The organism is Nostoc sp. (genome assembly GCF_036917935.1).
Classification (GTDB): Bacteria; Cyanobacteriota; Cyanobacteriia; order Cyanobacteriales; family Nostocaceae; genus Nostoc.
The window spans coordinates 1-57671 of the sequence record NZ_JBALEL010000001.1; the positions used below are offsets into that span (position 1 = coordinate 1).

The 57671-nt window shown below is 41.7% G+C and carries 41 protein-coding genes and 2 pseudogenes (1 of these 43 running past the window's edge); 17 read left to right on the plus strand and 26 right to left on the minus strand.

Annotated elements, in window-relative coordinates:
- The 9 genes and pseudogenes from V7K62_RS00005 to pilM all read right to left on the minus strand — a co-directional run.
- A pseudogene (locus tag V7K62_RS00005) lies at window positions 1-222 on the minus strand (hypothetical protein); the annotation flags it as partial.
- 28 nt (window positions 223-250) lie between these two features.
- Complete coding sequence (locus tag V7K62_RS00010; protein WP_334860481.1) at window positions 251-1705, minus strand: dihydrolipoyl dehydrogenase family protein; 1455 nt, start codon at window positions 1703-1705, stop codon at window positions 251-253.
- Window positions 1706-1813: 108 nt separating this feature from the next.
- Entirely contained in the window at window positions 1814-2935 is a 1122-nt protein-coding gene (cobD, locus tag V7K62_RS00015) for a threonine-phosphate decarboxylase CobD (RefSeq protein WP_334860484.1), read from the minus strand.
- Window positions 2936-2961: 26 nt separating this feature from the next.
- Window positions 2962-3246: an HU family DNA-binding protein gene (locus V7K62_RS00020; RefSeq protein WP_010998076.1), complete on the minus strand. Its 285-nt coding sequence runs from the start codon at window positions 3244-3246 to the stop codon at window positions 2962-2964.
- Between the two features lie 769 nt (window positions 3247-4015).
- Window positions 4016-4591: a Uma2 family endonuclease gene (locus V7K62_RS00025; protein ID WP_334860486.1), complete on the minus strand. Its 576-nt coding sequence runs from the start codon at window positions 4589-4591 to the stop codon at window positions 4016-4018.
- 228 nt (window positions 4592-4819) lie between these two features.
- Window positions 4820-6970, minus strand: coding sequence for an AMIN domain-containing protein (locus V7K62_RS00030; RefSeq protein ID WP_334860488.1), 2151 nt, complete (start codon window positions 6968-6970; stop codon window positions 4820-4822).
- 220 nt (window positions 6971-7190) lie between these two features.
- Entirely contained in the window at window positions 7191-7958 is a 768-nt protein-coding gene (locus V7K62_RS00035) for a pilus assembly protein PilO (RefSeq protein ID WP_334860490.1), read from the minus strand.
- Complete coding sequence (locus tag V7K62_RS00040) at window positions 7955-8731, minus strand: PilN domain-containing protein (protein ID WP_334860492.1); 777 nt, start codon at window positions 8729-8731, stop codon at window positions 7955-7957. Before V7K62_RS00040 ends, V7K62_RS00035 begins: the two co-directional genes overlap by 4 nt.
- 4 nt (window positions 8732-8735) lie before the next feature.
- A complete protein-coding gene (gene pilM / locus V7K62_RS00045; protein ID WP_334860493.1) occupies window positions 8736-9842 on the minus strand; it encodes a type IV pilus biogenesis protein PilM in 1107 nt (368 codons plus the stop codon).
- Window positions 9843-9994: 152 nt separating this feature from the next.
- Here pilM and V7K62_RS00050 point away from each other — a divergent pair, with 152 nt between their 5' ends.
- A complete protein-coding gene (locus V7K62_RS00050; RefSeq protein ID WP_334860495.1) occupies window positions 9995-11293 on the plus strand; it encodes an ABC transporter substrate-binding protein in 1299 nt (432 codons plus the stop codon).
- Between the two features lie 15 nt (window positions 11294-11308).
- On the opposite strand, the gene V7K62_RS00055 is transcribed toward V7K62_RS00050, so the two are convergent.
- The 3 genes from V7K62_RS00055 to V7K62_RS00065 all read right to left on the minus strand — a co-directional run bounded on the left by V7K62_RS00055 (window position 11309) and on the right by V7K62_RS00065 (window position 13568).
- Window positions 11309-12607, minus strand: a complete 1299-nt coding sequence (locus V7K62_RS00055; RefSeq protein ID WP_334860497.1) for a bifunctional folylpolyglutamate synthase/dihydrofolate synthase — start codon at window positions 12605-12607, stop codon at window positions 11309-11311.
- Between the two features lie 156 nt (window positions 12608-12763).
- Window positions 12764-12889, minus strand: coding sequence for a photosystem II protein Y (locus tag V7K62_RS00060; RefSeq protein WP_292747505.1), 126 nt, complete (start codon window positions 12887-12889; stop codon window positions 12764-12766).
- A gap of 151 nt (window positions 12890-13040) precedes the next feature.
- Window positions 13041-13568, minus strand: coding sequence for a gamma carbonic anhydrase family protein (locus V7K62_RS00065; protein WP_334860499.1), 528 nt, complete (start codon window positions 13566-13568; stop codon window positions 13041-13043).
- A gap of 242 nt (window positions 13569-13810) precedes the next feature.
- Between V7K62_RS00065 and V7K62_RS00070 the strand changes: the two genes are divergently transcribed.
- The 3 genes from V7K62_RS00070 to V7K62_RS00080 all read left to right on the plus strand — a co-directional run bounded on the left by V7K62_RS00070 (window position 13811) and on the right by V7K62_RS00080 (window position 17842).
- Complete coding sequence (locus tag V7K62_RS00070) at window positions 13811-14320, plus strand: TIGR02652 family protein (RefSeq protein ID WP_442937196.1); 510 nt, start codon at window positions 13811-13813, stop codon at window positions 14318-14320.
- Between the two features lie 78 nt (window positions 14321-14398).
- Entirely contained in the window at window positions 14399-14842 is a 444-nt protein-coding gene (locus tag V7K62_RS00075; protein ID WP_334860503.1) for a VOC family protein, read from the plus strand.
- 141 nt (window positions 14843-14983) lie between these two features.
- Complete coding sequence (locus V7K62_RS00080) at window positions 14984-17842, plus strand: M16 family metallopeptidase (protein WP_334860505.1); 2859 nt, start codon at window positions 14984-14986, stop codon at window positions 17840-17842.
- 27 nt (window positions 17843-17869) lie between these two features.
- Here V7K62_RS00080 and V7K62_RS00085 read toward each other — a convergent pair whose 3' ends face one another.
- The gene (locus V7K62_RS00085) at window positions 17870-18733 is read right to left on the minus strand and encodes a Uma2 family endonuclease (RefSeq protein ID WP_334860507.1); all 864 of its coding nucleotides are present in this window, start codon (window positions 18731-18733) and stop codon (window positions 17870-17872) included.
- Window positions 18734-18794: 61 nt separating this feature from the next.
- Between V7K62_RS00085 and V7K62_RS00090 the strand changes: the two are divergent.
- Both V7K62_RS00090 and map read left to right on the plus strand, forming a co-directional pair.
- A pseudogene (locus tag V7K62_RS00090) lies at window positions 18795-18979 on the plus strand (copper-binding protein); the annotation flags it as partial.
- Window positions 18980-19313: 334 nt separating this feature from the next.
- On the plus strand, window positions 19314-20141 hold the full coding sequence (gene map / locus V7K62_RS00095; protein ID WP_334860509.1) for a type I methionyl aminopeptidase: 828 nt from the start codon (window positions 19314-19316) through the stop codon (window positions 20139-20141).
- 112 nt (window positions 20142-20253) lie between these two features.
- On the opposite strand, the gene V7K62_RS00100 is transcribed toward map, so the two are convergent.
- Window positions 20254-21726: a hypothetical protein gene (locus V7K62_RS00100; RefSeq protein ID WP_334860511.1), complete on the minus strand. Its 1473-nt coding sequence runs from the start codon at window positions 21724-21726 to the stop codon at window positions 20254-20256.
- Between the two features lie 310 nt (window positions 21727-22036).
- On the opposite strand from V7K62_RS00100, the gene V7K62_RS00105 reads away from it, so the two are divergent.
- Complete coding sequence (locus V7K62_RS00105) at window positions 22037-23434, plus strand: amidase (protein ID WP_334860513.1); 1398 nt, start codon at window positions 22037-22039, stop codon at window positions 23432-23434.
- 16 nt (window positions 23435-23450) lie between these two features.
- On the opposite strand, the gene V7K62_RS00110 is transcribed toward V7K62_RS00105, so the two are convergent.
- Entirely contained in the window at window positions 23451-24317 is an 867-nt protein-coding gene (locus V7K62_RS00110; RefSeq protein ID WP_334860515.1) for an aldo/keto reductase, read from the minus strand.
- Window positions 24318-24740: 423 nt separating this feature from the next.
- Window positions 24741-24941, minus strand: a complete 201-nt coding sequence (locus tag V7K62_RS00115; RefSeq protein ID WP_334860516.1) for a heavy-metal-associated domain-containing protein — start codon at window positions 24939-24941, stop codon at window positions 24741-24743.
- An 815-nt stretch (window positions 24942-25756) separates the two neighbouring features.
- Between V7K62_RS00115 and V7K62_RS00120 the strand changes: the two genes are divergently transcribed.
- A complete protein-coding gene (locus tag V7K62_RS00120; protein WP_118171445.1) occupies window positions 25757-26020 on the plus strand; it encodes a DUF3146 family protein in 264 nt (87 codons plus the stop codon).
- Between the two features lie 66 nt (window positions 26021-26086).
- Here V7K62_RS00120 and V7K62_RS00125 read toward each other — a convergent pair whose 3' ends face one another.
- The 3 genes from V7K62_RS00125 to ntcA all read right to left on the minus strand — a co-directional run bounded on the left by V7K62_RS00125 (window position 26087) and on the right by ntcA (window position 29003).
- Entirely contained in the window at window positions 26087-26539 is a 453-nt protein-coding gene (locus tag V7K62_RS00125; RefSeq protein ID WP_334860518.1) for a resolvase, read from the minus strand.
- A 133-nt stretch (window positions 26540-26672) separates the two neighbouring features.
- A complete protein-coding gene (locus V7K62_RS00130) occupies window positions 26673-28163 on the minus strand; it encodes a DUF3084 domain-containing protein (RefSeq protein WP_334860520.1) in 1491 nt (496 codons plus the stop codon).
- A gap of 168 nt (window positions 28164-28331) precedes the next feature.
- Window positions 28332-29003, minus strand: a complete 672-nt coding sequence (ntcA, locus tag V7K62_RS00135) for a global nitrogen regulator NtcA (RefSeq protein ID WP_094347373.1) — start codon at window positions 29001-29003, stop codon at window positions 28332-28334.
- Between the two features lie 379 nt (window positions 29004-29382).
- On the opposite strand from ntcA, the gene fabI reads away from it, so the two are divergent.
- The 5 genes from fabI (at window position 29383) to V7K62_RS00160 (ending at window position 36146) form a co-directional block, all read left to right on the plus strand.
- Window positions 29383-30159: an enoyl-ACP reductase FabI gene (fabI, locus tag V7K62_RS00140; protein ID WP_334860522.1), complete on the plus strand. Its 777-nt coding sequence runs from the start codon at window positions 29383-29385 to the stop codon at window positions 30157-30159.
- Between the two features lie 101 nt (window positions 30160-30260).
- Window positions 30261-30896, plus strand: a complete 636-nt coding sequence (hisB, locus tag V7K62_RS00145) for an imidazoleglycerol-phosphate dehydratase HisB (protein WP_334860524.1) — start codon at window positions 30261-30263, stop codon at window positions 30894-30896.
- Between the two features lie 178 nt (window positions 30897-31074).
- Entirely contained in the window at window positions 31075-32058 is a 984-nt protein-coding gene (locus tag V7K62_RS00150; protein ID WP_334860526.1) for an ABC transporter ATP-binding protein, read from the plus strand.
- A 499-nt stretch (window positions 32059-32557) separates the two neighbouring features.
- The gene (locus V7K62_RS00155; protein ID WP_334860528.1) at window positions 32558-34027 is read left to right on the plus strand and encodes an SLBB domain-containing protein; all 1470 of its coding nucleotides are present in this window, start codon (window positions 32558-32560) and stop codon (window positions 34025-34027) included.
- A gap of 694 nt (window positions 34028-34721) precedes the next feature.
- A complete protein-coding gene (locus tag V7K62_RS00160) occupies window positions 34722-36146 on the plus strand; it encodes a choice-of-anchor Q domain-containing protein (protein ID WP_334860530.1) in 1425 nt (474 codons plus the stop codon).
- A gap of 658 nt (window positions 36147-36804) precedes the next feature.
- On the opposite strand, the gene V7K62_RS00165 is transcribed toward V7K62_RS00160, so the two are convergent.
- The 6 genes from V7K62_RS00165 to V7K62_RS00190 all read right to left on the minus strand — a co-directional run bounded on the left by V7K62_RS00165 (window position 36805) and on the right by V7K62_RS00190 (window position 46728).
- Window positions 36805-39033 (minus strand): GumC family protein, encoded by a 2229-nt coding sequence (locus V7K62_RS00165; protein ID WP_334860532.1) that lies wholly within the window; start codon window positions 39031-39033, stop codon window positions 36805-36807.
- A gap of 513 nt (window positions 39034-39546) precedes the next feature.
- Entirely contained in the window at window positions 39547-40743 is a 1197-nt protein-coding gene (locus V7K62_RS00170) for a glycosyltransferase family 4 protein (RefSeq protein WP_334860534.1), read from the minus strand.
- A gap of 466 nt (window positions 40744-41209) precedes the next feature.
- Complete coding sequence (locus tag V7K62_RS00175; RefSeq protein WP_334860536.1) at window positions 41210-42424, minus strand: O-antigen ligase family protein; 1215 nt, start codon at window positions 42422-42424, stop codon at window positions 41210-41212.
- Between the two features lie 10 nt (window positions 42425-42434).
- Window positions 42435-43538: a glycosyltransferase family 4 protein gene (locus tag V7K62_RS00180; protein ID WP_334860538.1), complete on the minus strand. Its 1104-nt coding sequence runs from the start codon at window positions 43536-43538 to the stop codon at window positions 42435-42437.
- Window positions 43539-43623: 85 nt separating this feature from the next.
- Window positions 43624-45051, minus strand: a complete 1428-nt coding sequence (locus V7K62_RS00185) for an oligosaccharide flippase family protein (RefSeq protein ID WP_334860540.1) — start codon at window positions 45049-45051, stop codon at window positions 43624-43626.
- Window positions 45052-45285: 234 nt separating this feature from the next.
- Entirely contained in the window at window positions 45286-46728 is a 1443-nt protein-coding gene (locus tag V7K62_RS00190) for a sugar transferase (protein ID WP_334860542.1), read from the minus strand.
- A gap of 1040 nt (window positions 46729-47768) precedes the next feature.
- Between V7K62_RS00190 and V7K62_RS00195 the strand changes: the two genes are divergently transcribed.
- From V7K62_RS00195 to V7K62_RS00210, 4 genes are all read left to right on the plus strand, one after another.
- On the plus strand, window positions 47769-48671 hold the full coding sequence (locus V7K62_RS00195) for a class I SAM-dependent methyltransferase (RefSeq protein ID WP_334860544.1): 903 nt from the start codon (window positions 47769-47771) through the stop codon (window positions 48669-48671).
- A gap of 245 nt (window positions 48672-48916) precedes the next feature.
- Complete coding sequence (locus V7K62_RS00200; RefSeq protein WP_334860546.1) at window positions 48917-54895, plus strand: amino acid adenylation domain-containing protein; 5979 nt, start codon at window positions 48917-48919, stop codon at window positions 54893-54895.
- 95 nt (window positions 54896-54990) lie between these two features.
- Window positions 54991-55116, plus strand: a complete 126-nt coding sequence (locus V7K62_RS00205; RefSeq protein ID WP_334860548.1) for a hypothetical protein — start codon at window positions 54991-54993, stop codon at window positions 55114-55116.
- Window positions 55117-55199: 83 nt separating this feature from the next.
- On the plus strand, window positions 55200-56381 hold the full coding sequence (locus V7K62_RS00210) for an aldo/keto reductase (protein WP_334860550.1): 1182 nt from the start codon (window positions 55200-55202) through the stop codon (window positions 56379-56381).
- Between the two features lie 318 nt (window positions 56382-56699).
- Here the strand turns inward: V7K62_RS00210 and V7K62_RS00215 are convergent, their stop codons facing one another.
- A protein-coding gene (locus tag V7K62_RS00215) for a hemolysin family protein (protein ID WP_334860552.1) crosses the window boundary here: on the minus strand, window positions 56700-57671 show its 3' portion. Its footprint extends 357 nt past the window's final position; only the last 972 of its 1329 coding nucleotides appear in the window; its start codon lies off the right edge, out of view — the gene reads right to left on this strand; it ends in the stop codon at window positions 56700-56702.

Below are 57671 nucleotides of genomic sequence, written 5' to 3' on the forward strand. Positions count from 1 at the left end.
AACTTCCGAGTTCAGAGGCTCAACTTCCGAGTTCAAAGGCTCAACTTCCGAGTTCAAAGGCTCAACTTCCGAGTTCAAAGGCTCAACTTCCGAGTTCAAAGGGTCAACTTCCGAGTTCAGAGGCTCAACTTCCGAGTTCAAAGGCTCAACTTCCGAGTTCAAAGGCTCAACTTCCGAGTTCAAAGGCTCAACTTCCGAGTGCAGAACTAGTAATGAATACAAGACTCACCTTGACAGCGCCACTCCCCACTCACAAATTCCAATTGCGGCGGAAATGGAAGAAGCCTTCTAAAAACTCTTGCAAAGCAATATTGCGATTTAACCTCTGCGTACTCCACTCTCTTGCAGTTTGTTCCAAAATTTCTGAGAAACTAGGAGAGACGGGAGATAAATTTGCTAAATGTTTGACTTTAATTTTTTGTGATATTGCCAAGGCAATCAAATTAATTAATTCTCCAGCTTCTGCCCCCAATATCGAAGCTCCCAAAATTTCACCGTTGCGTAGCACAATTAATTTACACATACCAGTGGTTTCGTTGCGAAGTTGGGCTGCTGCCACTGTTTTAAAATACTGTCGCAAAACTAAAACTTCATCTCGACCAAATTGGCGTTTTGCCTGGGCTTCTGTCAAACCCACTTGCGCCACCATCGGCACAGAAAACATCGTCCAAGGAATGGAGCGATAATCTACTCGTAACCTGGGGAAAAATAGTGCATTGTTCAGGGCAATTTTTGCTTCATAATTAGCGATATTGGCAAAGTCGTAACCACCAATTACATCACCACAAGCGTAAATACGGTGGTTAGTGGTTTGCAGTTTATCATTTACCACTAAGCTACGCCGATGCCATTTCACACCTACTGTAGCCAAATTTAGAGATTCAAGATTCGGTTGTTGTCCAGTCGCCACTAAAATTTCATCAGTTTCAATGGCCCTATCTCCTGCTTGAACCCACTTTTTACCCTCAATTATCCTCACCTGAGTTACCGGTTTTTCGGTGAGGACACGCACACCTTCAACTTCCAACTGCGCCTGAAGCAATATGGCTATCTCAGGGTCAAGATGCGGGAGAACATAAGGATGCTTGACTACCAACGTCACACTGCAACCAAACCGCGCTAAAGTTTGAGCAATTTCAATGCTTTGGGGAATTCCGCCGATAATTACCAAATTTTTGGGTAATGTCGCTCCCTGCAAGGATTGCCAAATATTAGAAAGGGTTAGATAGCCAGTGGCTGGCAATCCTTCAATCTCAGGAATTTCTGGACGCGAACCACTGGCCAGCAAATAAGTACGGGCATGTAGTAGGCGATTGTTAACGGCAAAAGCCAGTTGGGGGGAAGATTGAAATTGACCACTGCCAACGATGACATCGACTCCCCGCGCGGCTAGGATGGCTGGAGAATGCTGTTCTTTGAGATTTGAGGCGACGCATTGAGCATACAGCATCGCTTCTTGCCATGCCATCGATATGTGGCATTTTTCTGAGCTATCAGTGTGTGTAGCATGAATACCAAAACCAGCGGCATCATTTAACTTCTGGGCCAGTTTACCAATTTCGGTAAGAGCATGGTGATCAGTAAACCCGTAGTCTACTTTGGGTTCCACCAAGGCAACTGTAGCACGTAGTTGGGTTGCAGCAAGGGCAGCGTAGTATCCAGCAAGACTGCCGCCAATAATTACAACATCGTAGTCAATTGTCATTTGTCATTTGTCATTTGTCATTAGGCAATTCAATTTTGGATTTTGGATTGAGGATTTGGGATTAAATTTCAATCTAAAATCCAAAATCCAAAATCCAAAATCCAAAATCTAAAATTCTTGCTTCCTTACTCTCCACTCAGCACTCAGCACTGAGTTTAACGCTGTTAGTAAGCGTTGGTTATCGGACTCTTCACGTACAGCAACCCGGAAAAAGCGATCGCCTAGTTCTTTAAAGCTAAGGCAATCGCGGATGAAAATCTGGTGATACTTGAGTAATTGGTGTTGTAACTGCGAAGTAGATTCTTGGGACTCAACCAGTAAAAAGTTAGCAGCACTTGCTTGGGGTTGCAATCCTGGGATTTCAGCTAAACCCTGAAACAGTTGGTTTCGTGTCGGTGGTAGCCATGCCCAGGTTTGCTGCTGAAACTTTGTATCCTGGAGTGCCGCAATTGCCGCCGCCGCCGCTAGCGTGTTTACGGGCCAGGGGTCGCGCCACAACTGCCATTTAGCTAGGCAGTCAGGGTGTGCGATCGCATATCCTAATCGCAGTCCTGGGAGACTGTAAAATTTGGTCAGCGATCGCAATACTACTAAATTCGCATATTCCTGCACCACCGGAATTAGGCTTTGTTCCTCATTGGGCGGCACAAAATCCATAAATGCTTCATCCACCACAACCAAAGCAAATTGCTCCAGGTAGGGCAAAATAGAGTCCCGCGAAAATAGCTTTCCGGTTGGGTTGTGGGGGTTATTTAGCAATAGTCCTTTGTCCTTTGTCCTACCCTGCGGGAAGCCGCTGGGGCGTCTATGTCCTTTGTCAATAACCAATGACCTATGACCAGTGACTAATGACAAAGGACACTCCAGCACTTTAGCGTTGTACGCCCTCAAGGTTCGGTAGTAGTCGCCAAAGGCTGGAGTGATTAAAATTGTCGCGGCTAATTGAGCTAATTCCCTACCGATTAAAGTGAGTAATTCTGCGGAGCCGTTACCCGGCAGAATCCACTCAGACGGCACTTGATGGAAGTGACTGAGAGCTAGTCTCAGTTCACTATAATTTGGGTCTGGATAGTGCTTAAGATTACCAATTTGGGACTTAATAGCAGCGATCGCGCTATTTGGAGGCCCCAACGGGCTGATGCTAGCAGAAAAATCCAGAATAGCATCAGGGGGACAGTCAGCCAGTGCTGCTGCCCAGGCTAAATTTCCCCCGTGTGCAGGTTGCCGCATTAAAAAAGGGTTCCCGAAGACAGAACCTATGCTTTTGGGGGTGCTACCTTTTCTCTAAACAGTTTTCCTGCCGAGAAAGCAGGAACCCTTGTCGCTGGGATTTCCATCTTTTCATTTGTTTTCGGGTTGCGACCTTCGCGGGCTTTACGTTCCCGTGATTCAAATGAACCAAATCCTACCAACGTTACCTTATCACCAGAGGAAACTGCTTCAATAATCGTTTCCAGGGCGGCAGTTAAGACTGCATCAGCTTGTTTCTTGGTAACACTAGCCTTTTCAGCTACGGCATCAACTAATTCACCTTTGTTCATGTCAAACTCCTGAAGGTTTACTTGAGATTTCAGTACGGATGCATATTAATACATTGATACTGAAATCTTTGTTCGCGGAAATACAAAAATCATCCTTTAGGAGTACTTTGACTCAAAACGGCTGTACATCCCATCGGCTCGACTTTTCAATGAATCATTCTAAGGTGTTGTAGCCTGATGTGGATAGATGAAACCATTAATTTATATAGATTTCAGGATTTTTTGTAATTTTAGGGTACTTGTTTCACTAAAAACCACCCCAAAAGGAGGAAAAAATACCTAGTAAATACCGCCTAGGCGCAGCCTACCGCAGGCATCGCCAAGAAAACAGGGGAGTGGGGATGGGGAGGTGGGAGATGGTCAGCATTTGTTGGGATTAATTACCGATGTTGAAGAGTTATTGCTGAGATTAACCAATTTTTATAGAAATCGAAGGCTCAGGTTCCCGATCTCTCTAAAAAGTCGGGGATTTTGCTCAATTTTCATGTCATAAAAGAAAATTCAACCTGAAATCTAACCCCCTAGCAATCTTCTTGAGTAGGGAAGGGGGAAAAATTAAAGCCTCTCCCCTACAAAGCTATCCATTAGTCACATCTTTCTTAACATTTGTGGTAGCGATGCCTGCGGCGGTAAACTACGCATCGTCTCACCTACTTTCCCGAAATTGAATTTAACAGCCGAACAGATTTTTCAAGCTGGAGGTCTACCAACATAGCCACAACCCTACTTGCTGTTTTATGTGATAACTAAAATCCACACACCGAACCTTTTACCAAATTCGTTGTATATTGAGTACAAAACCAGCTAAAATACTTTGCCCGGAAATAGTTTGAGGAAATTTTAAAACTTCCACATCTTGTCCTGGACGATAAATTTCTACTTCCTGTTTTTTTCGGTTGATCAACCAACCTAGACGACAACCATTTTCGATATACTCTTGCATCTTCTTCTGAGTTTTTTTCAAGCTGTCATTAGGCGAAAGTATCTCGCTCACAAAATCAGGACAGAGGGGAATAAATTTTTCTTTTTGTTCTTTAGTCAGAGCATCCCAACGAGATTTTTCCACCCAAGAAACATCTGGAGAACGGTCAGCCCCTGAAGGTAAAGTAAATCCAGTTGATGAATCAAAAACTTCGCCCAATTGATTTTGGTCGTTCCAGAACCATATTTGAGCATTAATAGTAGAATTACTTCTTCCTGTTTCTCCTCCCGTAGGTGGGATTATAATCAACTCTCCTTGGGCATTGCGTTCTAATTTTAAATCGGGGTTTTCTTCACACAATTGATAAAACTGCTCTCTTGTCAGTTTAATTACAGAATTGAGGTTTAATGTAAGTGCTGTCATAAGAGTATTTCCCGTTTTTGTTAGCTGACTGGGCTACAAACCTATATCCCTTTTGTTCTACATCACAATAAAAGAGGATAAAAACTAACTTACAGCATTTCGCTGCAACGCCTCAGCCGCTTATCTGCTCTGCGAGGAGAATTCTGTCAACAAGAAGATCCCCGACTTCTTAAAGAAGTCGGGGATCTGAGCCTTTGGCAGAGGTGACTCACCTACTCATTATCTTTATTACCTCCCAGGAACCTTCAACCCCCGACGCTCAAGTATTTGCCGCACTTCTGGGCTGGGGTTGTAGTTATAGCCGTAAGAGGAGTTTTCTGTGTCATCCATAATCTGAGGTGTGAGCAACACAATCACCTCATTGCGCTGATTATTTCTGTTTGTACTCCTAAACAGCGCACCAATAAGGGGAAGATCACCCAAAATAGGAATCTTGGAAATAATTGTCCGGTCTTGGTCTTGAATGATGCCACTCAGGATTAGTGTCTGACCATCTCGTAAGCGAATTAAGCCAGAAGTAAGAGAACGCTCAGACACTAAAATAATACTTCCATTTCCTGTATCTTGTGAGGCTGAAGGAGCGCTGACGGTAGGAGCAACCGATAGAGAAACGAAACCATTATCGTCAATTCGCTCAATTTTCACATTCAAGGTTAGGCCAACTTTTTGTTTTTCAATTGTTCTTTCTGTCCTAGAACCACCAGAAGTATCCGTTGTTAGGAGGGTTATATTTCCCACTACTTCTTGAGTCAGGTTGACCAGAGCCGTCTGGCCTTCTTGCACAATTAATGTTGGGTCGGTCAAAATCTTGGCATTGCCATTTGTAACCTGAGCCTTCAAGCTAGCGAGAAGACTTTTAGTAAATGTTATCGGCGCTGCAACAGTGCTAAGGACATCATTGACGATCGGTGTACTAGTCAAGCTAGTTCTCGCTTCATTACTAGTAGCTGGTCTGGAACCGCCAAAATTCAGAGATGCGACACCACCATCATTGCTAAAGTAGTTGTTACCAACCCCAAAAGAAAAGCTAGTGTTATAGTCCTGAATGTTCGAGAGGTTGACATCAATAATCTTGACGTTAACTACCACTTGACGACGGCGGATATCAAGCTGAGTTATTTGAGCCATCGCCATCTCAACTAGCCTGGGAGTACCAATCAAGGTCAAAGAATTAGTGCGCTCGTCTCCTAATGCCTGTAAACCTCTAAGTAATGGGCTAGAGTCTGTATAACTAACGCGTTGAGTTTCAATTCTGCTTTCTGTTGTCGTCTGAGTTTGGGTGATGGGAGCAGCTACATTCCCAACAGCCACAGCACTAACACTAGTAACTTGTCGTTCGCGGCTGATGGCACTTTCTGCTCCCAAGCCAACCAAAAAGTTGATCGCAACTCCCACTGATACCTGATTGAGTCGCAGGTTACGCATAACCAAATCACGGGTGGAATTAGGTAGTTTCGGCCCGACGAAAACTGTGCGATTACTGCGGTTAGCCTCTAAACCACTCAGGCGCAAGACGTAGTTAAACACATCTTGCACTGGCTCGTTTTCTATATCTAGGGAGATTGTTTGAGAGGTTGCTTGTCCATTAGCACCAGCAGCTTGATCGCCTCCGATATAAGCCAGGTTGAGATTAGCCGCACGAGCCAGCAATGACAAAACCTCACGTACTGGAGCATCTCGCAGTACTAGACGAGGTACACGTTCCTGAGTTGCTAAGTCAACGCTGCTAGGAGAAGCATCTGTAGCGGAAATAGCAATATCTCCCACTGGTGGGGCGACGGCTCGAGGTAAGAAAGGTGGAGCCTGACTCAGAGGTTGACCTGGCCCAGCAGCTTGTGCAGGTTGTCCGTCAATGGTGACTTCCGGGTTGGGAACGAGAACATCTGGCTTTTGACCAGGTTGGACTGGAATAGTAACAGGCGGTGCTGTGGATGTTGGCGCTGTTGGCGTTGGTACTGATGCTGTAGTGCCTGCCGATGGGCTAAAGCTGAGTGTAATTCCATTTGGCGATCGCACCACGGGTTGACTGCTAGGTACATTGTTGCTACCAGTTACCGTCACCCGAATGCTATTAGCATCAAGCTGACTAACCTCGACAGACGCAATTCCTGGTGCTGGGCTATCTTGACGAAAACTATTACCTTGTGGTAATCGTAATTGAGTATTGATAACATCCGCGACTAAAGCCTTGCCTCTTTTTGTAGTGAAAACTTGCGGGCGCGACCCTGAAGAAGTTTTCAAAGCAACGCTAATTCCACCATTAACTGGATTTAACTGCACATCAGTAACTTGACTAATTTGTGCCCAAACTGGTTGAGCTGCCAAAAATACAAAAGCGGTAGCACCTAAAATAAAACTATTACCGTGAAGCTGTTTCACAGTTCATTCCTCACCTTATAAAACCTTGTTTACAAATAATTTTGAGTAGGCGGTTAAAAACCGCTTCTACACAAGCAAAACCCACCTTTGTGGGTTTCAAACCCTGAATTTATCCTTAGTCCCCAGAGGGGGCCTACCCTTCTGCTGGCAAAGACCTACGCGAATGGGAACGCCAAGGGCGAACGTTTGTATAGCCGCGAATGACTTCACCAGGGCTTAATTACTTTTTCGGGGCATCTGGTGCAGCTTTAGCTGCTATTTCCTCTGCACTAACTGGCATCAATACCTGTAACTGGAATGATGTATTAATCGCTTCTGGGCCTACCCGCATGGGCGTTTTATCTAATGGGGATCTTGACTCTGCTGGAGCCAAACTTGCTTGATAATCTTTAACTATTAACAAAGGCTGTAACCGCTCAATGTTACGGATTATCGATTGTGTTTGTTCATAAGTTGCCGTAATTTCGGCATTGATACTACTGCGTTGTAGCTTGCCGTTAACCTGTAGTCCTAGACTTCCATCGGTAACTGCTTCTGGTTTTTGAGAAACTGGCACAAATTTATTCAGTTTGGCTCTCACTGCACTAAAAGAAGTTGAAGTATTACCAGACTCAATTAAACGGTTCAGATCCAACAGCAATGTATCTAAGGTTTTTTCGTTAGCAAATAAACCTAAAACCTGAACTTTTTGCTGCTTTGCCTGTGCTAGTTCGTCTTTAACTTTGTCAATCTGTTTGATATTGGCTTTTTTTTGCTCAATTTGCGCTTGCAGTTCGGAATTTTTGGCTTGCTGTTGCTGATAGCTTTCCCAAGCTGGCATCAGCAGGTTTAACAATATATAACCTGCTCCCGCTAAACCAATTACCCCTACCAATATCCCAATAATTTTTGGTGTGAAGGCAATACCAAATATCACAGGGGAGGCTGGCGTTTCCTGATCGAATTCCCCACCTTGTTCGCCAAAATTTAAATCATCACTCAGCGTCATTTTGGAATGACTCCTATTTGTTGCATACTACGAATTCGAGTCACTAACCCCACTGTGCCTTTTTTTTCCAACTCCCGGATTAATTCCGACGCTGGAACATCGTTCATGCTGGATTGAATAGTGTATTCAACTACTTGTGGCGGCTTAATTGTTACACCATTAAGAGGTTGACCCACACTTGCAGATAAAGGGGCATTTACTAATCCTGCGGTGATAATTCTGGTTTCTGTGGATTTCAAGAACTGAGATTGTTGTAAACTCAATAAGAAATCATTGACATCGTTAAAGGAACGAGCCAATCCGGTAATTTCTAATCCCCCGGCGGGATTGTTTGGTGGCTGACCTGCTGCTACCGCAATGGGTGCGATTTGCTTAATGCTCTTAATTTGCACTGCCTTCGGGATGCGATCGCGCAAATCTTGCAGCATTGCCGACCAAGGACGAATCTGGTCAAATACAGTTACTAAAGCTTGAGTCTCCCCTTTAATAGCGTTCGTCTCGGTTTTGATTTTGTTAAGATTTCCGATTTCTGTATCTAACCTCTTGCTTTCTTGGTCTAGTTGTGCTATCGTCCCCTCTAATTCGACAATCTTCCCTTGCAACAACCACCAAGCAACTCCCAATAAAGCTGGAAGTCCTACACCTAGTGCAACTCCCACATACACTGGTGTGAAATTCCCCGTAGGAAATTTTAGGGCTATTCCTCCTTTTCTCTCTGGCTTTTTCTGGTATGCTGGACGGTCTTTAAGAAAGTTAACATCTAGGCTGTACATTTTGTTACACCTCTCGCATTCCTAGACCAAGTACAATCGCCAAGCCAGAGCGTTGTACCTGTGGATATTTATCAGTGTCCACTTCCAAAGACAAAGACCCGATTGGATCTATTTGGCTAGTTGGCAAGCTCAATCGTTGGGTAAAGAATTCATCTAGCTGTTGGAGTCCACCTCCTGGGCCAGCTAATAAAATCTGCGCTACCTCCAAATTTTCACTTTGATTCAGGTAAAAATCGATGGAACGGCGCAGTTCATCCGTTAGTTCTCCCAAAACTCTCAATATGGCTGCCATACCAGGATTGAGTTCGGTAACGCCAGTTTTCCCGCCGTCTAGGGAAGTTGCGGGAATAACCATTCCATATAACAGTTCCATATCTCGTGATGTAGGTAAGCTCATTGCCCTTGCTAAGGCAGTTTGCATTTGATAAGTCCCGATTGGGACTGTGCGCGAAAATTGCGGTACTCCGTTCACGATGATGGCGATTTCTGTACTGTCGAACTCTATATCAACTAGTACTGCGGCTTCTTGCGGCCCAAATTGTCGCAGTTGTTCGCGAATAGTCCGAATCAGAGCAAAACTATTAATTTCTAAAACATCTATTTGTAATCCTGCCTGCTCGAATGTACTTATATAGGTATCCGTTATTTCCTTGCGGGTGGCAACTAGCAGTACATGTACTTTTTCAATGCCATCTTCATCTACAAAGTACCCAAGTTTCTGATAATCTACATCAGCCTCTTCACGAGCATAGGGTAAATACAAACCTGCTTCATGGTTCAGCACCATTTCTCGCAGTTCTTTATCATCTAACTCTGCTGGCACTGGTATGATCCGAACGATGGAATCTCGTCCTGGTACACCAGTAGCAACGTGAGAAGTTTTGATTTTGCTCTCAGCTAGCGCCTGCTGGATTAATTGCGCCATTGCTGGAGGGTCGTTGATTTGACCATCGGTAACTATGCCTTCTGGAACTGGTACCGATGTAAAGGTTTCTAGTTTCAAGCCTTGACCCTGCTTGCGTAGCTGAACTACATTTACCCGTTCGGGAGCAAGTTCAATGCCTACCCCTTTTTTCGATTTGCCAAACAGACTATTGAAGCTTTTTACCACAGTTGTGCCCGCTGGACTGCTAAATTGAAAATTTAAATTTGTTGTGGTAGAGACGTTATATATTACATCTCTACGGGTAATTTATTTAGCCTATAATCTCAACAATTCTGTCTAAGCTTTTCACACTGATCAAGCGTAAAAATACTGGGAAAATGATTCAATTGCGAAAATTTAAACAACTTGTTGCTTTAGTGCTGCTTGGCTTATTAACCAGTTGGATTGTAAGTTGCAGCACAGGTAATGTTAATACAAGTACAAAACAAGCTACTTCAGGAGCGGCAACTGTTGAGTTTTGGACAATGCAACTCCAACCTCAATTTACCGACTACTTCAAAAGCCTAATTGCAAATTTTGAATCACAAAATCCAGGTATAAAGATTAACTGGGTCGATGTACCTTGGGCGGCAATGGAGAACAAAATATTAACAGCTGTCTCCGCAAAAACGCCACCTGATGTAGTTAACCTCAATCCGGGTTTCGCTTCCCAACTTGCCGGACGAAATGCCTGGTTAGATTTAGATGCAAAAGTTCCAAACGATGTACGTTCCTCCTATCTGCCGAATATCTGGAAAGCAAGCACGCTTAATGGCAAGAGTTTTGGGATTCCCTGGTATCTCACCACACGGTTAACCATTTATAACACTGATTTATTAAAACAGGCAGGTATCAATAAAGTCCCTGTAACCTACGCAGAATTGGCACAAGCAGCCCAACAAATTAAAGATAAGACAGGGAAATATGCCTTTTTTGTGACTTTAGTACCGCAAGATTCTGGTGAAGTACTGGAATCTTTCGTGCAAATGGGAGTAACCCTAATAGATGCTGATGGTAAAGCAGCGTTTAATTCAGCACAAGGAAAGGCAGCGTTTCAGTATTGGGTAGATTTGTATAAAAAAGGGTTGCTTCCTAAAGAGGCTTTAACCCAAGGACATCGCCACGCGATCGATTTATACCAATCTGGAGAGACTGCGTTTTTAGCTTCTGGGCCAGAGTTTCTGAAAACGATCGCTAATAATGCCCCAAAAATTGCTCAAGCTTCGGGAATAGCACCTCAACTCACTGGTGACACAGGCAAGAAAAATGTCGCGGTGATGAACATAGTTATTCCCCGCGATAGCAAACAACCAGATGGCGCTGTGAAATTTGCTTTATTTGTCACCAATGACGAAAATCAGTTAGCCTTTGCAAAAGCTGCAAATGTCCTACCTTCTACAATCAAAGCATTGTCTGATAGTTACTTTAAAGATGTTCCAGCTAATGCTTCAATAATAGAAAAAGCGCGAGTTATGACTGCCAAAGAACTGCAACACGCAGAAATATTAACCCCGACTTTGAAGGATTTCAACAAACTACAAAAGGCAGTTTACGAGAACTTGCAAGCTGCAATGTTAGGTGAGAAGACTGTAGATAAAGCTGTAGAAGATGCGGCGCAAGAGTGGAATCAAAGATAAATTTGTAATTCGTAATTATGATTTACGAATTATATTGGTGGTTGCTAAAAAATCGCCGACTAAATAAAGGGAACCACACAAAACGATTAAATCGTCTGTGGTGGGGGTTGAGGTTGCAGCCTCCAGTGCTGTGAATAAATCTGGATGTATTTGGCGATCGCTTAATTCGGCACAGAGGTTGTAAGCTAGGTTTGATAAGTAGTCTAGATCAGCAGAAGTTCTACCCGGCCAGGGTTCTACTGGTATTGGCACTAAATAAAGGCGATCGCCTGGTCGCAGTAATGCGGTAAAAATATCAGTATGATCCTTATCGGCAAACATTCCCACCACCCAATTGACGGGCTTGTGGTTAACTGCATCTAAGCTATCGACATACTGGCGGAGAACTTGGGCGGCGGCCGTATTATGAGCGCCATCAAGTAATAATTTATGGTTTTTCCAAGTAGTCCATTGCATCCGCCCCGGCCATTTAGTTTTTGCCATGCCGTTAATTATGGCTTCTTCAGAAATCTGCCAACCCTGTTGTTGGAGAATTTCTAAAGCTGCTATTGCCAAAGCTGAATTTGCTAATTGAATTTGTCCCGCTAATGGCAAAGGGTATTTAATTAACTTTAAATTTTGAATATTTTGATATTCTGCCCATCCTGTAGCGATTTCATGGGCGGGTTGAGGCGTAAAAAGCGGACATTGTAATTCTAAAGCACGCGATCGCACCACTTTATCTGCCTCTGGTGGCAATTGCCCAATTACAACGGCACATCCAGGTTTGAGAATACCTGCTTTTTCTCTAGCAATATCAGCGATGGTAGGGCCAAGTTGCTGCCAGTGTTCCCGGCTGATGGAAGTGATAATTGTAACCAAGGGTTCCAAACAGACATTTGTAGCATCTAAGCGCCCTCCTAGTCCGACTTCTATAACAGCCACATCAACTTGCTGCTGGGCAAAATATAACCAAGCAGCTGCGGTAATTACTTCAAACTGAGTTGCCGATTCGTCATCAGGGCGAATCAACCCTTGGACTTTTTCTAATAATTGGCTCAATTCGTCAGAGGAAATTGGCTGTTCATTAAGACAAATACGTTCCGTCCAATCAACTAAATGGGGGGAAGTGTAGCGTCCTGTACGATAACCAGCCTCAGTTAGTACTGAGGAAAGATAGGCACAGACTGAACCTTTGCCATTGGTACCAGCAACGTGAATTACCGGAATTTGGTGATGGGGATTGCCGAGATTTGCCAATAGATTGACAATGCGATCGAGTCCTAGATGGACACCAAAGCGTTGCAGGGGTTGTATTACAGAATCGATATTCAAGGAAGGGAGTGGGGGGGGACAAGGGGGACAAGGGGGACAATGGAGACTACTAAACTCAATGCCCAATCCCCCATGCCTCATTAATCGATTTGAATAAAACCGACTGCCTCTGTCAACAGAAACAGCCGATTGAAGAGTGATGATATTAAGCCTAAATTAGGCTTCCCGATCCAAAAAGCCTTGAATTTGTCTTAAAGCCGCAGCGCCAATATTAAACACTGCCCAGCTAGCGGCAATGGCAACTGGTGCTAAAACGATCGCTATACGGAAATCGATATCCATATCTAGAACCCCTCTTTTAAGTAGAAATTAAAGTTTTGTCAACTGCTCTCATTTTCATTTTTAGCTGAAGTGGGCAATTTTTCCAACTAGATATGTAAAGAATGTTTAAATTATGGGGCATTGGTTATTTCCCCTGATCTCTCCTATCTCCCTAAGCCTTACTAAAACCAACATCAGTACCCTTACCAGCATGAACTAAAGCTAACTTTTGGTAACGTTTAGCGTGTTCAATAAGTTCTGCGGCTTCAACGTCTGTTACTTGGCGTAACACTTTGCCAGGAATACCGACAACTAGGGACAAAGGCGGTATATTTTTAGTTACGACTGCGCCAGCACCGATAATGCTACCAGCGCCTACTCGTACCCCGTCTAAAATCACAGCCCCAATGCCAATCAGACTTCCATGCTCAATGTAAGCGGAATGTACCACAGCGCGATGCCCTACGGTAACATGATCTTCTAATATTGTCGGAAAACCAGCATCACCATGTAAAATTGCACCATCCTGAATATTTGTGCATTCGCCAATTTCAATCCGTTCTACATCTCCCCTAACCACTGCTCCATACCAAATGCTCACTCCTGTTGCTATATTTACCGAACCCATAACAACAGCATTGGCTGCGATGAAGGCAGCTTGAGAAAAATCAGGAGATGTCCAGTAAGAAGCGGTAGACACGATAGAATATGAATATGGTACCCAGGAACACTGGAGAAACTCCAACCTTGGAGGCTGGTTGCACAACCAGGATATCACAGCTTCAAGCCTCTACGCTGAGGAAAACACTAGTGAACAATGTTCTTGCCGCAACACCATGTCTATGCAGCAGTGAGCAAGTAACCCAAAGTGGTTGAGCCGAAGTGTATAATCCAACCCACTAGTGCTGGTGAAGACAAAATTATGTTTGTACGCACTTCATGATGAATCCAGGTTTGCAGTACCCGATGTTTGGGCCGGAAATACAGTGTCCCCATTGTCGCCAGACTATTCCGGCGCTGACACTAACAGATACCTATTTGTGTCCTCGTCATGGCGCCTTTGAAGCTAATCCTAAAAATGGAGAGTTAATCCATTTGCAATCGGGGCGTCATTGGCGGAGGTGGAATAATGAATGGTATAGACAGCATACTCATCCTGATGGTATTCGGTTTGAAATTCACGAAGCATTAGACAAGCTCTATACCCAAGGCTATCGAGCAACACGAGTGATTATTGCTCGGCGCTATCAAGAATTGATGAGTGGCTATTTAGAACGCAGTACGCCTTGGCGTTCTGGACAACCAGAAGCTACTGCTGCGCGTTTGTATGGCTTACCTGTGGAGTTTAGTCCCGATACCTCAGAAGATGCCTGTTGGGAAGTGATTAATTTTGACTTGGAAAAAGAGCCTGGTGTCCCTGTACGCTACCCTTATTTCAGGTTGTTTGAGTAATGGTCATTTGTCATTAGTCATTTGTCATTAGTGAATAACAAAGGACAAATGACTAAGGACTAAGGACTAAGGATTAATATGCACCACGCTTCTATTCGGACTGCGAATATTCATCGAGCGATCGCTTTCTACGAACATTTAGGGTTTACAATCTCAGAACGCTTTACCACAGGCTACACCCTAGCTTGCTGGATGGAAGGATTGGGCGGCAGAATTGAACTGATCCAAATTCCCGAACCAAAACCAGCCCCAGATGCGTTTGCTGACGAACATTATGTAGGGTATTATCATCTCTCGTTCGATTTAACTGAGATTACACCAGATTTACCTAGCTGGTTGACAAGTTTGCAAGAACGTGTATCACTAGCGGCTGAGAGTCCAACCGGAGAATTACAACCGTTGAAAGTACTTTTAGAACCGACACAACAGCAAATAGGCGATCGCATTTACGAAGTGGCTTTCATCGCCGATACCGATGGCTTACCTCTGGAATTCATTCGGGTTTTAGCAAAACTCCCATAATTTAGCTTTTTATAAACTTTGTTGCTAATATATTGTTTTTCTGTATTGTTGCCGAGGTAACAGATTTTTTTGCCAGATTAAACTGTAATCACTCACAAAAATAACTATGTAACTTAATTTACAGATATATCTGCTAGATACATGTATGGATTTTCCAAATTTTATAAATATCCCTTGCCGTTATTACTTTTAAGCTTATGGCTAGTAGCAGTTTTTTTGTTGAGCGATCAACCTGCTCATAGCCAACATCCAGTTATATCTAAGAAAGAAAAATACCACTTAACCTTGCTAGCAAAAAGAATAATGCCCTCAACACTGACAGAAAATGTCCGCAAGACAGTGCTGGAGAATGGTCTAACTGTCCTGACAAAGGAAGTGCATACTGCGCCAGTGGTGACGGTACAGGTGTGGTACAAGGTTGGCTCACGCAACGAAGAACCGGGCGTGAATGGCATTGCCCACCAGTTGGAACACATGATGTTTAAAGGCACTCGAAATCGCCCGATTCAATTTGGACGTTTGTTTAGTGCTTTAGGTAGTGATTCCAATGCTTTCACCAGCTATGACCAAACTGCATATTACGGTACTGTGGAACGAAACAAGCTGAGAGCGCTCTTGGTGCTGGAAGCGGACAGAATGCAAAATTCCCAGATTGAGCCAGAGCAACTGGCGAGTGAAAAGCGGGTAGTAATTTCGGAGTTGCAGGGTTACGAAAATAGTCCAGAATATCGCCTTAACCGCGCCGTCATGCAGGCGGTGTTTCCCAATCATGCTTATGGGTTGCCTGTCGGTGGCACCAAAGCTGATGTCGAAAAATTTGAAGTTGAGCAGGTAGAAAAATATTACTGCAATTTTTACAGTCCCGATAATGCTGTCTTAGTTATTGTTGGAGATTTTCAAACTGCAAACACTCTCGAAACAATTAAAGAAGTATTTGGCAAATTACCGAAGAGGCCAGAGGCAGGAGTTATTTCTCCCTCATCTCTATCATTCAGCACTCAACACGGGCTAAAAACAGCACGGGCTAAACGCCCCGCTACCGCCAACAGCACTCCCATAGTATTGCGAGAACCGGGAGCAGGGCGGCTGTTACAAGTTGTGTATCCGCTACCGGATGAAAATCAACCGGATGTCCCGGCGCTGGATGTGATGGATTACATCTTGACAGAGGGACGGAATTCTAGACTTTATCAGGCATTGGTGGAATCAGGTTTAGCTAGTGAAATTACAGCATCCGTTACTAGTTTGCGAGAAGCTGGCTGGTATGAGGTGTTGGTGACGGCTGGTTCTAAACAAGATTTGAAAAAAATTGACTCAGTGTTGAGTAGTGCGATCGCCAATGTAGCAGAAAAAGGCGTGACATCGGAGGAAGTTGAACAAGCCAAAACCCAATTAATAGCAGATGTAATTTTGAGTAACCGTGATATCACCTCTCAAGCAATGCGATTGGGCAATGATGAGACAACTGTTGGTGATTATCGCTACACAGACCGCTATTTGGCCGCTGTCCGTCTAGTAAAACCGACGGATGTTGTTGCTGTGATTAACAAATACCTCACAAAAGAAGTACGTACAGTAGGCTTTTTTGAACCAACCCAGAAGCGGATAACAGAAGTTAGCGACAAACCAGACTCAGCCCAAACTACAGAAAATTTCTCTCCTCTAGCACCTGTACTTCCTTCTGAGGTGGTGAAGTACTTACCGCCTGTCGATTTGGCTACAGATGCCATCCCCCAAGTCTTACCGGATGAATTTAAATTTACCAACGGACTGCGGATATTACTGTTACCCGACCATAGTACTCCCACCGTTACCCTAAGCGGCCATATTCAAGCGGGGACGGAATTTGATCCAGATAATAAAGCTGGATTGGCTGCTTTTGTAGCAGAGAATTTGCTAAATGGTACTAGTAGCAAGGATGTCTTAAATATTTCCAAAGTCTTGGCAGAACGAGGGGCGAGTTTAGACTTTCAAACCTACCGCGAAGGTGTGCATATTGAGGGCGATAGTTTAGCAGAGGATTTGCCGATACTCCTGGAGATATTGGCAGATGTTGTGAAAAATAGTACCTTTCCAGTCAAAGAGTTGGAACTGCATCGCCAACAAACTTTAACTGATCTGCAACTGGAATTAGATGAGCCATCAGAAGTAGCCAGAAGAATATTTGTTCAGTCAATTTATCCGAAAAAACATCCCTTACACACCTTTCCCACAGAGGAGAGTTTACAGAAGATTCAGCGCCAGGATGTGATTGATTTCAAAGCTAAACATTATCGTCCAGATACGACAGTGTTAGCACTGGTGGGAGATTTTGATCTAGACAAAGTGCGATCGCTAATTAAAAATAAGTTTGGAGACTGGAAAGTTAGCGGCCAAGCACCCACATTAAAATATCCCACGGTGCCAATGCCGGAGAAAATAGTCAGTGTCAACCCAGTTTTACCAGATAAAACCCAAGCTGTTACATATATGGGTTACACAGGCATTAACCGTTATGATCCTCGGTTTCACTCAGCCTTAGTATTGAACCAGATTTTGGGAGGCGATACCCTATCTAGTAGACTGGGTGCAGAAGTGCGCGATCGCCAAGGTTTAAGCTATGGAATTTATAGCTACTTCCAAGCCGGAAAGAATGCCGGGACATTTTTGATTGAGATGCAGACTAGTCCAGAAGATAGCACTAAAGCGATCGCTAGCACGCGCCAAATTCTACAGCAAATCCATCAACAAGGCGTCACCGCCCTGGAAGTAGAAACAGCCAAACGCACTCTCATCAGCAACTACAACGTTTCCCTGGCAAACCCAGAAGAATTAACAGATAGAATTCTGATGAATGAGGTGTACGGACTAGAGAAAGTAGAATTGCACTCCTTCACAGATAAAATCCAGAAAGTCACCCTTGACCAAGTTAATCAAGCCGCTCGTGAGTTACTCCACCCAGATAAAATCGTGGTAGTCACTGCTGGCCCATCTGTTTTAGCTGATAACAGTCTTCGCTAATTGGGGATAAATGACAAATGACAACAATCAATCTAGCTCATCAGGATTCACCCCTAACTGACGCAAACGTTCTGTTAATTGTTCTGCCTTTTGTCTTGCTTGAGCCGCTTCTTGTTTAGCCGCAGCTGCTTCTTGTTTAGCCGCAGCCGTTTCTTGTCTAGCCGTAACTGCTTCTTGTTTAGCCGCAGCCGCTTCTTGTTTAGCCGTAACCGCTTCTTCTGTAGGCAGTGGAATTAATTCTCCTGCTAAAGTAAACCACCTTAACCACAACTTGGAAATGTCTCGAAATGACCCCTGCCATAATCCCAAACTTAAACCCAACTCTGGCATTGGTAAACGTCCCTCAGTCAAATTCATCGGTTCATAGTGACCGCCTATTAGCTGAAAAGCTTGCAGTTCATCGGTGTAGCGACTAAAAACAATATAGTAGGGAATCCGCAGAATTCTTTCATAAACTTCCCATTTGCTGGGAGGTTTATGGGCGGCGTTTTTTTTCATGCCTAAATCTTCCGCTTCTGTACCTGGAGATAATAATTCCACTACCACAAAGGGATTTGCTGGTTCTTGCCAAGTTACATAACTTAAACGCAAGTCCTCCCCTTTGTAGAGTTTTGATACTCCTACCACACCAAACCAATCAGGGCGCTTGTACCATAAAGGATGCTGGAGATCATAGTAGAGATTAAGATCAGCAGCGCTGTAAACTAATTCTGGATTCCAGATAGTGGGTTGAAAAGTTAAGTATAAAAGTAAAGGCTGTAGAAAGTGAAAATCGTCTGGCAAACCTGGTTCCTCTGGGTTGTCACTTGGTAAATCATACATCGTTGGTAGGGTTTCCCAAGGAGGAAGGGGAGGGTCAGATTGAGGAATAAAGGGAGGAGAAAAAGTCATAAGCAGTTTGGGAGGAAATTGATTAATTATATTGGTAAATGCTATCAGTTGTGGTTAACTGAATCCTAGCCAACTGAAGCACTATTTTACTGCTAAAGATTTTGCCGATGGCATCTGGACACAAAAAGTCCAAGCAGGCAAAGTAGAAATCAAAGGAGCCATTCACGAACTGGAACTCAAGCCAGGTAGTGAGGTAAAATACCCATTCTGACTCGGAAATATACTACCTATAGCTTGTATTTTTGAATACCGGGACATACTGGATCAGGTATGAGTGGAGAGATTGCCATGAAGAATTAAAAATTATTCAACTAAGTATTTTGTAGCGATTTAATGTTTCAATTAAAGATAATTGCAATGAGTCGCATAGTGTGCAGTAAAAAATAACGTAGGGCGTTTTTGACTCAAGTCCAACACATTAGGAGTATGCGAATGTGTTATTCTATATACGTTAGCGGCTAAACTGGAAGAATCCATATCAGGGATTAAAATAACTTAAATTATAGATATTATTTCTCAAGTAATCTAGAGAAAGCATTGATACTTCAGCGGCAGAGCCACCAGTAATTATTAATTTCCTATGAACATTTTCAGTAACTTACTTTCTCAAACAACTCAGCCTACAACTGCGAAAAAACAGCGCCGAGGGATTGAAATTAAATCGCCGCGTGAAATTGAAATCATGCGGCAATCAGCGACAATTGTGGCAACTGTCCTAAAAGAAATTTCTGAGCTAGTAAAGCCAGGAATGACAACGGCTGATTTGGATGCTTATGCAGAAAAACGTATCCGCGAAATGGGTGCAACACCGAGTTTTAAAGGATATCACGGTTTTCCCGGTTCTATCTGCTCCAGCATTAATAATGAAGCAGTACATGGGATTCCTAGCCCCAAGAAAGTGATCCGTGTGGGGGATGTATTAAAAGTAGATACGGGCGCTTATTACCAAGGTTTTCATGGTGATTCTTGCATTTCAATTGCTGTCGGTGAAGTGACGCAAGAAGCTGCTAAATTAATTCGCGTCGCAGAAGAAGCGTTATATAAAGGCATTGAACAAGTAAAAGCTGGTGTATACCTGCTTGACTTAGCTGGAGCAATTGAAGACCATGTGAAAGCTAACGGCTTTAGTATAGTCGAAGAGTTCACTGGACACGGTGTCGGTCGTAACCTGCACGAAGAACCTTCAGTATTCAACTACCGTACCCGTGAGATGCCGAATGTTAAACTCCGTGCGGGGATGACGTTGGCAATTGAGCCAATTTTAAATGCAGGTTCTAGACACACGCGGACATTATCTGACCGTTGGACAGCTGTCACTATGGATAATTCTTTGTCGGCTCAATTTGAGCATACAGTTTTGGTAACGGAGACTGGTTATGAGATTTTGACTGACCGTTCTAAGGTGTAATTGTTAGTGTTTGTAGTAAGCACTTCAGTGCTTAGAAAACAAGGACTAAAGTCCTTACTACGAACTTACTTCCCCATCCATTTCAAGTTGACACTCATCTGAGCGATAAACGCTATATTTGACTGATAGCCGCATAGTTAGTTTTATAAATAGGAAGCGTTTCTTTAGCTTGGATAGAGGCAGACGTACTTTCTGGAATCGCTTCTAGTAAATTGATTGCTTGCTGCCATTTATCTTGCGCTTGCTGCCGACTTAGTAGTGAATGAGGCGAATTTTGGACAAATAAATTAGCTTCTGTTGCTAGCTTTTGGGCTGATTCTAAGTTTGCTAAGGCTTGCTTTTCAATTAACACTCTTTGACTGATAGATTTATAGTTAATTTGATAGTAAGCCAATTTCTTTTGTGCCTGATTATAAACTGATGTATCATCAGGAATACTATCTAACAAGTTTATTGCCTGATACCATTTAGTTTCTGCTTTTTGCCAGACTTTTAGAGGATGGGGTGGCTTTTGAACCAGAGAAGCAGCTTCCATGCCGAGTTTTTGAGCAGATTTAAACTTAGCGTTCGCACTTCCTTCTTGAGTTAAACTTAGACTCATCTGCCGCAATTGTGGACTTTGCTCTTTAATTTTCCAACTAGCAAAACTCAAGATTAATAAACTTGCGGTTATGAGCAAAGCTGAACGTACTATTTTTTGTGTCGAAAACTTTGGTATTATTTCTACTTGCGGGCTAATAATTGCTTCTTTACTAATTTCCTGTTCAATTTTTTTTAGGGCTTGTTCTCCCTGTTCCCTTACAGTTTCACCCTGAATAATTAAAGTAGCAAGTTGTTCTTGGAAAAAATCACAATCATTGAGAATATTTGTCAATTCTTGAAATTTTCCCTCACTCGATATGATTAATTCGTGGTCATCATCTAACCACTCTAATGCGAAGCCAGATTTCCCATAGAAAGCAGACACACCTAATAAAATATTTAAGAAGCTACGACTATTTTTAATAGTATTAACAATGTAAGTTAATTGTTGCTGTAATTGTAATAGCTCCTTTTGAGAATTGCTAATCTTTTGAATTTGACGTTTTAAAATATGAGAATTTTCCAAGTTTAACTTAATTTTTAAGTTTTCAGCAATTACCTGAATATTGGCGGTTAGACTTAGATGATTAATATCATAATTTAGTTGATTGACTAACTGAACATCACTGAGAATATCAGCAGCTATTGCTTGTAAAAAGTAACCCCATTCAATCCAGGCATCAATTTTTATTTGTAAATCATTTAATGAAACTCTGGTTTCTGAGTTGCCAAATTTTTCTGCGATCGCTGGATCTACTAATCCCACGCTAGGTATAAATAAACTAGCTACCGTACCTATTCTAGGAAGTGTAGCGATCGCAGAATTTTTGATGCGATCAAATTTCAATTCCTGAGCGATTAATTTTTTAATATTCCGTAGTTGTTCCTGAGCATCATTGATCAGGATAATTTGTTGCATGATTTGATTAGAATCGCCAATAGTCAGTTTTAGACTCGGAATTAGTGTTGGCAATTCACTAACAAGTATTTCTAGGTTAGCCATAAATACCCCTTAGGGATTTGTCGAAAGTTTATGCGAAACAATTAAAATGGCTTGAGTAAGAATATAACCACACCTGTAGCATCTGAGCATCCTATAGGAATCCGATTTGATTTCTGAAAACATAGTGAGACTGAAAAGCCCGTTTTATCAGGGTTTTATCTGAAATATTGTTCAAAAATCAGATATGAATCCTATAGTTGAGTCACAAATCTCAGGATCTATAAAATGTATAGTTCCCGTAAATCCTGCTAAAGTAACAATTTCAGTTTAAAAATCCTAGAGAAAGACAAAATTATCCATTCACTAACCTATGAATGAAGTTGATTTAGCATTTACCCCAGCACTAGAGTTGGCGCAATTAATTCGTCGCCGAGAAGTATCACCGCTGGAGTTGGTGGAAATATATTTAGAACGGATTGGGCAGTTAAATCCCCAATTAGGAAGTTATTTTACGGTGACGGCAGAACTAGCGATCGCAGATGCCAAAGCCAAAACAGAATTATTGACAACTACCTCAGAACTACCGCCATTTTTTGGCGTGCCGATTTCCATTAAAGACCTGAATGCTGTAGCAGGTGTTACCTGTACTTATGGGAATCCAGCATTACTAAATAATATCCCTAACTATGATGATGGTGTAGTAACGCAGATTAAGCAAGCTGGATTTACTATTCTTGGTAAAACAGCCACTTCCGAATTAGGTTCTTTGCCATACAGCGAACCTACGGGTTTTCCCCCAGCCAGAAATCCGTGGAATTTAGAATACACCCCTGGCGGTTCCAGTGGTGGCGCAGCGGCCGCAGTAGCAGCGGGATTGTGTGCGATCGCTCAAGGTTCTGATGGCGGTGGTTCAATTCGTGGCCCTGCGGCTTGTTGTGGTTTGGTAGGACTCAAACCATCCAGGGGCAGAGTCAGTAAAGCACCCGTAGGCGAACGCCTGGCTGGAATTGCCGCCAACGGCCCGATCGCCCGGACTGTCGCTGATGCTGCGGCCTTTTTGGATACCATATCTGGCTATGTCACAGGCGATCCTTACTGGTTGCCAGATCCCGAACCATCATTTCTCGCCGCGACTGGGACAAAACTCGGTGCTTTGCGAATTGCCTTTGACACTAGCATTTCTCCTTTGGGAGAAGCTGACGCCAACTGTCAGCAAGGTGTCCGCCAAACCGTCCAGTTATTAGAAGAACTCGGACACCAAGTTGAACAGAAATCTCCAGATTTTAGCGGTTTAATTGAACCATTTCAAATCGTCTGGCAAGCTGGGGTGGCGGCATCAGGACTTCCTGCTGAAGCTTTGCAAACAATGAATCGCTGGTTATTTGCACGCACAGGTTCCGTTGCCCAGTACCTGCAAGCAGTTTCTCAAATGCAAATAGTAGCACGTCAGATTGTGGCGTTTTTCGATACTGTGGATGTACTGGTATTGCCAGTTTATCTACATTCACCCATCCGCGTTGGGGAATGGGCTTCGCTGAGTCCAGAAGAGACATTCCAAAATATTATGCAATGGGTTGCCCCTTGTCCACCTGCCAATGCAACTGGACAACCTGCGATCGCAATTCCTGTAGGCTTTGATAGTAAGGGTTTACCCATCAGTGTGCAGCTAATTGGTAAACCTGCCGCTGAAGCCACACTCATCAGCCTAGCAGCACAATTAGAAGCGGCTAACCCTTGGATTCATCATCGTCCAGCCTTGGCAACATAGTTAGCCAGTGAAGTAATTAAGTTGCCCGATCAATTTTTTGCACTTCTTCGTCAGATAGTTTCACATTCATAGCTTGTACCGAGTCTTCAATACTGGAAACCTTGCTAGCACCAGGAATTGGCAAAATAGCAGACGACTTGGAACCCAACCACGCTAGAACGATATTATACACCGACACGCCTTTTTCTTTAGCTAACTTAGCGATCGCAGAAATATCTTGCAAGTCCTGATGGCGACGACTACCACCAAAGGGACTCCAAGGTAAAAAGGTCAATCCTTGCTGTTCGCAATACTTCAACACGCCGTCATTTTCTGGCTGTCGTTGCCAAGGGCTGTATTGATTCTGCACTGAGACAATATTCACGATATCCTGCGATCGCTTAATTTGTTCAACAGAAAAGTTAGAAACTCCCACAAACCGAATCAAACCAGCCTCCACTGCTTCTTTCACAGGCGCAAGGGATTCCTCAATAGTGTAATTAGTATCGGGAGAATGGTATTGCCAAACATCGATGGGTTTAACACCACCCAACGCCTCAAAACTGACTCTAATTGTTTGGCGTAAGTGTTCTGGGTTGCCGTTGCTTGTCCAGTTGCCATCGGGACGCATCAACCCGCCCTTAGTTGCCACAATTACTTGGCTAACATCGCCTTTGTAACTAGTAAGCGCCTTGTGAATTAGCTGCTCATTGTGGTGCTTATCTGACTCATCTTTGCAGTAAGAATCGGCAGTGTCAATAAATGTAATACCCAAATCCAAGGCCCGATGAATAACTTGAATTGATTGCGATTCCGGAGGGCGATTAGAAATTGACATGGGCATACCACCCAAACCAATCGCACTCACAAAGATACCTGTTTTTCCTAGCTGTTTGGTTTCCATGCTTCTAGCTATAGCTTTCTGCCCCAATTATCTATCAGTTAGCTATTCATCATAAATCCTCCCTAGTACTTAAACTTGAGAATAAGTGAATGTAATTTTTGTTTCTGCTGGGTGTGAGAATACCAATTTATTTGACAGACAGCCGTTGGTTGCCTCTAACTTCTACCTAATAATCATGATTAACACGAGATTTAACATTTAATTTTATTAAAATCATATTTGATTGTGGTATTGGTAAATTTAACTCTTATTCAGACTTGTCAATATTTAGATCCGTTTGCCCTGCTATCAGAGGAGTAATATTTGCGATCAAGTAGATTAGTCTGTTAATATTTACGCCCATTTTACGGGCGTAAATATCATTAAGCAATTGTGCTGGCTAAATTATTCCATCTAAATTTATGAGGAAATTTAGAAATTTAATTAATAGCCCTCTATAGTATAACCAGCAGCTTGAACCATCTGTTTAATTGACTCTTCAGAAGCCGCAGCGTCTACAGTTACGGTTTTAGTATCAACGTTCACATCTACTTTGGCATCAGATTCCATAGTCAGAATAGATTTAGTTATTTTCTCGGCGCACTCATCACCTTTAATATTCGGAACTTTCAATTTAATCGCCATTACTTACCTCATTACGTAAACTGGAATTGACATTTAATAAATATAATATCGATTTCAATAGTGAGCGCACATCTTACTTGAGTCAGGGAATTGAGGATCACATAAATAGTAATCAATAATAGTTATACTTAAATCATTTTTGACAAATTTTGTAGGCAGTAAAATGAAATAAAATGCTAAAATATATAAAGTTATTTATGAAAATACACTTAGTACTACTAACTTATAAAAAGCCGCTTTTTTAGTTTTTTCTGAAGACTCCACCAGACATTCCCCCTATTCCTATAGGCGTTGCTGTTCGACATAGTTTTTCTTGCAGCACTGCTCGATCATACAAGCGTCTATGCGTAAGTCATGAAGCCTTTTTATCTGTAGTTTTTAATTTATTCTGTGCTTCAGGTACTTTTGTTCAACTTGTTAATCATATATAGATTTAAAAAGCAGCTATCTTGCGACATATATATTGTTGGCTTTGCAGACCTTCAGTGACGCAATTCTAGCAGGAGTGTTGGACGCTGGTAACTTGGGTATTGACGGTAGAGACTGCTTCGCGTTGCGAATGGGAACGATTGCTGAAATGTGCCAGTAGTTGAAGTGCGATCGCGCTAGAAGCTTCTCGTTTAATTTATTTTTCAATCTCTACGACGGGCTACGCCTACGTGCGACTTCAGGATACTGAAGTCGTTTTGCTCATCAACACAACCGACTCAACTACAAATACCCACTTTGTCAGTTTGTCTAATTAAGCTATGTTTGGTAAATAAAATAAGTAGCCTACATGAACGGCTGTTATTCCACACTTGACATAAAGCATTGTGAGTGCAAAACGTCTGCCAGAAACCATTGCCCATGTCAGAATTACCCGCCAATCCTGGCAACACGGCTTCCTTGAGGGCGAAGTGAATGCGGGTGAGTTTGAGTGGCATTTCCAGTGGCATTTTCGCCGGGGAGAACTTGCCGTCAAGCCTTCCCAAGGCCGCGCCTTAATCAAAGAACCCCTCGGTCGATTTTTGGAGCAACAAGATTATCAGCTAGAGCCTGGAGGAGACTATGCTTTTACGATTCGGGCGGAACTTTAAAACTTAGGAGTGATTCAATTTTGGATTTTAGATTTTGGATTTGGGATTGAAGAAAAAATCTAAAATCTAAAATTGGCTGACTGCTGATTCAGTGAGGCGATTTAAGTATCTTTCGATTAAGAGGATGGCAACAATGTCATCTATGGGTCTTGGTGGCTGTCGCAGACCCTGTGGCAATAGCTTTATTAGCCCTTTGGGAGGGAACATTTGCCAATAGCGATCGCGTGCTTCTAAGGTTGTGTAGCGCTCATCCACTAAGATAATACTCAGAGGTTCTGTCAATTCCTGATATAATTGCTGTCTCCACTGCTTGGCTGTAGTTTGGTCGCCCATGACCATCAAAGAGATCGGAAACCTTTGACGCAGTGTCTCAATGGTAGCGATCGCCTCTTTTGCTAGCACGACCTGATGATAATACAGTTGCCGATCCAGTCCCATCACCGCCAAACCACACTTATCTCGACCTGGATCAAACCCTAAGATGACTGGTTGCGTTGGTGAAAATTCACGGAAATTCATAATAAATTAAAAATTAAAAATTAGAAATGTTCGCCTAGCGTCTGCTAGAGAAGAAATGTAGTTACAACAACTATTTTGGCTGCTGTTCAATATTATGTTTAAATCTTACTAATAACAGTGTGCAAATAATTTTTTAAGTACTAAAAATAATTTTTCCGTTGACTATTGCCACTAATCTTACTCTCAATGGCCCGGCTGTATAAGTGTCCTCTGCTGCGATCGCTTTTATTTCCAAGGGTTCATTATACTGTCTTAGTTGGCTGACAAAGCGCAGAAAAGTCCCATCTACCTGGACATTTTCAACAATTCCGGCATTACGGGCACGAAATTGGGAAGCAGAAATCAGTATTTCTAGCCGCTGCTGTAACTGATATGATGTCATGGTTTTGGAATCAGCAGTAGTCGTGGCTAGCACCGCCCCTGCCGAAAAAACCAGTTGATTCCGGGCTGTATCGGCGAAAAATTCTATCTGCTTTTCTCCCCTGACGTAATTACCAGCCGAGAAAATTCGCATCACGTATTCTTGACCATCGCCAATCTGCTTGCTTAATTGATCAATCCTATCCTGGGTCACGCGCAGTAGCTCTACATTTGCAGGATTTGCACCAGGCTCGCTTAATTCCAGGTTGGCGTTGCGATTGGCTTCTTGTAAAAGTTGTACCACAGCCTGACGAGCAGCAGCAGGTTGGGTAACACGAACTACAGCAGCGGACAGAACTTGACCACGAACTAAGGCTAGCTTACCCAGACGCAGGTCGCGGTAGGACTGATAATATTTTTCCAGCCTGGCAACTTCCTGTTCTAGTTCCTCCTGTTGTGCTTCCAATTCTTTGAGGCGCGATTCCCGTTTGACAATCACTTGCTCTCGCGCTGCAACTTCTACATTCCGCTTTTGAATTAGTTGATCCAGTTGGGCAATTTTTTGATCGCGCACTTCTATGGCTTCTTGACGGTTAGCTAGTTCGCGATCGCGTTTTTCAATTGCTGTTTTGGCTTCGTCAATGGCTTTTTTCGCTTCCGCATACAGTCTTTGACGTTCTGTCTTCAATAGTTCAACTGCCGCCTGTAGTGCCTTTCTCTGGTCGTAAACGCTTTGTAATTCAGCTATGGCTTTTTGGTATTGAGTTACCACCCGATCTAGCTGACCTTGAGTGCGTTGGAGTTGAGTTTGGGTTTGGGCTTGTTGACTAATGGTGCGATTCAGCTGGGCTTGTGTTTGCCTCTGTTTAGCATTTGCCGCCTGCAAGGATTGATTAATTGCTTGCAAGTCTTGTTGTGCCTTGGTTTGAGCAATTCTTGCTTGATTTAGCTCACCCTCTACCTGACTTTTCTGAGTTTCTGCGGTTTTTAGCTGTTCCCGCTTCTGTCTAAGGTCTGTTTGAATATCCTCTAACTCAAAGACTCCTTTTCGCAAGCCTTCGTCGGCAGCGAATAAAATCCCTAAAGTTGATGCTGAAATTAAACCACCCGTAAAAATTGTTACCACTACGGCGGTGTTTTTCGGACGAAGCTTAAAAAGTGAGAGGCGGGCTTTGCCAACTCGTGTGCCGATGCGATCGCCCACGGTGGCAATTACGCCTCCCAGAATCAAAATTGCTGCGATGAGGATGTATCCGGTGGTCATCTTTAGCTACCGAAATCCTTCCAGATACAGCCTACTACTTTTAAGCATTGTCTGGAAACAAGTGGAAATTGGCAATAGCTGAAATTACTCAATTTTAGATTTACCTCTAGCTATTAGTGTGATTTTTCAAAATACAACACGTGCCGATTCCCCTTTCTCCAATTGTTTTTATGTGAACTGCCTACTTAAAGTAACAGGTTTATGCACAGTAATCTTCTTTTTGTGGATAGAAATCATCTTTTTCTCACGCAAATCTCCCAGTAGCCTAGTAACGGTAACACGAGTTGAACCAATTGCTTCTGCGATCGCTTGATGAGATAACTTCAAATCAATAGTGATCCCATCTGCACAAGGAACGCCAAAATCCCGACAAAGAATTAACAAAAAACTCACCAACCTAGAACCCATATCTCGGTGAGCAAGAGTTTCAATCATCATCTCTGTCTGTAAAATTCGCGAAGACAGACCTCGCAGCATTAACATTGATAATTCTGGATTTTCCTTGAGTGCTAGCTCTACCTGTTCAATTGGTGCTGACAGTAATTCCACAGGAGTAAATGCAACCGCATGGTAAAACCGATCCGACTTATTTCCTGTCAGCAATGACAATACACCAAAAACACTATTTTCCCGCAGCAACGCTACCGTTATTTCCTCTCCTGCCTCGTACACCCTGGAAAGTTTCACAGCACCTTTCAAAAGAAAATAAACTCGTTCGGCAGGATCGCCAGGAAAAAAGATCGTTTTATTGCGTTCAAACGTTTCCACAACTGGCGGAAACGCCCCGGTCGCCATCTGACGAAAAACATTTGCTAGGGCTTTATCTTGTGTCACGATCATCTCCCTTCCCCTACCCAATGCCGGAAAAACAAAAACTGATTACCTAAGAATACACCCGAAAAAAGAATAAAGCACCGTCAACCTTTCTGTACTTTCCTATACTCAAACTAATCTCTTCATAACTGTTTGTTTATAATGATACATAATTGTTGATCCTTTCAGCTACTAATTGTTGATAAGTAGTTCCAATAGCTGTATTCAAAAGGTTTTTTGAAGAACAAATAAAGATATCTTGAGAATATCTTTATAAAAAATCAAGATTTTTGTCACAGCAAACACCCTTATCAATATTCATTTTTGCAAATCCTGTATAAAACAAAGACAAAACGTGCCTCAGATTCTAGTATGCTCCTAATGATCGATCGCATTAACAATTTCTATGCTAAATCTGACTGGAAAAAATGCCCTTGTTACAGGTATTGCCAATAACCGCTCGATCGCCTGGGGCATTGCCCAACAGCTGCACAAAGCCGGAGCAAACCTGGGTATTACCTACCTGCCGGATGAACGTGGCAAGATGGAGAAAAAAGTCGCGGAGTTGGTAGAACCTCTCAACCCCAGCTTATTTCTTCCCTGTAATGTCCAAGATGATGAACAAATTCAATCTACCTTTGAAACAATCCGCGAACAGTGGGGAAAGCTAGATATTCTCATCCATTGTCTGGCCTTTGCCAGCAAAGACGATTTAACTGGAGATTTTAGCCAAACCTCTCGTTCTGGTTTCAACACCGCCTTAGAAATCAGTACCTACTCACTAGTGCAGTTAACTGGTGCAGCCAAACCTTTGATGACAGAGGGAGGTAGTATCGTCACCCTGACATATTTAGGTGGTGTCAGAGCAATCCCCAACTACAACGTTATGGGAATTGCCAAGGCGGGCTTAGAAATGAGTGTGCGTTACTTGGCTGCTGAACTAGGGCCGCAAAATATTCGCGTCAATGCCATTTCCGCAGGCCCCATACGCACTTTGGCATCTTCAGCAGTGGGTGGGATTTTGGATATGATCCATCATGTAGAAGAAGTAGCTCCCCTACGACGCACCGTCACTCAGCTAGAAGTGGGCAACGCTGCGGCTTTCTTGTGTAGTGATTTGTCCAGTGGTATTACCGGACAAATTCTTTATGTAGATGCAGGATATGAAATTATGGGAATGTAAGATAATTTGGGAATGGGGCATAGGGCATAGGGCATTGAGTATTAGTAAAATTCTTGTCCATTCCCTATTCCCCATTCCCTATGCCCCATGCCCCATTCCCCATGCAAATCAGCAAAATTAATTCAAACTACGATCGCTTAACCCAAACCCCTCGGATTGCCACTGTTCACCGCACCACTGGTGAAACTGATGTGCAAGTTACGATCAACCTGGATGGTAAAGGAACTTGCACAGCAGCAACTGGTGTTCCGTTTTTGAATCACATGTTGCATCAAATTGCCTCCCACGGGCTGATTGATATAGATGTCCAAGCCAAGGGAGACTGGGAAATTGATGACCATCACACGAACGAAGATGTAGGCATTACCTTAGGGCAAGCTTTGAACCAAGCACTAGGCGACAGAAAAGGCATTGTCCGCTTTGGTAATTTTCTCGCACCACTGGATGAAGCTTTAGTTCAGGTAGCACTAGACTTTTCTGGACGCCCTCACCTCAGCTACGGCTTACAAATTCCTACTCAGCGGGTAGGAACCTATGACACCCAACTGGTACGAGAATTTTTTGTGGCTTTGGTGAACCATAGCCAAATGACACTGCACATTCGGCAACTGGATGGCATTAATTCCCATCACATTATTGAAGCGACATTTAAAGCCTTTGCGAGGGCAACCCGGCTGGCGGTGGAAATCGACCCCCGTCGTGCTGGCGTGATTCCTAGTTCTAAGGGCGTTCTATGAAAGGAGTCAAATGGGGCATTGGGTATTAGGGATTGGGGATTGGGCATCGAGAAAACTCTACCCTTGTCTTCCCAGTCCCCGGTTCGCGATAATTGACACACCAGCAGTTGATGGTTATTATCAGCCTACCGGGTAACTTCTAATTAATCTCAAGCTGGTAAATAGTTATTTAACCGAGATGAAGTCTGTTGCAGATGACCCTAATTCTCAACTTAATACGACAGACAATCCGCCAGTAGTCCTAACTTCTGAGTTGCGAAAAGTCTATCGCACTGGTTTTTGGCTAAATCAAAAAGTCGTATCTCTCAAAAACTGTTCTTTAACAGTTTACAAAGGCGAAACCTTTGGGTTGCTAGGGCCAAACGGTGCTGGTAAAACTACCCTTTTAAAATTGTTGCTGGGAATTATTCATCCCACATCTGGACGGGGATCGTTGTTGGGTAAACCAATAGGCGATCGCAGTGTTAAGCAACATATCGGCTATCTACCAGAAAATCCCTATTTGTATGACTATCTCACTGGCTGGGAATTTTTGCAGCTAGCCGCTGGACTATTCCAAATTCCCCAAAGTGTCCAACGCCAACGCATTCCCCAACTGCTGGAATTAGTGGGTTTATCCCAAGTCGATGCCCGTAAAAAGCTTTTGCGCCGCTATTCCAAAGGAATGCTACAGCGTGTTGGCATGGCACAGGCGCTAATTAACGAGCCAGATTTAGTTTTTCTGGATGAACCGATGTCTGGGCTTGATCCGGTGGGACGCTACCAAATGCGGGAAATTATTCTGGCGCTCAAAGCTGCTGGTAAGACGATTTTTTTCAACAGCCACATTTTGAGTGAAGTAGAACAGATTTGCGATCGCATTGCCATCCTCGCTCAAGGTGAACTCATTTGCTCTGGTTCCCTCAATGAACTCTTGGGCAAAGAAAACACATATCATGTCAAAGGTCAAGGTGGTGACTGGGAAATTCTCAAAAAATGGATACCCACTCTCATATTTGAACCTGATGGTTCCTGGCACGGTACACTACAAAATGATTACTATGATTTTCTTGCCAGTCTTCGTCTCATGGAAGGTAAAATTATCGCTATGAACTTGTCGCGTCACTCCCTAGAAGAATTTTTTATTCAACAAATCGAAAGAAAAAATAACTCATTGAATTAGTCTTGTTACCAAATAGTAAATTGTCGGTTGGCTTGAAGAACAAAACCCAAAACTTCTGTCTTTTCGAGTCATCTTTGCCCAACACAACTCACAAAAATAAAATTCCGACATATTTATCAAGGTTATTTGTATTTATTTAATGAACTTGTTCATAATTTTGGTAGTCATAGCAAATTTTAAATCATAGTTTAAATGTCATCAAATTTACTTTGACTAGAAAACTTTATTCATAAGTACTTGATTGGCTAATAGACAATTTATTGTATAAACTGCGTTTAGTTCCGTAAATCCTATATTTTTTGATAATTGTTCTATTCAAACAGCGTTAACTTTAAGCTAACTTCACTAAAAATTTAAATTCAATAAACAAATTTCCTCCGGAAAATCACACTTTTCTAGGAAAATAAGAGTGTCGGGGAACTTGAATACTTAGGTATAGTCAAAATAAAAATGTTTAGACAGTACTTTATTGATCGTAGTTTCAGAGTCTCAGGTAAATATGCTTAACAAAAGTTTGTCTAAATTCCTAACTCAGCCAGTTGTGGGTGTGGCTTTGTTAACTGCTGTCAATGCCGCTGTGTCATCTGCCAGTCTCGCTCAGGGACAACCATTACCACCAATTACACAAACACCAACCACACAAACACAAATAGATACTAATTATTTATTAGGGGGTGGTGATCTCATCCGTGTAAATGTATTTGAAGTACCTGAATATACAGGTGAATACCAAATTCCCCCAGGTGGAGCAATCAACCTACCTTTAATTGGCAGTTTGTCAGTACTAGGGCTAACAACTGAACAAGCTTCTGACGAAATAGCTAGAAGATATGCTCGCTTCCTCAAACGTCCCTTGATCTCAGTCAATCTGTTATCGCCTCGTCCCATCAATATTTTTGTTGCTGGAGAGGTGACACGTCCTGGAGCTTACACTCTAAGCTTGAGCGGAGGCGCTGGGAACAATCCAGGCGTACAATACCCCACTGTATTAGCCGCATTAACAACAGCGCAGGGGGTGACTTTAGCTGCGGATGTGACTCAAGTTCAATTACGGCGTAAAACAGGACGTTCTTCAGAGCAAGCCGTCACCGTAAATTTGAAGGAACTTATTCAAACAGGCACGTTATCACAGGATATTACCTTGCGGGATGGAGACACCATAGTTGTGCCAACAGCAACCAGCTTCAACGTAGCAGAATCCCGCAATCTATTTGCAGCTAACTTCGCCGCTAGCCAAACCACACCCCGCACGGTAACAATTATTGGTGAAGTTAACCGTCCTGGTTCCTATCTTGTCACCCCAGGTAACACAGATAACCAGGGGGGCGCAACCGCTAACAGTGGCACTGCCAGTCCCACTGGTCTACCAAATGTGACGCGGGTAATCCAATTAGCTGGGGGAATTACAGCACAGGCTGATGTTCGTAATCTCAAACTACGCCGACCTACAAGAACTGGCACAGAACAAGCTATAGATATTAATCTTTGGCAACTATTGCAGAGTGGTGACGCCAATCAAGACATCATCGTGCAAGACGGAGATACGATTGTTATTCCGACAGCAACTGAAATCAACCCCGCAGAAGCGACTCAATTAGCTACCACTACTTTGTCTCCTACACGCATTCAAGTTGGTGTGGTAGGCGAAGTTAAAAAACCAGGGTTAACAGACGTTCAGCCGAATAGCTCTTTAAATCAAGCTATACTCGCTGCTGGCGGATTTAATGATGCCAGAGCTAGTAGTAAGGCTGTTGATTTGATTCGCCTCAACCCTAATGGTTCTGTCACTAAACGTATAGTAAAAGTGGATTTCTCCGCTGGGATTAATGAGCAAACCAATCCTATACTCCGCAATAATGACGTTGTAGTAGTCAGCCGATCTGGTGCAGCTAGTTTTGGCGATAGCGTAAACACTGTAACTGGACCTCTAGGTGTTATCTTTAATCTTCTGAACTTGTTCGGACTCTAGTTTAAAAGATAGATGCAAATTAGGGGCGTTGGCCAACCCTCTTCATCCCTAAAATTGCACTATCCTTGAATCAAAAGCAAGTTAAGCATAGCGGACGCACCAGAAGGCATCGCTTCCTCGAAAATTGTATTTTATATCCGTCATTATTATAATAATTTTAAGTAATATTACTCATTGATAAGTACTGTAAACCTTAAAACTCTCACTGTAAATTCTTAATGTGCATTGATAGGCTTTTGCAAACTTTGTTGTAAGTACTCGGATTTTTTATGATAATGAGAATACTTTAGACAGCAGAGTACGTAGATGCTAGTCTGTAAGTTACTTTTAGTTATTTAGTGATTCTTATTATCATAAGAATTATTTAAGTAAATTAACTAATTGATGACAGATATACTATTTTAACCACAGATACCGCGTATACACAGTAGAATGATGTCGAATTGGAAATGACGCCATTTGTACGGTTGCGTGGTGTCTAGGAATGGGGTAACTCTGGATACTGATAATTTTTATTCAGTAATTTTACCAGATATTTACCATTTTTTGGAACACAATCCCAAAAGGCGGTTCAGCCATATTTACGCGAAAATCCGCAGGTGTAAACCTACAAAACCGTGTATAAACTTACAAGTGACAGTTATACGACCGTATCCAATACAGGGTTATTAACTAAGGCTAGAGTTACTGACCGTTGACGATTGAGTTTTTGCAACATACCCTATTTTTCCCTATGATGATTCATGGTTTCGGTTTTCTCAGTTTGAGCGCATCTCTTGTACTTCCCTGGGCATTAACAGGTCTGGTTCAAGGACAGAGAATAACAGAGTCTTTAGTTAAAAATATTCGTCAGTCATCTACTGTTCAGGAAATACCACTACTTAGCCGCAAGCTGATCAGTGCTGTTCCAAATGCGACAACATACTATGTTAGTGGTACCGGAAACGACAGAAATAGCGGACTCTCTACCTCATCCGCTTTTAGGACACTTCAAAGGGCAGCAAACCTTACTAACCCTGGTGACACGGTACTTATTATGAACGGGCAATACAAGAATGGGCCCAAGGATGGGTCTGTACTAAGTATTAAACGTTCTGGAACTGCAAATGCATGGATTAAATTTAAAGCATATCCTGGGCATTTTCCAAAAATTCAGCACAATACATGGAATGGTATCTCGATTTCAAATGGAGCTTCATATATCGAGATTAACGGGCTGGAGGTCATAGGGAATAATGCTAATATCACCCTTAGTTATGCGTTAAGTCAGAAGTATAACAAATCAAATACGCTTACCAACGGAAACTGCATAAGCATTGAGGGACGAAACAATGCTCGTTCTCATCACATAAATATTCTGAATAACAAAGTGCATGATTGTGGAGGAGCAGGTATCTCAGCAATCAAGGCTGATTATGTGAAAGTGGATAATAACACTGTTTTCAATAACTCTTGGTACTCACTCTATGGTTGCAGTGGCATTTCCATGCTGAATAATTGGAGTTCTGACAACAACCAGGGATACAAGATATTCGTGACCAATAACAAGACCTACAACAATCGAATGTACGTTCCTTGGATTGAAGCCGGAAGGATCACAGATGGTAATGGCATTATTGTTGATGTTTCAAAAGGATATAAAGGACGGGTTTTAGTTGCTAACAATATCACCTACAATAATGGCGGTTCAGGTATTCATGCCCATGATAGTGAGCGTGTCGATATTATCAACAATACGGCATATTTGAATCAGCAAACTCCAGAAATTAAAAAAAAGGGAAAGGGCGAAATTTATGCTGGTTATTCATCTGATGTCAGAATTTTCAATAATATCATGTATGGTTCCTCTGGTATTGCTGTGAATAGCAATATGAAGAATGTCAACGTCACTTATAACTACAATATTTATCGCAAGGATTCGGTAATCAAGATGACAGGATCTCGCGATATTATTGCAGATCCACAGTTTGTTAATGCCTCGGCTCGTGACTTTAGATTGAAATCAACGAGTCCGGCAATTAATAGTGGTTTAAAGTGGAGTAGTTTAACAACCGATTTTCTAGGAAACCCTCGTGTGTCTAGTTATGCAACCGATAGAGGAGCATACGAAATGCGGTAGTAGTTAAAAGTATGGTATTGGGTTGTATGGCAAAATCCTTATTTATACAGAGTTTTTGTCTACAACCCATTTTTTTTACTCGCCCTTCCCTTTTTCATATTTTTTGTGATTTGGTAATCAACTACAGACCACATTTATAAGAGAAGGCAGTTCTTGCTGGAGGAAAAAAGTATAAGTGAAAACTTTAGTTCTGGGTCATTACCCAGTTTAAAAAGAAAAATTGTATTGAGAGGCGCAGCGCAAGATACATTCGTAGCCGGTGCCTTAGGGAAACCCAAGTGGAGCATCTGGTGTCATCCTTGCTTCAATACCACGTTTTGAAGCGTGGGTTACTCCTGCCTTAAGCCGGACTATCTCCTGAAATATTATCTATAGCTCCTATATAGCGCTTCCTATACTCGTGAAGATATACCTCATACAGGACCGCTATATAATCGTAAGTCCGGTTAATTACTTATTATTTAAAACTCCCTGCGTCTTTGCGTCAGTCTTTATTAATAAATATTTATCTGGATTTGATATAGGGGAGCGGTTCTCGGTTGAGTGAGGTATAAAAAACTATCTCCAACCCCCTCCTCGCTTGCCGGGAGGGGACTGTAGATGTAACTTATATGATTAGGAGACGCTATATAACTCTCCAAATAATTTTTTGGACGCTTTATTTCTTCGCAAGTCCCTTAAGCTGTTTTGTCAACTCTCTTGGTTTAAAATATTCGTGAGCATGATATCGATAACTACTAGATTCATTTTTATCAATGATTCCATTTACTACTAAACCTAAAACGTTGTAATTGGATCTCTCTAACATCTCTTGAGCAGCATTAGCACTGTTAGAATCAATTACCCCAGGTCGGGCTACTAACAAAATACCATCAGTCATTTGACTTAAAGTCAAAGGATCGGCTGCCAAAAGCAGTGGAGGGGCATCAATAATTACAAAGTCATATTTATACTGAGACGAGAAACTCTCAATGAGTGATGCCATGCGTTTGGAGTCAAGCAAAGCAAGTGGGTTGGGAGGTCTAACTCCAGCTGTTAAAACATCAAGGTTGTCCATTACCTTAGATACAGCAATGTCAAATTCAGCCTGACCTACAAGAACCTCACTCAAACCAACTTCATTGGTTAGTTCCCAGAGATGATGCTGAGAAGGAACTCGCATATCTGCATCAATTAGTAAAACTTGGCGTCCTAGTTGAGCGATCGCCGCTGCCAAATTAGCTGAAACTGTAGACTTGCCTTCTTTAGGAACTGCGCTAGTTACCACAATGGTTTTGAGCAAATTATCTGAACTTAAGAATTTCAGATTGGCTTGAATCATCCGGTACATTTCGCTCGTTAAAGAGTGGGGAGTATCTCTGACGGCAATTGTTTGAGATGTTGATTCTGCATTTGAATAACGGGAACGAAGCTTTTTAACAGACAAAGGAACAATTCCTAGCAAAGTATATCCAAATACATCTCTAATTTCTTTAAGTGTTTTTAGAGATCTATCTCTCATAGCTAGAAAGAGCACAGTTGTGGTGGCAAAAAATAAACCGAACATGACTCCTAGCACCAAAACAATTATTATTTTGCCTAATGTAGGATCTTTGGGCACTAAAGCCTGAGCAATAATCCGGGAACTAGGTGTATTTGTATTTTCAACTAACTGTAATTCTTGAACCTTTTTCAATAGAGTTTGATAGGTCGATTCTGCAACTTCAACTTTCCGTTCTAACTCCCGCTGGTTTTGTGCCAACTGGGGTATGAGTTTCACCCGCTGTTCGTAGCTAGAACGAGAGTTATATAGAGAGGAGAGTCTTTGAGTTAAGCCAAAGCGTTGTATTTCTGACTGCAGAAAGTTTTGTATCAAGCTTTGTCTGAGTTCTCCAATCTGCAATAGGCTTTGGGGAACTTGTGTTTGATTGCCAATAGTCTGACCAACTTGCTGTTGCAGGAGAGATTTTAAATTAGCTTTTTTTGCTTCTAGGTTAATAATTATCGGGTTGTCATCTAGGAAACGGCTACGCTCAATCGCTAACTGCCGATCAGTCTCTTGGAGTTGTGTAAGAACTCCCTGTACTGCCGGTGACTGACTGACGGCACTCACAGCGATCGCTTCTTGAGAATTTAGCTCTACTTTCTGCCGCAGTTCATTTGTTTGAGCGTTTACCTCTTCCAGTTGAGCCTTAACAGTATTCATCTCATTGTCTAGATTTGAAATAGTCGCAACAGATGATCTTGTTTCCTCTGATAAATCTGCAATGTGATTCTTTTGCTTAAATATACGTAGCGCTACTTCTGCATTATTAACAGCGGCTTGAGTTGTCGGAAGCTGCTTGGCCATAAATTGACGAGTTGCTCCTGCCTCAGAGCGATTTGTCAAAATATCATTTTCTAAATAAAACCTCATAATTGTATTGACTACTGCCGCAGCTTCTTCGGGATCATGGCTGCTATAACTAATTCGCAATACATCTGTCCCACCAATAATTTTTAGGCTCAGGGCTTTTTGCAGCGCTTTTACTTCTAGTGGTTCACCTTCGTTATCTTTGAGTTTTAGTTTATCTATTGTCCGCTGCAATAAACTAGGTGAAGAAATAACTTCTATCTGACTGCTTATGGGATTTTGAGTTGCTACCAAGGGTTTCAAATCTCCTGAGTCTCCTCCTTCAGAGGTACCAGGGGAAAGATTATTTCCTCCTACTTTAAAAGAGGGAACTCTGAATAACAGTTTTCCTTCTGCTTCATAGTCTGACTTCAGAAATTTTGTAGATATAGCACTCAGAATAACTGTAGCCACAAATATACTGACAGCAGGTAGCCACCACCGTTTCAATATCAATAAGTAACGATTAAGGTCTAAATCAATAGATTCTCTAGATTCCATAGATTTTTCTGACATAAATCTTCCAAAGTACAGGTCTTAAGCAAGAAACTAAAAATTGACTTAGAGCAGCGACAAAGCAGTGCAATTGACGATACTGATTATGTATTATTTTACAATATAACAACAGCATAAACTATTTAAGTTAAAAATTTATTCCCAATTTGATCACAAATGTGCAACAGTGCTCTATGTACCTCTATTGAGGAAAAAATTAAATTTGGTAAATTTGGGATTTGAGGTGAGTTCTCGCATAAATCAACCATTTAGCAACAGGACGTTCAATTAAAAACTTTTTGCATTAGCCATCACCCATTAATATTAAAATTTATTTCTGGATTATCAAATGATTGAATTTTTTACTTGGATATTATATGGCTATATACCTTGTCAGATCAAGCATCCTAGCCAAAGCTCCTAAGTAAATTAAAAACTCGCCCTTTAGTCAGTTTGTGATTTTTGAGGATAAACATCTACTCATTACCCAGCCTCACTTAATAGTGATAATAGTAATTGTGAAATTTAAAGTAGCTACCTACTTTGCCAGATTTTATCATAAGCCTCTAACAGTTTCGGAGCTTGATATTGCCACTCAAGGATCTCCTCCATTCTGCGTCGCCCCTCGGCTCCGATCTTTTCTCTACGTTCACGAGAATCTAGAAGCTCCAAAATTTTATCGGCAAATTCCACCTCATCATTAGGCTTGGCATAAAGAGATGCTTCTTGTGCAGAACGTCTTCCCTCTCGCAAATCAAACTGGACAATTGCTTTTCCCATTGCCATGTATTCAAGGATTTTATTCATCGTGCAGTTTTCGTTATAAGCAGATGTTGGAGAAGGCTCTACACAGACGTCGCAGCTGGAAAGCCGCTCTAAAAGTTCTTCCCCTTGCTTAAAACCTGTAAATTCTACGAACTCAGTCACTTCTAACTCTTTAGATAAGTCCTTGAGTTTTTCAATAGCAGGCCCACTACCGATTAGCATAAAGTGAATATCGGAGCGATTTTTTTTCTGGACAATGTAATATACCATTCTCAGGAGATAATCAATTCCCTCTGGTTCGCCCATGATACCCATGTACCCTACCAAATAATTTTTACCTCTACGGTAATTGGGGTTTGGGGGCATTCGGCGAAAGCGCGAAAGGTCAGGCGCACTACGAACTACAAAGACCTTCTCTGGCCTCTTGTGCCCACGGTTAAGAGCTACCTCTCGATGTGACTCGTTCGTTGAAATTGTCATGTCTGCTGTGGCATAGGTCAAGCGTTCAGCCCAGCGTAATCCATGATAAAAAATATCGCGCCGTTGATACTTAGCTTCATACATCTCCGGACTGAGGTCATGATGATCAAAAATAATGCATGTGCCATGAAATAATTTAAACCATCCTGCTACTAAGAAAAGTAAATCGGGCGGGTTGCAAATATGTATGACATCAAAACCACGCTCTCGCCATACCCTTTGAGCTAGACGGAATTGCCAGTTAATCGCCCAACTGTACTCTCGGAGATAGCCAATTACCGAACTTTCTTCCGGTGGTAGAGGATGACGGTAAATGTGAATCTGCTCAATAATTTCGTAATCTTTTTCAAAGCCATTACCTATCGGTGAAATTACGGTAACTTCATACCCAGCTTTTTGCAAAGTAGTTGCTTCCATCCATACCCGTCGATCAAAGGGAACTGGGAGATTTTCAACGATAATTAATACTTTCTTGGGTGATGCCATAATAATTTCAATTTTTTATTAGTTTAATAAGTAATTATTCACTCACCCGGCAAAATGGTCGAAACCCTTGATTTCTGGTTGAGAGATCGGGGGAGTGTGAAACATTACTTTAGTAAAATACTCACTTGTCAATTCTAAAATCTACCTTATTTATGGAACCTCTAGTCATATCTGGCGAAACTAGGTTGAACAACCTGCATATCTGCATCATCATAGCTTTCAGTTTTGCAGTTGCTAGCTGTTGAAACCCTTGATTTCTGGTTGAGAGATAGGGGGAGTGTGAAACATTACTTTAGTAAAACACTCACTTGTCAATTCTAAAATCTACCTTATTTGTGGAACCTCTAGTCATACCTGGCGAAACTGGGTTGAAAAACATGCATATCTGCATCATCATAACTTTCAGCTTTGCAGTTGCGATCTGTTTACACTCATATTGATTAATCATCTGATTTTTATTTCATTTCTACATTTTCACTGAGAGAGATACCGCCACATAGAGTATCCAAGTCAAACTATTTGATTCCAGTAAGTTAGATTCAGTGAGGCTAGATAAGGCTATAAATGTCATATGTATAAGTGGCCAAATATCGAATGCTGTTTTACTACTACGCACCCAAGCGAATCCTTTCAGATAACTGCGCCAAAATCCTACAAAGAATACCCCTAACCCTAAAAGACCCAAATCTAGGCCAAGAGCCAGATAACCATTGTGGGGGTGGTTTGGCGTCCATCCAGCTACAAGCCAAATATAGGCAGATTCCCCATTCCATCCTTGCCAGAATCCGCCATAACCATAACCAACCCAAGGATGTTTCCAAATCATATCGATGACTAATGGCCACAACTCTGTTCGACCCGTCAGTGTTGCATCTTTACCAATTGAACTGAATAGGACATCAGGGTTATTAGACAACCAAAAATATAAACTTTGGCTGATAGCAGCCATCATTATTAAGGTTGGCACCATGAACTGGTATGGCCAACGCCAAATTTGAAAAGCAAAAAATGCCAATATTATAATTAATAGATTAAGTAGAGATGAACCGGAAGCGGAGAGGAGTAAGAGTAGTATTGACAAGCTAAACCCACACCAAAAAAGCCAACTACGTCTTTGAGTTTGATAACCAAGGATAAAAAAAATCATACTACTCGTTACCATTTTTGCTCCCAGACCGTTTTTGTGCGTGAATACTCCACGCCACTTTGGGCTACCCAAATCGTTCTGTATTCCGTACTTAGGCAAGGCTATAGCAAAAACAAAACTAAGTATTACAATAATTCCAAAGTTCCAAGCAAGTAAATGTAATTGCTGTTTTAAGGTATATCGCGAAGCAAAATATAGTCCAAATAAACTGGAATTAATGAGAGCAAAACTATTTTTTAATGTTGTTGATGGTTCAAAAGACCAAATAATAGAAACCGCTGTCAATAAAAGTAAAGAATAAAGCCAGAAGTCTTTACTAAGGAAATAAAGAGTATTCTTCCAACGCAAAACTAGTAGTACTAAGGTAACTGCGTAGATTAAGGAATAAATAATCCGAATCAAAGAGCTATCATATTCTACTATATCGCTCTGTCCTGCTCCTCCTGACAGTACTACAACAAAGATTGCCCCTGAATACATTAACAAGCTTAGAATTGTGAATCCCTGTTCAGCAAAAAGTAGTATTTTCCTCATAATAAATTAACTAATATTTATTTTGCATATTTATTTCTTTATAATAAACTTGAGCTGTTTGAGCAGCAATATTTGACCAATTTAAATCTTCCTGACAACGAGCTAATGCCGCAGTTTGCATGCGTTGTTGCAAGTCGCCATCGTTTAACAAACAAATAATGGCATCAGCTAGAGATCGGACATCACAAGGCGGAACTAACAACCCATCTTTTTTATGCTGAATTATCTCACTTAATCCCCCTACTTCAGAGGCTACAACCAGTGTTCCCATTCCATAAGATAATGCTGCCACACCACTTTGAGAGGCTTCTATGTATGGCAGAACTGTTACCGTACTCCGTTGAAATAGATTACTTACTTCTTCAAGGGGGATAAAGTCATTGATAATTTCGTAGCGTTTCTCATCATAACCATTAGGGAAATATTGTTTTATGTTTTCTCCCCGTCCAGCGATAATCAGCTTGACTTCAGGCACACGTTCAGCAATTAAAGGCATAGCCTCAAGCAAATATTTCAACCCTTTATAGGGCCAGATACGTCCAAAAAATAGCAATGTATTTGGATCACGAGGCTGACTATTGTGATTACTCCGGCGCTGATACAAACTACCAAGTTCCCCATGCGGCAAAACATTGACTCGCTCTTGAGGTACAGAGAATTGTTCAACTAGAATCTTTTTTAGTTGATGTGTATGCACAATCAATTGTTGGGAACGGTAAAAGGCAAGACGCCTGGTATATTCTGAACCGAATACAGCCATACTATCCCCTGGGTGACGGAATATATCGTGAATGGTTGTCACTAGTGGTGGCATCTTGTTGAGTAACAAAGTCCAATCATACCAGGGATCGTTAGTTTCTTGCACATGCAAAACATCCGGCTGTATGTCTTTGATAATACGCATCATTTCGTACATAGACAATAGGTTGCGCGGGTCGCGAATCCGTGGTTTTTTAAAGCTAATCACGCGGATACTGGAATCAAGAACATTGTTACAGACATCTGAGACTTTTTCTGGGTGAATAAGCGTTAAATCAACATATTTAACCAAACTGTTTGCTAATTCAATAGTGTAGTCTTCAAAGCCAAAATGTAATAAAGCAACTTTAATCATAATTAAAATTATACCCTCACTTAAATTATTTATTCCACCAGTTTTGATGAGTTTATGGTAAAAATTTATCTACAATATATTACTGCTATCTTAATAATTTGAGCCATAAAAAACGAAACCCGCCAAAGGCACGAATACCTAAATAAATCACAAATAAAGCATAGGCACAAGTTGCAAGAATTAGAGTGAATATGAAGTCTAAGCTAAGTTTTTGCAATAATATTAATATAGGTAGCATCACAAGAGTTATTATTAATGGTCGGCGCATAATTCGCCATAAATTTAATGAAAATAGGCGAGTATAGGTGAAATAAATATACTGGCTAAAACCAGAAATAGTCATTAATAATGCCATTAAAGCCGCACCTAGTAACTGATAGTGCGAAACTAATACCACACCTCCCAAGCTACCTAATGTAGTGGTAATAACTACTTCACGTAGGTTCACTATCTCGAAACCATTGGCTACAAGTAAATAACTCAGTGAGCGTGTAAACGGCAAAAAAACGAGTGATGCAGCGCTTAAGCTAAGGGCTATATTTGCTTCAGCAAAGCTAGCATTATAGAGAAAAACTAGTAAATCTTTGCCAAACAATAAGATTCCAAGATATAACGGCAATGCTATGATTAATAGGATTTCGATAAGATTTTCAGCTATCTGCCTCTGCTTATCCCGTCCTTGCTCTACTGCCTTTGAAAATCTTGGAAATATTGCTAAAGCTATACTGTTAGCAATAATCAAAAAGGGTTGTAATAATTGTGCTATTCCGCCAAATAGACCTACTAAAAACTCATTTCCTAACAATGAAAGAATCAGTATTTGAATTCTGCCACTAACTACAGCTATTGCTTCAATAGCAAAAAATGTACGCGCACTTTTGATTGTATTAAATACAAAATTCCTATCAATCTGCCATTGTATTTTTACTAACCGGGCGATAAAAATCCATTCAATTACCAGAATTAGTGTTTCTGAAAAACATAGGATAGCCCCCAAATATTCAATTCCATATTTTAGTTGCATCGCCCAAATCATTATTATTAGGCGTAAGATATAGACTGGAACTGTAGCGATCGCAATCAGATGCATCTTTTCTTTAGCTTGAAAAATTGCCTCTGTAATGTTAGAAAGCGCAAAGGGGATGATCGTCAAGCCCATTATGTAACAAAGAGTCGAGGTTTTGGAACTATAGGGAAGTAAAAATACTACAATCACCAATGCCGCATAACTGAATAAACTAAATATTAACTGTAGCCAAGTACCACTCATTAAATAGACTGGTGTTTTTTCTGGCTCACGGGCTAGTTCTCTAGTAAACAATGTCTTTAGTCCTTGTGAAGCAATGCCCACAAAGATAAAATAGTAGCTATATGCTAGTAGATACTGCCCTAAAGCCTCAGCTCCTAGAGTACGAGCAATAGAAGCGGTTAATACAAAGGCTGTAATGCTTTGTGCTAACCGATTGAGTATCATTGAGAGGGAATTACTTATGAATTTGTACTTTTCTACCATTCTTATAATTCTTAATTCAGCTTAATTCTTTCATTTGGAGTCACGATGATTTTTTCGGATATATACTTAGAAATTTTTCTAGGCCGCCCTAAAACAGGTAACTAATCACTCAGGAAGGTAGAAAAATCTAAATTTAATCCGCTATAAATTAAACTGCCGACTGCAATACTTTTATCGTATCGATACGTAACGTAAATTTTCTAATCATAGCTGTCCGGCTATGGATTTTTTTCTTTAGTAAGCACCGTCTTTTTTCAAAACCACCATAACTGTTTTGAGGAGAATTTCAAAGTCTAACCCCAGCGACCAATTTTCGATGTAGCTAATATCCAGATTAATCACTTGTTCAAAATCTAAAATATTCGAGCGACCTGAGACTTGCCAAAGACCTGTAATACCAGGTAAGATTTCATGTCGAATAAAATGATGTTCAGAAAACTTTTCAACATCTCTAGTAGGTAAAGGGCGAGGTCCTACTATACTCATTTGTCCAAGGATAACGTTAAAAAGTTGAGGTAATTCGTCTAAACTATAACGGCGGAGAAATTTTCCAACACGGGTAATGCGAGGATCATCTTTAATTTTAAAGATAATTCCATCTTTCGTTTCATTTAAAGCTTCTAATTCTTTCTGTAATTTTTCCGCATCAGACCTCATCGTTCTGAATTTCCATACTTTAAACTGTTTACCATGTAAACCTATACGGGTTTGTCTGTAGAATACTGTGCCTGGAGAGTCCAGTTTTATAGCTATAGCTATAGCTATATAAATGGGGAATGATAACATTACAAACAAAGTCGCAAAACAAAAATCACAACTACGCTTTATCCAAAAATCTTTACCTGTAATTATCGGACAATCCAAACTCAGACAAGGCATTCCCCCTATTCTATTGAATTCTACGTTTTTATAAATTGGTTTTAATTCCATCGGTAAAATATGTACTTGTATCCCAGATGCTTGAAATAACCAGCACAAAAACATTCTATTTTTTAGAGCATCCCAAGATATAAAAACTTCTGTTACTCCTAGTTGGTTAAGCTGAGTCAACGTTTGCTGACGTTTATATCTGTCTAGTGAATTAGCATTCGCCGTTCCAGATACAATGTAATGCTTTTCTTTTTTTATAAAGCTCGCAATCTGCTCATGATCTTGAGGATCACAAATAATGAAGACAGAAGAACGAGCTATTTTTTTCTGCTTGCGTAGATATTCAAGAGTAATATTTACAGCATATCTACCAGTACAAATAAAAAATATACTTAGTAACCAAGGTAATAAGATTAATTTTGGGCGCGTAAGATCAACAGCTGGTTTATGCAAAAAACCAACTAAAAGGATTAATCCATGAGCAAAAGTTAGCGATTTTATAATATTGAAATAGTCATAGCGTTTTTGACCTTCTCGATAAATACCTTCGACAGCTAGTGATCCTATTTGAATCCCAATAGCGATTAAAATCGGTAAATAATGACTCAGTATATACTGGGTCAAATGTCCATAAGTAGATTGATATCCTGCTAAAACCCAAGCTAAAGATAAAAGAGTACAGTCTACTAAGAACAGTGTTGTTAATCTCAACCACCAGGAACCCTTGCGTACCGTAACAAATGTCGATGCACGTAAATCCAAAGGCACTTCACTGAATTTGTTTGTTGTAATGCTTTGATTACTCATAGTTAGGAACAATTGGTTTGGGTAAAATTTGATCGCAGCTTAATATACAAAACAATTTGGGTATCTCATAACAAAGAAATCTGGACTTTGTAGTCTAGTATTAAGCATTTTCTTCGGAGTAACTTTAAGTTCTTGATCAAAAGCATCCTCCAGGGTCGGTTTGAGTGCCGTTACTACCGAGATACCTAGGCTTTGTTGCAGCGTATAATTACAGTTTAGTCTGGAAAAATTAATACCAAAAAAGAATTTGTTGGTATATTAACTTAATAGTTAAACAAAACTCCTGATGTTAATAGTCAAGTAGACAAAGATAAAAATATTATTTTTAGGTTAGTAATACATCAACTGAATTAATTATGGATATCACGGATATCTTGGAGAGTCGTGCTTCTTGCAGGGATGTTAGGTATATAATGATATCCCCTCAGAAATTACTGTAGCATATTTATTTAGACTAATTCAGTTTTGCTTATAAACTTATCTTATTTATCTGTTTTTTTACGCATAATTACTGATTAACAAAACTTACAGACAACCTATAACAAAATGCATCAAAAATTTGATATTTGTAACAAAAATTTACATAACCGCATGTTGTGGTGAAACTTGAGTCATTTTCATGGACATTTCTAATGAAGCGTCAAAAGAGCAGTTACCTTAACGACGAGACTGTAGTTTAAACTAGAAGACTGATGTTACACAAATGAAACCTACGTAGTTCGGTTTCATGAAGTTCGCCTAATTCTTCAAACAAATAATCTTACGGCTTTACATAAATTTTATATAATCAGTGGCAAAATGAAGATTTTGTAAAAAATATTTTTCGTTCAGTAGATTTTACTGAGAAAGGATAATCTACTTTTATAATTGCGTTATAGTACGGATTGATTAAATCAAACAAACACAGAGTTTTTTTTTTAAGTAAGCATAAAGTGTTTAATCAACTACTTCTTGTTTGTTGGCTAAAACAGAAATTTAATCCTTTGGATTAAAATGTGATTTAGAGTTTCATTTCAATCAATAAAATATGGAGTAAAAGTATGCTGACCAGCAAATTAGATGTAATAAATCGATTAGGCAGGTTTTTAAACAATCAAAAGTGGCTTTTGCTGACAAATTTACATCTAAACAATTTAAAAGTTAATCAAGTTTTACGATCCACAAATGATTCGGAAATAGGGAAGGCACAGATAGAAGTAAACAATTTATCTTTTTCTGAAAAAGATTATAGGGATTTTGTAAATTCAGATGTATTGAGTCAATATAATCAGCTTGATTATATCCATTCCAAGCCACTTGAATACCTGACGACAATGACTCTGTTAGATTTGAGAGAAGGTGATGAAATACTAGATGCAGCCGGTGGTGAAGAAGCCGAATACATAAAGGCTTTAGTGGCAGTTTCGGATTTTAAGTTGACTGCTTACTGTCAAGACTCTTTATTAGACGGAAAAGTCACAGATGGAATTAAATACATTGGTGGCTCTATTGATGCGATCCCTCTCCCAGATGAATCTTTAGATGGAATTAGCTGCCATCACTCTTTTGAACATTTTCGAGATGATTTGGATATTAAGTTTATTAAAGAGGCAGTACGTTTATTGAGAGTGGGCAGGAAACTTGTCATTGCACCGCTATTTCTAACTAACGAATATGCAGAAATCTGGAATAATAAACAGATTCAGAAGTCCAATATTGAAAAAGCAATCACAATTTTTGACAATACTGCAACTTTTGCTGGATGGGGTGCATATGAAGGCTTTGCTAGAACTTATAGTCCGGCTGCGTTTAAAACAAGAATTATTGACAATTTACCGAGCAACTGCCATGCAAAAATCTACAAAATTCTCGTAGATGGAAAACCTGTACCAGATATCAAAAAAAATTATCATCAACCTCTGCTCAATGCTGAAATGAAGGTATTGGTAATAGTCAAAAGCTAGATACCAACTTTTGAGTTTGGTAAGTTTCATAGCAGTTTGCAATAGCTTGGAGTACAAACAATTAGTCGGGGCGCATAACGCTCTGTGCCCTCCTAACGTATGTATCATTCAAAATTGCTATACCTTGCTGATGTAAGAGTTAATAGTATTCTGCTCATTTTCTATAGATTGGGGGCTTTATTTGCTCACATCTGTTTTAGTCATAAACCTTTAATTATTTATACCCACTGAACTTAATATAGAAAATGCAGATAAATAGTCAGACTTCAGAATATAAGCAATATATTACCTTAAAAACCTTAACTCACATCATCGACACTCAATTTTTACAAGAATTGAATGACACCAAAGCCGTTGATCATCAGGATCTGTGCATTCATCAAATGTTTGAGATGCAAGTAGAGCGATCGCCCCAAGCCGTTGCTGTAGTATGTGAAAATACACAACTTACTTATCGGCAGTTAAACCAGCGGGCGAATCAACTAGCGCACCACCTACGTGCTTTAGGCGTTGGGCCGGAAGTACTTGTAGGTATATGCCTGGAGCGCTCTTTAGAGATGATCGTAGGGTTGCTAGGAATTCTCAAAGCTGGAGGCGCTTATGTGCCTTTAGATCCAGCATATCCCTCAGAACGTTTAGCCTTCATTTTGGAAGACACCCAGACACCAATATTGTTAACCCAAGAAAAATTGGTCAAGAATCTACCACCGCATCAGGCGCAAGTGGTTTGTCTAGATTCAAACTGGCAAGGGAATATCCAAAACAGTCAAGAAAATCCTGTAAATGAGACGACGGCTGATAACCTCATCTACGTAATCTACACATCTGGTTCTACAGGACAGCCCAAGGGTGTAATGATCCCTCACCGTGGTATCTGCAATCAACTCCACTGGAAGCAAACAACTTTTGGATTAACTCACGCAGACAAAGTTTTACTGACTATTTCTTTTAGCTTCGATCCCTCAGTCTGGCAGATATTCTGGCCATTGTGCTTTGGAGGGCAATTATTCATACCTCGCCCTGGTGGACATCAAGACACTGCCTACCTTGTGAAAGTGATTACTGAGCAGCAAATCACCGTCCTGGCTTTAGTACCTTCCATCCTGCGTGTCTTATTGGAAGAGAGGGGAATTGAGAATTGCCGATTCATCAGACACATTACCTGCGGTGGTGAAGCTTTACCTGGCGAACTTATAGAACGCTTCTTTGCCCAACTGAATTTGGACAATGTTTTACATAATTGTTATGGCCCGACTGAAGCTTCCATTGATACCACTTTCTGGACTTGCCAGCGCGGTAATAATTATGCTATTGCACCTATTGGTCGTCCGATTACCAATGCAGATATTCACATCCTCGATGAAAATTTGCAGCCTGTACCTGTTGGTGAATCAGGCGAACTGCACATTGGCGGTATTGGTCTAGCGCGAGGCTATCTTAACCGTCCAGAATTGACCAGAGATAAGTTCATTTTCCACCCTTTTAGTTCTGAAAGAGGGGCACGTCTTTACAAAACGGGGGACTTGGCACGTTATTTGAGCGATGGTAATATCGAGTTTCTTGGTCGGATTGACCACCAAGTGAAAATACGTGGCTTCCGAATTGAATTAGGAGAAATTGAAGCCATACTAGCTCAACATCCTTCACTGACACAGACTTTAGTCATAGCCAGAGAGGATGTTCCTGGGGACAAGCGACTCGTGGCGTATGTTGTTGCTAGTCCAGAGCAAATTCCTCGCCAGGTTGAATTGCGTCGCTTTTTGGAAACTCGGCTGCCGGAATACATGGTGCCTGGTTTATTTGTATTTTTGGACACTCTACCATTAAATCCCAATGGTAAAATAGACCGCCATGCCTTGCCAGCACCAGATACATCTGATATTAGGCTGTCGACTAACTTTCTTCCACCTGAGAATTTGACAGAAGAAGTCTTAGCTAGCATCTGGGCGAAAGTTTTGCATCTGGAACAAGTAGGCATCCACGACAATTTTTTTGAATTGGGAGGTCATTCACTGCTGGCCACTCAAGTGATGTCTAAGGTTCGCCAAGTCTTTCGGATAGAAATAGGGTTGCAACTATTATTTGAGAATCCAACGATCGCTACTTTAGCTCAAGCGATGCCTACGGCAACCCGAAACGGGAACGCTCAAAACCAAACTCCAGAAAATGATCTCCAAAATCAGACCATTCCCCAAATAGCCAACCGGGAATCAGTCCCTTTATCCTTTGCCCAGCAGCGAGTCTGGTTTTTGGAGCAGTTGGAACCCAACAGCCCAGCGTATATCGTCTCCAATGCACAGCGCTTAACGGGCAAGTTAAACGTGGGTATATTGCAACAGTCACTAGATGCGATCGTTGTCCATCATGAGGCATTGCGAACCAACTTTATTACATCACCTGATGGTAGCCCCATACAAGTAATTGGCACGCCGCGGCCAGTAGAACTCAAAATCATTCAAGTAACAAAAGAGCAAGTAAAATTTCTCCTAAATCAAGAGGTGCAATGCCCCTTTAACTTAGAATCTGACTTGATGTTGCGAGCTACTTTGCTCCAGGTAGACGAACAGGAGCATATACTCTTGTTAATGATGCACCACATCGCTTCAGATGGCTGGTCAATCGGCATTCTCTGGCAGCAGTTAACAGCACTCTATGAAGCCTTTTTGAGCAGTAAGCCTTCCCCTCTGGCAAAATTGCCCATTCAGTATGCAGATTTTGCTGTGTGGCAGCACCAATGGCTATCAGGTGAGGTACTTTCTAAGCAAATTAACTATTGGAAAACCCAGTTAGCAGGTGCTAATACTGTACTGGAATTGCCTACTGACCGACCACGGCCACCAGTGCAAACTTACCAAGGAGCAGCCCAATCTCTGATGCTACCGCAGATTTTGAGTACATCACTCACAGAACTCTCGCATCAGGAAGGTGTCACCCTATTCATGACATTGCTGGCGGCTTTTGGGGCAATACTGTACCGCCACACTGGGCAAGAAGATATTCTCATCGGTTCTCCCATTGCCGGCCGTAACCGTTCTGAGATTGAAGGGTTGATTGGATTTTTTATTAACACCGTTGTTTTACGGACTGATTTTACCGACAACCCCAGTTTTCGTTCAGTGCTAAATCGAGTTCGGCAGATGGCATTAGATGCTTATGCCCATCAAGATATGCCCTTCGAGAAACTGGTAGAAGAACTGCAACCAGAGCGAGATACCAGTCGCAACCCACTGTTTCAAGTGTGGTTTAATATGCTCAACTTAAGGGACATCCAGCTGGAACTACCTGGAGTGGCTATCGAACCAGTCTCGATTCTAGAAACAGCTTCCAAATTCGACTTAACCCTGTACGTTACAGAACAAAACCAAGGAATCAAACTTGATTTAGTCTACAACACCAATCTGTTTACTTCAGAACGGATGATGGAAATGCTTGATCAATTCCATCATTTGCTGAATCAAATTGTTGCTACTCCAGAGAGCCAAATTAGTTTATATTCCCTGGTGACACCAAAAGCGCAACTTTTGCTGCCAGAGCCAAGGGCGGTTTTACCAGAACCACGGTATGAATTGACGACAACAATGTTTACCTCTTGGGTAAATCGTACCCCAGAACATTCATCACTTCGGCAAGGATTTCGCACTTGGAATTATGGGGAATTGGGCAAAATCGCTCAAACCTTAGCACGGGTTATGTTATCTCACGGAGTAGAGCGGGGAGATGTCGTAGCCGTGTTTGGGACACGAAGCTTTGGGCTAATTGCCAGTATGCTTGGCGTACTTTTGAGTGGCGGTGTGCTACTCACCCTCGATCCGCAACTTCCCAGCCAACGCCAGCGGCTGATGCTACAAGAAGCTAAAGCCAAATACATATTATATATTGATGGTCAGCGTCTAGAAGACGAAAAAATATGGGAGTCTTTAACTAGCATCTGTGTAAACCCAGACACAGGAGAAACGATAAATTCACTCATAAAGACTGTTGAAGCAGTAAGTCTGCCTGAAATCGCTGCTGACGATGCAGCTTATATTTTCTTTACTTCTGGCACCACTGGTGTACCTAAAGGGGTGCTGGGATGTCATAAAGGGATGGCGCATTTTCTCAACTGGCAGCGGCAGACCTTTGAAATTAATCAGCAAGACCGCGTTGCCCAATTAACTGGTCTTTCTTTTGATGTCGTCCTCAGAGATATTTTCTTACCTTTAACTAGTGGTGCAACTCTGTGCTTGCCAGAAGAAGGAGATAACCTAGAACCGACGAGAATTCTACGTTATTTGGAGAATGAGCAAATTTCTGTACTCCATACAGTTCCTTCGCTAGCGCAATTATGGTTAGCCAATGTGCCGTCAGGAGTATCCTTACGTAACTTACGCTGGTTGTTCTTGGCTGGAGAACCTCTGAAGGAAACACTTATACTTCGGTGGCGGGATGCTTTTCCAGAATCAGGTGAAATTGTTAATCTCTACGGCCCGACAGAGACAACTTTAGCCAAGTGTTATTATCAAGTACCTGTTGAGTGTACACCAGGCGTACAGCCAGTAGGATTACCCCTGCCTCAAACCCAAGCACTGGTTTTCACATCAAATCAGCAACCGTGCGGCATCGGTGAACCGGGCGAAATTGTGATCCGAACTCCATTCCGCAGTTTGGGCTACATCAATGCCCAACAAGAAAACCGTTCTCGGTTTGTTAAGAACCCTTTTCGGAACGATCAACAGGATTGGCTTTATTATACAGGCGATCGCGGATGCTATCGTCCAGATGGCTCTCTAGAAATTCTCGGTCGCCGCGATCATCAAGTCAAGATCCGGGGGATACGCATTGAGCCAGGGGAAATTGAAACAGTCTTAGCCCAACACCCAGATGTACTCCAGACTGTAGTCATTGCCCGTGAAGATGTTCCCGGCGATCAACGTTTGGTGGCTTACATTATACCGAATCAAGACTCAGCAATTGCGATTACTGATATCCGGGGCTTCCTCTCGACAAAATTGCCACAGTACATGCTACCTTCGGCTTTTGTCTTGCTGGACACCATGCCCTTAACCCCCAACGGTAAGGTAGACCGCCGCGCCCTACCAGCGCCAGACTTATCGAGGTTAGAGCCAGAAGCCACCTTTGTTGCTCCCCGCAATCAAGTGGAACGCCAGTTAACAGAGATTTGGGAACAAATTTTAGGTGTCCAGCCCATTGGCGTTAGGGATAACTTCTTCGAGCTAGGAGGACACTCCATCTTAGCAGTAAAACTGTTTTGGCAAATTGAGAAAAGATTTAGTAAAAACCTGCCTCTTGCCATTCTTTTCCAGTCTGGTACTGTAGAGGCTCTAGCCAAAATAATCTGCCAAGAAGAAGATTTAACAAGAAACTTGGCTTTAATAAATACCTTAGACCAATCAAAATCTAGCTGGTCATCCCTGGTAGAAATTCAACCCAACGGTTCCAAGCCACCTTTTTTCTGTATTCACGGACTGGGTGGAGAAGTCTTGTGTTTCCGGAAATTGGCATTGCATTTGGGGGCAGAACAACCATTTTACGGATTACAACCACGCGGGCTAGATGGAAAACACCCTCTCCATACCCGCGTTGAAGATATGGCAGCGCACTACATTCAAGAAATCCAGACGCTTCAACCTCATGGCCCTTATTTTATCGGAGGTTATTCCTTTGGGGGTGCAGTTGCCTTCGAGATGGCTCGGCAACTCCAAGAGCAAGGCGAACAAGTTGGCATTCTAGTTATGCTTGATAGTTGTCGTCCAGGTTATAGCTGGCAGGCGTCATTTATCAAGCGAGTTCTTTTGCATTTAAATAATATTGTTCAACAAGGGCCTAACTACCTTTGGCAAAAGGCTGTGAGATGGAGCTATTGGCGTAAGCAGGAACTGCAAAATAGATATAACCGTTACTTGGAAGACGTACTTCATTTACCTGAAACTGACAACCATTTAAAGATTATAGATGCTAATATTCAAGCCATCAGTGAATATATCTTTTCAGCTTATCTTGGTCGAGCCATTCTTTTGCGAACAGAGGATCAAAATCGGGACGAAGCTATAGGCACAGAATACGATCCTCAATTCGGCTGGGGCGAGGTAGTAGTTGGAGGATTAGATATCCATTACGTTCCTGGATCTCATCTTGACATACTTAATGAACCCAATGTACAGGTGTTAGCCGAAATATTGAGAAATTGCTTAACTCAGGCGCAGTCTCAGTCTCCAAAGAATTAATTTGAACTTTTGCGTCAGTTCACCTTCGGACAACTCAGCACTACTGGGTCGTTTTACCATTTCTTGGTCTAAACACCAATTGGGATAATAGAAAAATGCTTGCTAGTGGTAACTGGGATGAGATAATTATTCTGTGGAACTGGAATATTGGTCAAAATCCAATAAGCAAAAGACCTGACCGATTTAATAATCCGATGAATATTGCTAGTGTCACAGATTGAACAGAGATCATGATTGTGACGCTGAAAGCTCGAATCACTATCGTTTTTAAATTTTAAGTTGGTAAGCAATCCACAATCCACTGATGCTATATAGAAGATTTGGACGCACAGAATTACAGATGCCAGTGTTTTCCTGCGGTGGCATGAGATATCAGTTCAAATGGGAGGATGTTCCCAATCATGAAATTCCTGCTGATAGCCAGGCGAATCTGGAAGCGACTATTAGAAAGGCGGTTGAGGTTGGAATTAATCATATTGAAACTGCCCGTGGTTATGGCACTTCCGAAATGCAATTGGGAAGAATATTGCCCAAGTTTCCCCGCGAAAAGTTGATTGTTCAGACCAAAATAAGTCCAAAGGCAGATGCGAAAGAATTCCGGGAAACATTTGAACAATCATTAAAAAATCTCCAACTAGATTATGTTGACCTTTTAGGGTTGCACGGGATCAATCATCCGGAGTCGTTAGATGACAGCATCCGTCCGGGTGGCTGTTTGGAAGTAGCGCAGCAGTTGCAAGCAGAGGGAAAAGTTAGATTTATTGGCTTTTCTACACACGGCTCAACAGATATGATTGTGCAGACAATTAATACCAATCAATTTGATTATGTAAACTTGCACTGGTACTACATTAATCAATGGAATTGGGCAGCAATTGAAGCAGCCAAACGCCACGATATGGGGGTGTTTATTATTAGTCCATCTAATAAAGGAGGTTTGTTGTATGAACCTCCACAAAAATTAGTAAATCTTTGCGCCCCGTTGAGTCCAATGGTGTTTAATGATTTGTTTTGTTTGAGTCATCAAGAGGTGCATACCCTGAGCTTGGGAGCAGCAAAACCAGAAGATTTTGATGAACACCTAAAGACTTTAGAATTAGTAGATCGGGCATCAGAAATTTTGCCACCAATTTTAGCAAGGTTGGAATCAGAAGCGATCGCTAGTTTGGGAGAAGATTGGGTGAAATCTTGGCAGACAAATCTACCAACCTTTGACGAAACGCCTGGTGAGGTAAATATTCGGGTGATTTTGTGGCTGCGGAATTTAGCGATCGCCTACGATTTAGTAGACTATGCCAAAATGCGCTACAACCTGCTTGGCAATGCCAGCCACTGGTTCCCCGGCAACAAAGCCGATCGGCTAGACGAGTTAGATTTGGGGCAATCTCTCGCCCGTAATCCCCACGCCGATAGAATACCAAAAGTTTTGGCACAAGCCCATCAAATGTTAGTAGGTGAAGAAGTGCGACGTTTATCTCAGCAGTAAGTGTGAGGTTAGGGATTTTGAATGTTTGTATGCAATTCTATCCCTAACTTGACTGACAGCAGGTTATTTTAGTGACGTTGCTTCGTTAACAGTATCCACCTAAAAAAATAGTTTGACAAATTGCGAGAATAGGGCATTGGGTACGGTGCATGGTCAATTGTAAACAATAATTGACAATTTGATTAATGCCCAATACTTCTCTACGTTGGCGCAGCGTGTCGCAGACAGAGGCTGCGCCAACGGCAACGTCTCACACTCAGCCTGTCGAACTGCTTAGTACAAGTGCCCAATGCCCTATTCCCAATACTCTAGCGATCGCTAGTCAGATTTTTTCGTATCTGCTGATTTACTTACCTTCGGTATAACTAGCACCTTATCAACGCGATTACCATCCATATCCATCACTTCAATTCGCATACTGTGCCATTCAAAATAATCTGCGGCGGCAGGAATACGACCTAAATGGGTGATGACAAAACCGCCTAATGTCTGATAACTACCGCGTTCCTCAGATTCCCACTCTTCCATACCGAAAAGTTCCAAAAACTCCTCCACAGGCAACATCCCATCTAAAAGCCAGGAACCATCTTCGCGTTGTACAGCTTGTGGTTGATCCTGCCCATCTGTTGAAGGAACATCACCCACGATTTCGCTCATGATGTCGTTGAGAGTGACTAATCCTTGAATCACGCCGTATTCATCCACTACTAGCGCCATGTGAGTGATGGTTTGCTTGAACAATTCCAAAACTTTTAAGCCACGGGTGCTTTCTGGCACAAATACGGGCTGTCGCAATCCGATGGTTAAGTCTAGTGGTTCTCCTCGGAAACTCCTGGCTAATAAATCGGTGACAGGGATAACACCCAGCACATTGTCAAGTCCTCCCTGACAAATTGGATACCGAGAATAGGCACTATCAACCATTTTTTGACGATTTTCTTCGGCAGAGTCGTCTAAGTCTAGCCAGACAATATCGGGGCGGGGTGTCATTAAATAGCTGACAGGGCGATCGCCTAAACGAAAGACTCGCTCTACCATATCCTGTTCAGCTTCCTCAAAGGTTCCCGCCTCAGTCCCTTGCTCAATTAAGATTTTAATTTCTTCTTCGGTGACTTGCGGCTCAGTAGAAGCTGTAATGCCCAGTAATCGCAGGATCAAATCTGTAGAAGCGCTTAAGAGAAAGACTACTGGAGAAGCGAGCGCCGCCAAGGCTTGCATCGGAATAGCTACAATCGATGCAATCCTTTCTGGGTTGTTTAATGCCAGACGCTTCGGTACCAATTCGCCAAC

Coding starts and splice junctions, on each gene's coding strand:
- V7K62_RS00170 (WP_334860534.1), bottom strand. CDS start 40,743: ATGGCATCACCCAAGAAAGTATTAATTATCGTTGAAAATCTCCCAGTT.
- V7K62_RS00050 (WP_334860495.1), top strand. CDS start 9,995: ATGATTCAATTGCGAAAATTTAAACAACTTGTTGCTTTAGTGCTGCTT.
- ntcA (WP_094347373.1), bottom strand. CDS start 29,003: ATGATCGTGACACAAGATAAAGCCCTAGCAAATGTTTTTCGTCAGATG.
- V7K62_RS00210 (WP_334860550.1), top strand. CDS start 55,200: ATGCTATATAGAAGATTTGGACGCACAGAATTACAGATGCCAGTGTTT.
- V7K62_RS00085 (WP_334860507.1), bottom strand. CDS start 18,733: ATGACTTTTTCTCCTCCCTTTATTCCTCAATCTGACCCTCCCCTTCCT.
- V7K62_RS00175 (WP_334860536.1), bottom strand. CDS start 42,424: ATGAGGAAAATACTACTTTTTGCTGAACAGGGATTCACAATTCTAAGC.
- V7K62_RS00125 (WP_334860518.1), bottom strand. CDS start 26,539: ATGAATTTCCGTGAATTTTCACCAACGCAACCAGTCATCTTAGGGTTT.
- V7K62_RS00010 (WP_334860481.1), bottom strand. CDS start 1,705: ATGACAATTGACTACGATGTTGTAATTATTGGCGGCAGTCTTGCTGGA.
- V7K62_RS00040 (WP_334860492.1), bottom strand. CDS start 8,731: ATGTACAGCCTAGATGTTAACTTTCTTAAAGACCGTCCAGCATACCAG.
- cobD (WP_334860484.1), bottom strand. CDS start 2,935: ATGCGGCAACCTGCACACGGGGGAAATTTAGCCTGGGCAGCAGCACTG.
- V7K62_RS00150 (WP_334860526.1), top strand. CDS start 31,075: ATGAAGTCTGTTGCAGATGACCCTAATTCTCAACTTAATACGACAGAC.
- V7K62_RS00190 (WP_334860542.1), bottom strand. CDS start 46,728: ATGAGTAATCAAAGCATTACAACAAACAAATTCAGTGAAGTGCCTTTG.
- V7K62_RS00200 (WP_334860546.1), top strand. CDS start 48,917: ATGCAGATAAATAGTCAGACTTCAGAATATAAGCAATATATTACCTTA.
- V7K62_RS00080 (WP_334860505.1), top strand. CDS start 14,984: ATGTATGGATTTTCCAAATTTTATAAATATCCCTTGCCGTTATTACTT.
- V7K62_RS00025 (WP_334860486.1), bottom strand. CDS start 4,591: ATGACAGCACTTACATTAAACCTCAATTCTGTAATTAAACTGACAAGA.
- V7K62_RS00155 (WP_334860528.1), top strand. CDS start 32,558: ATGCTTAACAAAAGTTTGTCTAAATTCCTAACTCAGCCAGTTGTGGGT.
- V7K62_RS00060 (WP_292747505.1), bottom strand. CDS start 12,889: ATGGATATCGATTTCCGTATAGCGATCGTTTTAGCACCAGTTGCCATT.
- V7K62_RS00035 (WP_334860490.1), bottom strand. CDS start 7,958: ATGACGCTGAGTGATGATTTAAATTTTGGCGAACAAGGTGGGGAATTC.
- V7K62_RS00105 (WP_334860513.1), top strand. CDS start 22,037: ATGAATGAAGTTGATTTAGCATTTACCCCAGCACTAGAGTTGGCGCAA.
- V7K62_RS00070 (WP_442937196.1), top strand. CDS start 13,811: ATGAATCCAGGTTTGCAGTACCCGATGTTTGGGCCGGAAATACAGTGT.
- V7K62_RS00075 (WP_334860503.1), top strand. CDS start 14,399: ATGCACCACGCTTCTATTCGGACTGCGAATATTCATCGAGCGATCGCT.
- V7K62_RS00110 (WP_334860515.1), bottom strand. CDS start 24,317: ATGGAAACCAAACAGCTAGGAAAAACAGGTATCTTTGTGAGTGCGATT.
- V7K62_RS00020 (WP_010998076.1), bottom strand. CDS start 3,246: ATGAACAAAGGTGAATTAGTTGATGCCGTAGCTGAAAAGGCTAGTGTT.
- map (WP_334860509.1), top strand. CDS start 19,314: ATGAACATTTTCAGTAACTTACTTTCTCAAACAACTCAGCCTACAACT.
- V7K62_RS00195 (WP_334860544.1), top strand. CDS start 47,769: ATGCTGACCAGCAAATTAGATGTAATAAATCGATTAGGCAGGTTTTTA.
- V7K62_RS00100 (WP_334860511.1), bottom strand. CDS start 21,726: ATGGCTAACCTAGAAATACTTGTTAGTGAATTGCCAACACTAATTCCG.
- V7K62_RS00115 (WP_334860516.1), bottom strand. CDS start 24,941: ATGGCGATTAAATTGAAAGTTCCGAATATTAAAGGTGATGAGTGCGCC.
- V7K62_RS00205 (WP_334860548.1), top strand. CDS start 54,991: ATGCTTGCTAGTGGTAACTGGGATGAGATAATTATTCTGTGGAACTGG.
- V7K62_RS00180 (WP_334860538.1), bottom strand. CDS start 43,538: ATGATTAAAGTTGCTTTATTACATTTTGGCTTTGAAGACTACACTATT.
- V7K62_RS00185 (WP_334860540.1), bottom strand. CDS start 45,051: ATGGTAGAAAAGTACAAATTCATAAGTAATTCCCTCTCAATGATACTC.
- V7K62_RS00165 (WP_334860532.1), bottom strand. CDS start 39,033: ATGTCAGAAAAATCTATGGAATCTAGAGAATCTATTGATTTAGACCTT.
- V7K62_RS00130 (WP_334860520.1), bottom strand. CDS start 28,163: ATGACCACCGGATACATCCTCATCGCAGCAATTTTGATTCTGGGAGGC.
- fabI (WP_334860522.1), top strand. CDS start 29,383: ATGCTAAATCTGACTGGAAAAAATGCCCTTGTTACAGGTATTGCCAAT.
- hisB (WP_334860524.1), top strand. CDS start 30,261: ATGCAAATCAGCAAAATTAATTCAAACTACGATCGCTTAACCCAAACC.